This window comes from Pseudomonas sp. HD6422 (assembly GCF_025377065.1).
Classification (GTDB): domain Bacteria; phylum Pseudomonadota; class Gammaproteobacteria; order Pseudomonadales; family Pseudomonadaceae; genus Aquipseudomonas; species Aquipseudomonas putida_U.
In genome coordinates this window covers 57,672-101,968 of sequence record NZ_JAHWIW010000022.1, presented here as the reverse complement: position 1 = coordinate 101,968, position 44,297 = coordinate 57,672, and the positions used below count along the sequence as shown (strand labels likewise).

At 61.5% G+C, this 44,297-nt stretch carries 50 protein-coding genes, 4 tRNA genes and 3 pseudogenes (1 of these 57 only partly in view); 30 read left to right on the top strand and 27 right to left on the bottom strand.

Going from position 1 to position 44,297, the window contains the following annotated elements; all coding sequences use genetic code 11:
• Positions 1–169 precede the first annotated feature (169 nt).
• The 4 genes from KY379_RS17205 to KY379_RS17190 form a co-directional block, all read right to left on the bottom strand.
• Positions 170–2,005 (bottom strand): SLC13 family permease, encoded by a 1,836-nt coding sequence (locus KY379_RS17205; RefSeq protein WP_261241045.1) that lies wholly within the window; start codon positions 2,003–2,005, stop codon positions 170–172.
• A gap of 141 nt (positions 2,006–2,146) precedes the next feature.
• On the bottom strand, positions 2,147–2,554 hold the full coding sequence (locus KY379_RS17200; protein WP_133330774.1) for a glycine zipper domain-containing protein: 408 nt from the start codon (positions 2,552–2,554) through the stop codon (positions 2,147–2,149).
• A gap of 50 nt (positions 2,555–2,604) precedes the next feature.
• Positions 2,605–2,784 (bottom strand): hypothetical protein, encoded by a 180-nt coding sequence (locus KY379_RS17195; protein ID WP_133330841.1) that lies wholly within the window; start codon positions 2,782–2,784, stop codon positions 2,605–2,607.
• 184 nt (positions 2,785–2,968) lie between these two features.
• Positions 2,969–3,271 (bottom strand): RcnB family protein, encoded by a 303-nt coding sequence (locus tag KY379_RS17190; RefSeq protein ID WP_133330772.1) that lies wholly within the window; start codon positions 3,269–3,271, stop codon positions 2,969–2,971.
• A 116-nt stretch (positions 3,272–3,387) separates the two neighbouring features.
• On the opposite strand from KY379_RS17190, the gene KY379_RS17185 reads away from it, so the two are divergent.
• Entirely contained in the window at positions 3,388–3,738 is a 351-nt protein-coding gene (locus KY379_RS17185; protein ID WP_261241044.1) for a hypothetical protein, read from the top strand.
• 34 nt (positions 3,739–3,772) lie between these two features.
• On the opposite strand, the gene KY379_RS17180 is transcribed toward KY379_RS17185, so the two are convergent.
• The 4 genes from KY379_RS17180 to KY379_RS17165 form a co-directional block, all read right to left on the bottom strand.
• A complete protein-coding gene (locus KY379_RS17180; RefSeq protein ID WP_133330768.1) occupies positions 3,773–4,540 on the bottom strand; it encodes an SDR family oxidoreductase in 768 nt (255 codons plus the stop codon).
• Positions 4,541–4,572: 32 nt separating this feature from the next.
• Positions 4,573–5,640 (bottom strand): phosphotransferase family protein, encoded by a 1,068-nt coding sequence (locus KY379_RS17175; RefSeq protein WP_261241043.1) that lies wholly within the window; start codon positions 5,638–5,640, stop codon positions 4,573–4,575.
• Positions 5,641–5,838: 198 nt separating this feature from the next.
• On the bottom strand, positions 5,839–6,156 hold the full coding sequence (locus KY379_RS17170) for an SCP2 sterol-binding domain-containing protein (RefSeq protein ID WP_261241042.1): 318 nt from the start codon (positions 6,154–6,156) through the stop codon (positions 5,839–5,841).
• Between the two features lie 55 nt (positions 6,157–6,211).
• Positions 6,212–6,922 (bottom strand): histidine phosphatase family protein, encoded by a 711-nt coding sequence (locus KY379_RS17165; protein ID WP_133330762.1) that lies wholly within the window; start codon positions 6,920–6,922, stop codon positions 6,212–6,214.
• A gap of 434 nt (positions 6,923–7,356) precedes the next feature.
• On the opposite strand from KY379_RS17165, the gene KY379_RS17160 reads away from it, so the two are divergent.
• The 8 genes from KY379_RS17160 (at position 7,357) to KY379_RS17125 (ending at position 14,906) form a co-directional block, all read left to right on the top strand.
• Positions 7,357–8,649: a tyrosine-type recombinase/integrase gene (locus tag KY379_RS17160; RefSeq protein ID WP_123109277.1), complete on the top strand. Its 1,293-nt coding sequence runs from the start codon at positions 7,357–7,359 to the stop codon at positions 8,647–8,649.
• Between the two features lie 180 nt (positions 8,650–8,829).
• Positions 8,830–9,480 (top strand): hypothetical protein, encoded by a 651-nt coding sequence (locus KY379_RS17155; protein ID WP_102885674.1) that lies wholly within the window; start codon positions 8,830–8,832, stop codon positions 9,478–9,480.
• Between the two features lie 74 nt (positions 9,481–9,554).
• On the top strand, positions 9,555–10,082 hold the full coding sequence (locus KY379_RS17150; RefSeq protein ID WP_261241041.1) for a hypothetical protein: 528 nt from the start codon (positions 9,555–9,557) through the stop codon (positions 10,080–10,082).
• 780 nt (positions 10,083–10,862) lie between these two features.
• Entirely contained in the window at positions 10,863–11,264 is a 402-nt protein-coding gene (locus KY379_RS17145) for a DUF6971 family protein (RefSeq protein ID WP_102885671.1), read from the top strand.
• A gap of 54 nt (positions 11,265–11,318) precedes the next feature.
• Positions 11,319–12,320, top strand: coding sequence for a hypothetical protein (locus KY379_RS17140; RefSeq protein ID WP_054903676.1), 1,002 nt, complete (start codon positions 11,319–11,321; stop codon positions 12,318–12,320).
• 215 nt (positions 12,321–12,535) lie between these two features.
• Positions 12,536–13,009 (top strand): Rha family transcriptional regulator, encoded by a 474-nt coding sequence (locus KY379_RS17135; RefSeq protein WP_054903677.1) that lies wholly within the window; start codon positions 12,536–12,538, stop codon positions 13,007–13,009.
• Positions 13,010–13,653: 644 nt separating this feature from the next.
• Complete coding sequence (gene sohB / locus KY379_RS17130; protein ID WP_196172342.1) at positions 13,654–14,679, top strand: protease SohB; 1,026 nt, start codon at positions 13,654–13,656, stop codon at positions 14,677–14,679.
• Between the two features lie 153 nt (positions 14,680–14,832).
• Positions 14,833–14,906: transfer RNA gene (locus KY379_RS17125), tRNA-Cys, on the top strand.
• 135 nt (positions 14,907–15,041) lie between these two features.
• On the opposite strand, the pseudogene KY379_RS27435 reads toward KY379_RS17125, so the two are convergent.
• Both KY379_RS27435 and KY379_RS27430 read right to left on the bottom strand, forming a co-directional pair.
• Positions 15,042–15,485: pseudogene (locus KY379_RS27435) on the bottom strand (methyl-accepting chemotaxis protein); the annotation flags it as partial.
• Positions 15,486–15,587: 102 nt separating this feature from the next.
• Positions 15,588–16,286, bottom strand: a pseudogene (locus KY379_RS27430) (PAS domain-containing protein); the annotation flags it as partial.
• 318 nt (positions 16,287–16,604) lie between these two features.
• Here KY379_RS27430 and KY379_RS17115 point away from each other — a divergent pair.
• Complete coding sequence (locus KY379_RS17115) at positions 16,605–17,036, top strand: RcnB family protein (protein WP_261241038.1); 432 nt, start codon at positions 16,605–16,607, stop codon at positions 17,034–17,036.
• 57 nt (positions 17,037–17,093) lie between these two features.
• Here the strand turns inward: KY379_RS17115 and KY379_RS17110 are convergent, their stop codons facing one another.
• Complete coding sequence (locus tag KY379_RS17110) at positions 17,094–17,696, bottom strand: hypothetical protein (protein WP_261241036.1); 603 nt, start codon at positions 17,694–17,696, stop codon at positions 17,094–17,096.
• Between the two features lie 413 nt (positions 17,697–18,109).
• On the opposite strand from KY379_RS17110, the gene KY379_RS17105 reads away from it, so the two are divergent.
• Positions 18,110–18,298, top strand: coding sequence for a hypothetical protein (locus KY379_RS17105; RefSeq protein ID WP_133330652.1), 189 nt, complete (start codon positions 18,110–18,112; stop codon positions 18,296–18,298).
• A gap of 1 nt (position 18,299) precedes the next feature.
• Here KY379_RS17105 and KY379_RS17100 read toward each other — a convergent pair whose 3' ends face one another.
• The 3 genes from KY379_RS17100 to KY379_RS17090 all read right to left on the bottom strand — a co-directional run bounded on the left by KY379_RS17100 (position 18,300) and on the right by KY379_RS17090 (position 19,426).
• Positions 18,300–18,713, bottom strand: coding sequence for a DoxX family protein (locus tag KY379_RS17100; RefSeq protein ID WP_133330650.1), 414 nt, complete (start codon positions 18,711–18,713; stop codon positions 18,300–18,302).
• A 106-nt stretch (positions 18,714–18,819) separates the two neighbouring features.
• The gene (locus KY379_RS17095; protein WP_230385396.1) at positions 18,820–19,161 is read right to left on the bottom strand and encodes a hypothetical protein; all 342 of its coding nucleotides are present in this window, start codon (positions 19,159–19,161) and stop codon (positions 18,820–18,822) included.
• Positions 19,162–19,341: 180 nt separating this feature from the next.
• Positions 19,342–19,426: transfer RNA gene (locus tag KY379_RS17090), tRNA-Leu, on the bottom strand.
• A 308-nt stretch (positions 19,427–19,734) separates the two neighbouring features.
• On the opposite strand from KY379_RS17090, the gene KY379_RS17085 reads away from it, so the two are divergent.
• The 4 genes from KY379_RS17085 to KY379_RS17070 all read left to right on the top strand — a co-directional run bounded on the left by KY379_RS17085 (position 19,735) and on the right by KY379_RS17070 (position 23,069).
• Positions 19,735–20,019, top strand: a complete 285-nt coding sequence (locus KY379_RS17085) for a hypothetical protein (protein ID WP_196172417.1) — start codon at positions 19,735–19,737, stop codon at positions 20,017–20,019.
• Between the two features lie 77 nt (positions 20,020–20,096).
• Positions 20,097–21,242, top strand: coding sequence for a two-component system sensor histidine kinase NtrB (locus tag KY379_RS17080; RefSeq protein ID WP_261241033.1), 1,146 nt, complete (start codon positions 20,097–20,099; stop codon positions 21,240–21,242).
• 11 nt (positions 21,243–21,253) lie between these two features.
• A complete protein-coding gene (locus KY379_RS17075) occupies positions 21,254–22,699 on the top strand; it encodes an ATPase domain-containing protein (protein ID WP_261241032.1) in 1,446 nt (481 codons plus the stop codon).
• Between the two features lie 10 nt (positions 22,700–22,709).
• Positions 22,710–23,069: a response regulator gene (locus KY379_RS17070; protein ID WP_133330644.1), complete on the top strand. Its 360-nt coding sequence runs from the start codon at positions 22,710–22,712 to the stop codon at positions 23,067–23,069.
• 65 nt (positions 23,070–23,134) lie between these two features.
• Here KY379_RS17070 and csrA read toward each other — a convergent pair whose 3' ends face one another.
• From csrA to KY379_RS17030, 8 genes are all read right to left on the bottom strand, one after another.
• Positions 23,135–23,335: a carbon storage regulator CsrA gene (gene csrA / locus KY379_RS17065; protein ID WP_133330827.1), complete on the bottom strand. Its 201-nt coding sequence runs from the start codon at positions 23,333–23,335 to the stop codon at positions 23,135–23,137.
• A 254-nt stretch (positions 23,336–23,589) separates the two neighbouring features.
• Positions 23,590–24,612 (bottom strand): DNA topoisomerase IB, encoded by a 1,023-nt coding sequence (locus tag KY379_RS17060; protein WP_261241031.1) that lies wholly within the window; start codon positions 24,610–24,612, stop codon positions 23,590–23,592.
• 43 nt (positions 24,613–24,655) lie between these two features.
• Positions 24,656–25,747: a molybdenum ABC transporter ATP-binding protein gene (modC, locus tag KY379_RS17055; protein WP_261241030.1), complete on the bottom strand. Its 1,092-nt coding sequence runs from the start codon at positions 25,745–25,747 to the stop codon at positions 24,656–24,658.
• A 1-nt stretch (position 25,748) separates the two neighbouring features.
• Positions 25,749–26,429 (bottom strand): molybdate ABC transporter permease subunit, encoded by a 681-nt coding sequence (gene modB / locus KY379_RS17050; RefSeq protein ID WP_133330638.1) that lies wholly within the window; start codon positions 26,427–26,429, stop codon positions 25,749–25,751.
• Positions 26,429–27,187 (bottom strand): molybdate ABC transporter substrate-binding protein, encoded by a 759-nt coding sequence (gene modA, locus KY379_RS17045; RefSeq protein WP_261241029.1) that lies wholly within the window; start codon positions 27,185–27,187, stop codon positions 26,429–26,431. The genes modB and modA overlap by 1 nt, the downstream gene beginning before the upstream one ends.
• Positions 27,188–27,280: 93 nt before the next feature.
• The gene (locus KY379_RS17040; RefSeq protein WP_261241028.1) at positions 27,281–28,354 is read right to left on the bottom strand and encodes an NAD(P)H-dependent flavin oxidoreductase; all 1,074 of its coding nucleotides are present in this window, start codon (positions 28,352–28,354) and stop codon (positions 27,281–27,283) included.
• A gap of 30 nt (positions 28,355–28,384) precedes the next feature.
• Entirely contained in the window at positions 28,385–28,555 is a 171-nt protein-coding gene (locus KY379_RS17035; protein ID WP_165976097.1) for a hypothetical protein, read from the bottom strand.
• A gap of 22 nt (positions 28,556–28,577) precedes the next feature.
• Entirely contained in the window at positions 28,578–28,880 is a 303-nt protein-coding gene (locus KY379_RS17030; RefSeq protein WP_133330632.1) for a DUF1883 domain-containing protein, read from the bottom strand.
• 161 nt (positions 28,881–29,041) lie between these two features.
• On the opposite strand from KY379_RS17030, the gene KY379_RS17025 reads away from it, so the two are divergent.
• From KY379_RS17025 to KY379_RS16990, 8 genes are all read left to right on the top strand, one after another.
• On the top strand, positions 29,042–29,401 hold the full coding sequence (locus KY379_RS17025; protein ID WP_133330825.1) for a hypothetical protein: 360 nt from the start codon (positions 29,042–29,044) through the stop codon (positions 29,399–29,401).
• A 145-nt stretch (positions 29,402–29,546) separates the two neighbouring features.
• Entirely contained in the window at positions 29,547–30,197 is a 651-nt protein-coding gene (locus tag KY379_RS17020; RefSeq protein ID WP_133330630.1) for a c-type cytochrome, read from the top strand.
• Entirely contained in the window at positions 30,194–31,102 is a 909-nt protein-coding gene (locus tag KY379_RS17015) for a c-type cytochrome (protein ID WP_133330628.1), read from the top strand. Before KY379_RS17020 ends, KY379_RS17015 begins: the two co-directional genes overlap by 4 nt.
• Positions 31,103–31,285: 183 nt before the next feature.
• Positions 31,286–32,125 (top strand): UTP--glucose-1-phosphate uridylyltransferase GalU, encoded by an 840-nt coding sequence (galU, locus tag KY379_RS17010; protein WP_133330626.1) that lies wholly within the window; start codon positions 31,286–31,288, stop codon positions 32,123–32,125.
• A gap of 79 nt (positions 32,126–32,204) precedes the next feature.
• Positions 32,205–33,560 (top strand): glutathione-disulfide reductase, encoded by a 1,356-nt coding sequence (gorA, locus tag KY379_RS17005; RefSeq protein WP_133330624.1) that lies wholly within the window; start codon positions 32,205–32,207, stop codon positions 33,558–33,560.
• A gap of 200 nt (positions 33,561–33,760) precedes the next feature.
• Positions 33,761–34,324 carry an alkyl hydroperoxide reductase subunit C gene (gene ahpC / locus KY379_RS17000; protein WP_133330622.1) on the top strand — a complete coding sequence of 188 codons (564 nt, stop codon included), beginning with the start codon at positions 33,761–33,763 and terminating at the stop codon, positions 34,322–34,324.
• 124 nt (positions 34,325–34,448) lie between these two features.
• Positions 34,449–36,011: an alkyl hydroperoxide reductase subunit F gene (gene ahpF, locus KY379_RS16995; protein ID WP_261241025.1), complete on the top strand. Its 1,563-nt coding sequence runs from the start codon at positions 34,449–34,451 to the stop codon at positions 36,009–36,011.
• Between the two features lie 168 nt (positions 36,012–36,179).
• Entirely contained in the window at positions 36,180–36,368 is a 189-nt protein-coding gene (locus KY379_RS16990) for a hypothetical protein (RefSeq protein WP_013973178.1), read from the top strand.
• 5 nt (positions 36,369–36,373) lie between these two features.
• Here the strand turns inward: KY379_RS16990 and KY379_RS16985 are convergent, their stop codons facing one another.
• The 3 genes from KY379_RS16985 to nhaR are packed head-to-tail and all read right to left on the bottom strand — an operon-like array spanning position 36,374 to position 39,248.
• Positions 36,374–37,021 carry a YceH family protein gene (locus KY379_RS16985; protein WP_133330618.1) on the bottom strand — a complete coding sequence of 216 codons (648 nt, stop codon included), beginning with the start codon at positions 37,019–37,021 and terminating at the stop codon, positions 36,374–36,376.
• Between the two features lie 60 nt (positions 37,022–37,081).
• Positions 37,082–38,296, bottom strand: coding sequence for a serine/threonine transporter SstT (gene sstT, locus KY379_RS16980; RefSeq protein WP_261241023.1), 1,215 nt, complete (start codon positions 38,294–38,296; stop codon positions 37,082–37,084).
• A gap of 58 nt (positions 38,297–38,354) precedes the next feature.
• The gene (gene nhaR, locus KY379_RS16975) at positions 38,355–39,248 is read right to left on the bottom strand and encodes a transcriptional activator NhaR (RefSeq protein ID WP_261241021.1); all 894 of its coding nucleotides are present in this window, start codon (positions 39,246–39,248) and stop codon (positions 38,355–38,357) included.
• Between the two features lie 135 nt (positions 39,249–39,383).
• Here nhaR and KY379_RS16970 point away from each other — a divergent pair.
• Together KY379_RS16970 and KY379_RS16965 are read left to right on the top strand one after the other, a co-directional pair.
• Positions 39,384–39,625 (top strand): annotated as a pseudogene (locus tag KY379_RS16970) (hypothetical protein).
• A gap of 27 nt (positions 39,626–39,652) precedes the next feature.
• Positions 39,653–40,405: a TerC family protein gene (locus KY379_RS16965; RefSeq protein ID WP_133330610.1), complete on the top strand. Its 753-nt coding sequence runs from the start codon at positions 39,653–39,655 to the stop codon at positions 40,403–40,405.
• A gap of 61 nt (positions 40,406–40,466) precedes the next feature.
• On the opposite strand, the gene KY379_RS16960 is transcribed toward KY379_RS16965, so the two are convergent.
• Positions 40,467–40,646 (bottom strand): hypothetical protein, encoded by a 180-nt coding sequence (locus tag KY379_RS16960; RefSeq protein ID WP_133330608.1) that lies wholly within the window; start codon positions 40,644–40,646, stop codon positions 40,467–40,469.
• Between the two features lie 155 nt (positions 40,647–40,801).
• Between KY379_RS16960 and KY379_RS16955 the strand changes: the two genes are divergently transcribed.
• Positions 40,802–41,530, top strand: a complete 729-nt coding sequence (locus KY379_RS16955) for a peptidase C39 family protein (RefSeq protein ID WP_261241019.1) — start codon at positions 40,802–40,804, stop codon at positions 41,528–41,530.
• A 93-nt stretch (positions 41,531–41,623) separates the two neighbouring features.
• Here KY379_RS16955 and KY379_RS16950 read toward each other — a convergent pair whose 3' ends face one another.
• Positions 41,624–42,907, bottom strand: a complete 1,284-nt coding sequence (locus KY379_RS16950) for an NAD(P)/FAD-dependent oxidoreductase (RefSeq protein WP_133330604.1) — start codon at positions 42,905–42,907, stop codon at positions 41,624–41,626.
• Between the two features lie 200 nt (positions 42,908–43,107).
• On the opposite strand from KY379_RS16950, the gene KY379_RS16945 reads away from it, so the two are divergent.
• From KY379_RS16945 to KY379_RS16930, 4 genes are all read left to right on the top strand, one after another.
• Positions 43,108–43,184, top strand: a tRNA-Val gene (locus KY379_RS16945).
• A 126-nt stretch (positions 43,185–43,310) separates the two neighbouring features.
• Positions 43,311–43,387, top strand: a tRNA-Val gene (locus KY379_RS16940).
• A 179-nt stretch (positions 43,388–43,566) separates the two neighbouring features.
• Complete coding sequence (locus KY379_RS16935) at positions 43,567–44,139, top strand: SPOR domain-containing protein (protein WP_261241017.1); 573 nt, start codon at positions 43,567–43,569, stop codon at positions 44,137–44,139.
• 60 nt (positions 44,140–44,199) lie between these two features.
• Positions 44,200–44,297 carry the 5' end (the start) of a GTP pyrophosphokinase gene (locus KY379_RS16930; protein WP_196172428.1) on the top strand. The gene runs 328 nt beyond the window's last position, so the window shows 98 of its 426 coding nt (coding positions 1–98); the start codon lies at positions 44,200–44,202; its stop codon lies off the right edge, out of view.

The window sequence follows — 44,297 nt, the reverse complement described above, 5'->3', positions numbered from 1 at the left end:
CCCCGGCTCGGCGCCCCTGCGGCGCCCGTCCTGTTCCCGCCCCGGCGCCGCCCGCCTCCGTGGGGGGGGGGGGGGGGGGGCCCCCCCCGCCCCCCGCCCCCCCCCCCCCCCCCCCCCCCCCCCCCCCCCCCCCCCCCCCCCCCCCCCCCCACACCTCTCAAGCGAACCCCTAAAACCCAAACAACCAAGGCACCATCAGCACAGTCACCACCATCACCAGAACCGTGAATGGCACGCCGACCTTGATGAAGTCAGCGAAGCGGTATTGCCCGGGTCCGAGCACCAGGGTATTCACCGGCGACGAGACCGGCGTCATGAACGCGGCCGAAGCTGCCAAGGCCACGGTCATGGCGAACGGATACGGTGACATGCCCAGCTGTGCGGCGGTGCCGACGGCCACCGGTGCCATCAGCACCGCCGTGGCCGTATTGGAGATGAACAGCCCGATCAGTGCAGTGACCGCGAACAGGCAGGCCAGGATCGCCACCGGCCCGGCGCCGCCCAGCACGCTCACCAGGCCACTCACCGCCAGGTCGATGCCGCCGGTTTTCTGTAGCGCCTGGGCGAAGGGCAGCATGCCGACGATCAGGACCAGGCTCTGCCAGTGGATGGCGCGATAGGCGCTGTTCATGTCGATGCAGCGGCCAGCGCCCATCAGCAGACAGCCGATCAGGGCCGCGAGTACGTTGGGTATCACACCGCTGACCATCAGACCGACCATCACCGCCAGGCTGATCAGGGCATAGGGTGCGCGTTCCCGAGCGGGGGCGACCTGGTCGATTTCCGCTGGCATGCTCAACACCAGGAAGTCGTAGGGGCGGCTTTGCAACTGACGGATGGCTTTCCAGGGACCGACCACCAGCAAGGTGTCGCCCAGGCGCAGTTTTTCCTCCAGCAACTGCGCCTCGATGGCCGACTGCTCCCGGCGCAGGCCCACCACGTTGAGGTCGAAGCGGGTGCGGAAGGTCAGCTCCAGGACGCTCTTGCCGATGCATTGCGAGCCGGGAGGCAGCGAGACTTCAGCCATGCCCAGGTCCTGCGACTGGTCGATGAAGTAGGCCGCCTTGAAGCGCAGCGGTTCGAGCTGCATGGTCTGGCACAAAGTGCGCAGGTCGTCCCCGTCGCGCGGCCCGAACAGATCGAGCAGCAGGACATCGCCAGGGTGCAGCACCGTGCTCGAGTCGGCGGTCATGACACGGGTGGTGAACTTGTGCTGACGCTCGATACCGATCACGTTGGCGCCGTGCCGGGTACGCAGTTGCAGTTCGCCCAGGGTGTGGCCGATCAGCGGCGAGTGCGGGCGGATGCGCAGGCGTCGCTCACGACCGCTGAGCTTGTAGTCGAGCACCAGGTCAAGCAAGGTGCGTCGGGTTTCCACGCGACCGTCCTTGCGCGCCTCGCCCTTGAGCCAGTTGCGTGTGAGCAGCATGTAGCCGACACCGAGCGCCAGCACCACCAGGCCGAAGGGGGTGAAACTGAAAAACTGGAAGCCAACCTCGCCACTGCGTACCAGTTCACTGTGGACCACCACGTTTGGTGGCGTGGCCACCAGGCTGAGCATGCCGCTGATCAGGCCAGCGAAGGCCAGTGGCATCATCAGGCGGCTGGGTGAGATGTGCAGGCGGGCGGCAATGCTCAGCACCACGGGAATGAAGATCGCCACTACGCCGGTGGAACTCATGATCGAGCCCAGGCCTGCTACAGATACCATCAGCAGCACCAGCAGGCGCGCTTCGCTGTTGCCGGCCCGTTCGCTCATCCATTCACCGATGCGGTAAGCGATGCCGGTGCGCACCAGGCCTTCACCAATCACGAACAGCGCCGCGATGAGCACCACGTTGGGATCGGCGAAACCTGCCAAGGCCTGTTCGACGGTGAGGATGCCCGACAAGGGCAGGGTGAGGATGACCAGCAGTGCGACCACGTCCATGCGTGGGCGATTGATGATGAAGAGGATGACGACGATGGCCAGCAGGCCGAGGACCCAGAGCAGCTCATGGTTCATGGGGAGAGGGTGTTCCTTCACTCAAGGGGCACGATAGACAGTAGCAGTCAGTGTGCCAGCCTGCGGTGAAGGGATTATTGACATGTTGCAGGAATTGCCCGCAAGGGGCAGGCCAGGGGCAGGCGCCCTGGCCGCGACGGATCAGTGACGGTGACGGCGGTGCTTGTGCTTGTAATGGTGGCTGCTGCTGCGGTTGTTGTCGCCGACATGGTTGCCCAGTGCACCACCGGCCGCGCCGCCCAGACCGGCACCGATGGTCGAGCCGGTCGAGCCTCCGACCGCGCCGCCCAGCAGCGAGCCGCCGGCCGAACCCAGGCCGCCGCCGATCGCCGCTTCGGTGCGGTTCCCTTTGCGTGCGCCCACGGCACTGCCGGCTGCGCCGCCCAGGCCTGCGCCAATGGCGGCGCCGGTCTTGCCGCCCATCGATTGGCCGACGATATTGCCCAAGGCTCCCCCCAGGCCACCGCCGATGGCGGCGGTACCGTCACCGGCGAAAGCGCCTTGGCACAGCAGCAGGCCGAGGGCGAGGGAAGGCAAAGTCAGACGCATGATATGAACCTCAGAGGAATCATCGGGTGAAATAGGGTTGAAAGGACGCTTCAGCGGTAATAACGGTCACGGTATTGACGGTCATCGTCATCGCGGTCATGGCGGCGATGGTGGTGGCGGTCACCGCGGTCGTGGTCACGCCAGCCATCGTCGTCGCGGTAGTGATGGTGATAGCACCCGGCGCTGAGCAGGATGGCGGCGAGCAGGGAAAGACTGGCAATGCGCTTGATCACGATATAGGTCCTTGATCCGCAAAGGTTTACGGGACACCCACTATGACTGGCAACGATCCATTTGGTTTCCTTGACGCACAATATTTTCAGGCGCCAGCGATGAGCGGCGCCTGTCGACAAGGGGGATTGGCTGGGGACGAGACTGCTGGCCGGGCCGCTGCGTAGAGCGGCCCGGGGTATTTCAGGAGGCGGGATGGATGGCCAGGATGACGCCGTTGGTGATCTGCACCAGCACGTAGTGGTCGCCCATGCGTACCCAGTGGCTCTCTTTTTCAGGTTCAGGCAGGCCCTTGGCCTTCCAATCGCGGATGGTCTGGTCGTCGCGCTTGTACTGGTCGGGGGCCTTGTCACCGACCTTCACTTCGCGGTTATGGGTTTCCGGGCCCTGCATGCTTTCCTCGGCCGAGGGCGCCGCCGAGGCGGTCATGGGCAACAGGGGCAGGCCGGCGAAGAGCAGGGCGCAGGTCAGGGGAAGCAGTCGCATGGCAGTTCCTTGTGCAGTGATAGGTCTTTATTGCGACAGCGCCAGGCCCATGACAATTCACTCCAATCACCAGGCAGTGCTAGAGTCGCGTTCTTTTTTCCTAGCGAGGGTGGAACATGCGAGCGATCGTGCCGATGGCCGTAGTACTGATGCTGGCCGGTTGTGCTTCAGCGACCATGGAGACCGCGCGTGGCGGCAAGCCGACAGCCCAGCTCGACTCGCAGAAAGCGCCGCAACTGGTTGCCCAGTGCATCCAGTACAGCTGGCAGGATGAGGTGCGTTTCGGCATCGACGCCAGCGGCTACCTCGAGCCGCGCGCCCAAGGCGGGCTGACGGTGTACACCCGTGGCGCCGAGTCGTTCGTCGATGTCTACCCGCAGGCGGGCGGCACCCACGTCGACTACTACGCCAAGCAGAACGACGGCGTGGCCCTGCAGCGTCGTGCCGCCGCGGCGACCTGCCTGTAGCCCGGGGCAGCGTCGCCATGGCTGAGCGGTCTGCTCAGGACAGGTAGCCACCGTCGACGTTGAGCGCGGTACCGGTGGTATAGCTGGACGCTTCGCTGGCCAGGTACAGCACGGCGCCGGCCATTTCTTCGGGCGCCGCCACGCGCTTGAGTGGGATCTGCTGAAGCGCGACGTTGAGGATGGCGTCATTCTTCACCAGGGCCGAGGCGAACTTGGTGTCGGTGAGGCCCGGCAGCAACGCATTGCAGCGGATGCCGAACGGTGCGCACTCCTTGGCGAACACCTTGGTCATGTTGATGACCGCAGCCTTGGTCACCGAGTAGATACCCTGGAAATGGCCGGGTGATACGCCGTTGATCGACGCGACGTTGATGATGCTGCCACCACCGTGCTCGCGCATCAGCTTGCCGGCTTCCACCGACATGAAGAAGTAACCGCGGATGTTGACGTCCACGGTTTTCTGGAAGGCCCCTGGGTCGGTGTCCAGCACGTTGCAGAATTGCGGATTGGTGGCGGCATTGTTGACCAGGATATCCAGGCGTCCGAACTGTTCCCGGATGCTGGCGAACACCTGTTGGATCTGCTCCAGCTCGCCGATGTGACAGGCGACTGCGGTGGCTTTGCCGCCAGCGGCGATGATCGCGTCGGCGACCTGTTGGCAGCCTTCGAGCTTGCGGCTGGACACGATCACATGGGCGCCCTGCTGGGCCAACAGGTGCGCGATGGCTTCGCCGATGCCACGGCTGGCGCCGGAAACGAAGGCGATCTTGCCGTCGAGGTCGAACAGGTGGGTCTTGGGCATGGGGTGTTCCTTGTCGGTCGTCGGGGCGGATGTCAGAGCGCGGACTTGTCGATGACCTGCAGGGTCATCTGCTCGAGCAAGCGGTTCATATGAATGAACTGGGCGAAGCGCTTGTCCTGGGTCTGGCCGTGGTAGTAGCGGTAGTAGATCTGCTGAACGATCCCCGCCAGGCGGAACAGGCCGTAGCAATAGTAGTAGTCGAAGTTGTCCAGGCGAATGCCGGCGCGCTCAGCGTAATGATCGACGAACTGCCGGCGCGTCAACATGCCCGGCGCGTTGCTGGGCTGGCGGCGCATCTGCTGCACGGCGGGCGGGTCGGTTGCCTCGATCCAGTAGGCCAGGCTGTTGCCCAGATCCATCAGCGGGTCGCCGAGAGTGGCCATTTCCCAGTCCATCACCCCGATGATGCGCATGGGGTTGTCGGCGTCGAGGATGACGTTGTCGAAGCGGTAGTCGTTGTGCACGATACCTGGGCGCGGGTGGTCGGCCGGCATCTTTTCACGCAGCCAAACCATCACCTGCTCCCAGGCTGGTGCATCCGGCGTCCGGGCCTTGCCGTAGCGGCTGCTCCAGCCCTCGATCTGGCGCTGCACATAGCCTTCAGGCTTGCCCAGGTCGGCCAGGCCGCACGCCTGGTAATCGACCTGGTGCAGTTGCACCAGACGCTCGATGAAGCTCTTGCACAGTCGTTCGGTGCGTGGTGCATCGAGGCCGAGTTCGCTGGGGATGTCCGAACGCAGGATCACGCCCTTGACCCGCTCCATGACATAGAACTCACTGCCGATCAGCGTGGAGTCGGTGCAATGCACATAGGCTTTTGGGCAGTAGGGGAAGCCGCTGTTGAGCTGGTTGAGGATGCGATACTCCCGGCCCATGTCGTGGGCGGACTTGGCCTTTTCGCCGAAAGGCGGACGGCGCAACACGAACTCACGGCCAGGGTAGCTCACCAGATAGGTCAGGTTGGAGGCGCCACCTGGAAACTGGCTGATGCCCGGCGAGCCCTCGAGCCCGGTGATGTTGGCCTTGAGAAAGGTGTCGATGACCTGGGCATCGAGTTCTTCGCCGGGGCGTACCTGGGTGGACGGGTCGGTGAGCGTCATGCGTTTTCCTTATTATCTGTCACGAGGACTATTGGCTAATCTAATGGCCGACCGGGGTTGGAACAAGCGTGCCAACGTTCATATAGGCGCGGGTGTTGCCGGCCGATCAACTGCCTTGATGACGCTCCCATCGGCCGCGCAAAAAAAAACCGAAGCCGCCCGGGCTTCGGTTCTCGTCTGGCTCGACAGACCCACCAATCAGGCTGGGAACAGCTCGCTCAGCTTCATCGACAGCATCATGTCGCCTTCGACACGCAGCTTGCCGCTCATGAATGCCTGCATGCCGTCGGTTTCGCCGCTGACGATGCCTTTGAGGGTTTCGCTGTCCATCACCAGGGTGCAGTTGGCATCCGGGTTTTCGCCCTCCTGCAGGTCGCAGGTGCCGTCCTTGACGATCAGCGCGTATTGCTTGTCTTCGTCGGTCACATTGAAGCCGAACACCAGGTCCAGGCCGGCGGCAGCGGATGGGTTGAACTTCTCTTGCATATTTTTAACGGCATCAGCTACGGAGGTCATGGTGCATTCCTTATAGAGTGATTTTCACGTCCCCGAGAGGACTCAACAGGCCGGGTCATCGATAGGTGATGAGCTCCGGCGCCTTCAACAGCTGCACATGGGCCTGGCTGTTGAAGGTGGCCAGGGACACGTCGCGGCCACGGAACTTCAATTGGCTGAGCGACGTGTTGATGATCTGCCAGTTCAGCGCGAAGGCTTGGCTGGGGGTGATGCGGGTGACCAGGTGGAGCAGGGCGGCGATGGTGCCGCCAGAGGTGAAGATGGCGATGTTGTCGCCGCTGGCGGCTTGGTCCAGCACCCGCTGCAGGCCGGCTTCGACCCGGCCGGTGAAGGCCTCCCAGGATTCCAGACCCTCGCTGTGATGCTGGCCGTCGTGCCAGCGTTGCACCATCAGCGCGAACAGGCGCTGAAATTCGCTGCGGTGTTGCGCGCCGTTGCGCAGGATGTGCAGCGCGTTCGGCTCGTCCACCAGCAGGCCCGGCGCTAGAGCGCGCACCACGCCGTCGGCGTCGAACTCATTGAAGGCCGGGTCGGTCTCAATGACCGGGGCCGGGCAACCGTCGGCCTGCATCGCCTGAAGTGCGAGGCGGGCGGTGTCTTGCTGACGCCGCAGGCTGCCGGCCAGGCAACGATCCAGGCGAACCCCCAGCTGTGCCAGGTATTGGCCCAGGGCGTGGCTCTGGCGCGCTCCAGTGGCCGACAGGACATCGTAGTCCTCGGCACCGAATGAGGCTTGGCCATGGCGGATCAGGTACAGGTTGCCCACGAAAGTGTCCGGCGCAGTAAGGTTGTTGCGAGGTTAGGATGCGCCAACCAGGCTGTCAACGAAAAAACATACAAGCGTTTGAAAAGCTTGTTTGAACTGTGTTGCCAGCGTTTGCGCCGGCTGGCAGCGTCACAGGCGCACCGGTATGCTTGCAACAGTTTCGCGCCGTTCAGGCGCAGGTCTATCAAGGAGTCAACGTGGAGTTTCTTGCCAACTGTCCTTGATCTCGGGTAAAGCCAAGCAACACGGGGCTTCCACCCAAAATGACCATCCTCACCGTTGAATCCAGTGTCACAAATCGTCCCAACGTGTCACAAATCGCAGTGCCCTACGTCTACCGTAGAGCCTCGGGTCGGTATCACCTTCGGGTCCGCCTCAAGGGCTGCCACGACTCCTGTACGATCTCGCTCAAGACCACTAATCGACCTGCTGCCATGACTACCGCAAAGCACCTCCTTCAGACCCTCAAGGCTTTTCACCTCGATAAGCCTGACGCAACGTGGGAGGAACTACGGAACAACCTTCGGTTCATCGCTGAGGAAGCGTTAGGCAATCCTCAGGGTGATGCCTACGGGCTGGTACTGGATGAGGTCTCTGAGAACCTCGCTGAGATTGCCGAAACGATGCCCCTGGGGTTAGCTCAGGCGCAGACCGTTCTAATGGCTCAAAGAGTCCTTGCGGCTGCTCAAGGCAGGCACAGTGGGGACCTGAGAGGGCTGGTCGAGCTGCTCAATGGGGACCTGAAGGGGTCTATAGGTAGCATCAATCAGAGTGGCTGTATTGATAGTGACGAGCTTGTGCCTGTCCCTATCTGTAAGTCGCTCTCTAAGGGCACCTCAGCGACCTCTTTCAGCGGCCTCTACGAAGCCTTCAAGGCAGAGCGGGGCGGTGATCTGTCGGCCAACACCCTGAAGAACTGGGAGAGTTGCACCAAGACCATCGTCGGGCACCTCAGGGATGCCGATATGGCCAAGCACTCAAGGGCGACCTTTGTGGGGCTCCGTGACGCTCTCTTGGCTGATGGTCGCAAGCCATCATCTGTTAACAAGATCATGACTCATGCTTCCTCTGTCATTGGCTGGGCTGTGGCCACCGGTCTCATTGACCGTGACTACTCCAAGAAGCTGGCCATTGCCAAAGGTGCCGAGAGCGCCCGTGAGGCGTTCACTGAGGACCACCTTAAGGCTCTACAGGTCTGGGCTGTGGGCAACCTCGGTGAAGACTGGAAAGCATCAGCCATTGCCCTTGGGGTTGCCACTGGGGCACGCATTGGGGAGATTCATCAGCTCACCGGCAGCGATATCTACAAGGTCGAGGGCCAGGGTACTGGCGATGGTCAGTGGGTCATGGACATCAACGACAAGGAAGGGAAGACCCTGAAGAACTCTTTCAGCCGTCGCATCGTTCCCTTGCTGGGCATCCCTGAGGACCACCTTGAGAAGCTCTCGCAGACCCAAGGGCGGTTGTTCACTCAGTCCAAGAGTGGATTTGATCAGCTCATCAATCAGATGATCCGCGATGTATTGGGCACCAAGACCGGGGAAGGGCTGTCGTTTCACTCGCTTAGGCACTCGATGGCGTCTGACCTCAAGGCCGCTGGCGTGTCCGTGGGTATCGCTCAGGCTATCTTAGGGCATAGCTCCGGATCGCTTGCGTTCGATGTCTACGGGGGCAATGCGGCTGCTTCGAGGGGCCTTATGGTAGGGGCGCTGAGGATGGTTCGATAACGGGGCGCGTCTCAGGGAACATCACTTACGACCTTTACGCGAGGTCTCAGAGGGTTCTTGTGGGCGCTCCATGAGGCTTTGGTGCAAGCTTTTGGGGTATAAACAGTAGGAGCAGTGGGGGGGGATGTCATTGCCTTGCCCACCCTCAACCCATTTCAAAATAATGAGTGACACAATCACATGATGCGCCTCCTGCAAATCGCTGTTCTGGGAAGTCTCTACACGAATGCGATGGCTGAGACATTAGAAAGTCAGATGAACAACCTTCAAAGTCGAGTCCAGACGGTTGAGCAGCGCAATGCGGCGGCACTTCGAGACATACGTGACAACGTGATAGTAAGGTACAGAGATTCGATAAAGATCGACAGTATCACAACTGATGTGGCAGAGGTCTACGAGAGGACGGCAAAAATATCCATCCGAGTGTATTGGCACGTTGAGGGCGCAGATATGGATGAGATCGAAAGCGTGTTGAGTAAGTACTTTGCCACATCAACGGGAATAGACAAAGAAGCTTTATTTGCCAGAGTTGACCAATGCAATCACAATGAATTCTGCGCAATAAATAAAAGCCTAAGCAAATACATGAAAGGAACCGCCGTGGGCATAGATGCATCCTTTCTTGGCGATTGGCAACCTTCAATCCTTATGGATGGCTGGGGAACATTCCCTAAAGGAGGTTCTATGACTTACAGCTTTACTGTGGCCAAGAAAAAAATCAAAGGGGACCCTAAACCCATTGTCAAAGCTCAAATATATGACGTGATTCCTTGTGACCCTTCAACTGGCTGCACAGCTAAGAAATACGACCGTCGGAAGGTCTCTAAATAAACGCCCATCTGTTCGTGTCGCAAAACCCCTCACTATGGCTGCACGCTCGCAGCGGCCATTTGAGGACCACTTCCATGACCAATTACGACCCAGCCCGGCACGAGGCAATCACCACCGCTGCACTCTCCGTTCCCAAGCGTGGCCGGGGCCGCCCCACCAAGATCATCACCAACTTGTTCTACGGCTTCATCGGGCCGACAACCGACTACGGTCAATATCCCCACTTCGCAATGGACATCCTTGAGGACATCGCAAGGCTCGACTGGCATGACCGCCCAATCGGCGCTGGTGGCTCGTCCAAACCTCTGTCCGTGAAACGTCTTGTTGCCATCCTTGCAGAACTTGAAGTCGTCTCAGCGGCCAACGTTATGGCTCAATACCGGCTGGGTCTCCGACAAGCGCAGCGGTATGTGAAGGCCATCGAACTGGCAATGCCGTACCTGCTCAAGAGTCGCCCCGATGAGCTGATCCATGAGATGCGCTATGGCTTCCTGAAGACCAGTCGAGTCAACGAGTGGGAAGACCCAGGCGAACCGCCAAGTCCTGAAGTCCTCGCCAAGCTGCATCACGACCTGAGAACGCTGGGCGCTGAGGCTGCCTGAATAAATGCCGCATACTTAAAAGAAACTCAACGAGACCCAGTGATCAACGGAATCGACCAGCTCATCGAGTAGACCCAGAGGGAGAGGGGTAATTGTTATTACACCCCTCATCTTTCATTCACCGAAAAGGGCATCTTATAGAACATCGCAAAGGAGACCTGCCAACATGACCAGTATCACCTGTCCAGCTAACTCACGACTCACCGAGCAGGACATAAGCACATTGTCCATGGTCTTCCCTCGACCTGCTCGAATCCAGCTCATCGAGTTACGTCGAATCCTCAATGACCACCGTTCAAACTTCAGAACCTATAAGGATGGACAGGTCACTTTTAACATGGATGGTCTGGCCCAACGGGTCCTCGCTAAGTGTCCCGCCAAGACGCTTGACCGCTTGAATCAGCTACTTGAACAAGGGCTGTGTCTTCAAGCAATCGCCTCGACCCACTTGAGGATTCCATTGGGTGGCTCAGAGGGGATCTCACTCACATTTTAAAGGCGTTCGTCAAGACTGTCGTTAAAAACCCTCACTATGGGTAAGACAGGAAGACCAACAACAAAATAATTTCCCTCCGTCCTCGCTAACAGCCGTCGCCACGGTTGATCTATCCGATGTCCTTCAGGCCCGCCATGTCCTGATCCGTCATCAACACCACTCAAATCAAGAACTCATTCGTCAGCCTTGGAAGGTGCCACGCGGCTCTCTCCTTGCCGTCTTGTCGTGCGCGTCTATGGCGCCAAGGCTGAGCGAATGGGTCACCTCACAGGAGAACCCAAACCATGAAAATCACTATCACGAAAGTCCTGAAGAACGAAGTCACCGTGTCGGGCCAGACCCTGAGCCGTGAGTACGTCGAGAACATCATGTTGCCCATGCTGGTCGCCCAGTGCGGGACCGTTAAGGGCCAGCAATTCGAGATCGTTAAGGCGTTCGATGAGGCCGGTCTGTCGCTCCAAGCGATTCCCGTAGTTGCCCGAGAGTACCGCCAGCATCAGTACGAGGACGCTCAAGAGAAGGCCCGTAAACAGGCTGAGGCCAATGCCCATGCTGAGCGGTGCCGTGAGCATACGCCCCGAGAGATCGCCCAAGCGAAGGCTGATCGGGAAGCCCGAAACGCTGCCATTCGTGAGCATGGTCAGAAAATTCTGGCTGCTCGTCGTAGCAATAGCGGTGGCTGGTAACAGCACTTCCCTCGACACACACACTTCATTCATCTATTCAGGAGAATCATTCCCATGAAACAACCATTCCAGTACGCCAAGCCATCGACCTACACCACCGCCATCACCGATGAGCACACTGGGTCGATTCGATTCAACACCGCCGATGTTCGACCTGAGACCCAAGCGGCCACCGATGTGTCCGTCTATGTAGAGGCCCTCGTGGAAGCCGCTGAGGACTACTTGAACGGCGATGAGTGGCGAGAGGCTGCCATGGAGGCAACCCCTTGCGAGTTCCGTCCGGCTGGCTCTGAGGCCACTGGGCAACAAATCATCACCATGGCCGACCGCTCTGTCACCTTCGACCCTCGTAAGAACTGGGATAACCAGACCGTCGAGAAGGGCGAGGTCCTGGCCGGTTCTGTGATCTTCACCGAGGCGACCGACAAGGCATTGGTCATCAGCCACCGAGCTACGATCTTTGACCACAACCTGATGGCAGGCTTCACCGTCCAGTCTATGGAGCAAACCGCTGACAAGATGCTTCGTGACATTGAGCACAGCGCAGCCGGTAAGGTCGCTGCCATCTTGGCGACTGCCCCAAGCACTGAGAGCGTCTCTGAGGCCAAACCAACGGGTAAGCCTGCTGAGATCGCTGAGGACCTCATCGACATCCTCACGACCCACGTTAACCAGACTGTAGGGACCTCGCTGAGCGACTTCGTGATCCTGCTGCCCGTGTCACTGGTGGCTGTTCTTGAGCGTGCTGCTCAACGTGCTGGTCAGGACTCTATCGAGGACCTCATTGGCGCAGGCGTACAGCCGTATACAGGCACTGACCACGGCGTCTTCATGTTGCCCAAGCTTTTCACCTCGCTGAGCTACCGTGAGCGCCAAGACGGTAGCATCTGGAAGATTGAAGCGACTCGCAACCCAAACGCCCAAGGCTGGGACCTTGAGATCGTGGCTGTGGTGGACATCATCGCCAATGGCATGGTCAAGGTAGCTCTGACCGAGGATCGTCTTCAGACCGTTCAAGTGCCGTTCCCGCTGGTCACTCGCATTGCCCTGAGCTGATCTAAGGGAAACCCTGATAGCCCCGTAAGGCCGGACCTAAAGAGGGACCGGCAGGGGCACAGCTTCACCTATCCGCATCATCGCCCGTCGCTGGGCATCTATCTAACCGAAAGTCTTTCTGTTTGTTCCTTCATGCCACCGGCAGAACCCTTGGTCGGGTCTTTCGGCTGCCGGTGGGAGCGAACTTGAGGGAGCAAACAAGAGGAAAACAGACTATGACCATGACCACCAATACAGCGACCATCTTCGAGAACATCTCCAAGGCCGGAGCGGTATCCTCAACGACTCTCAACGGCTTACCCGGTATGTCGTCCTTGGAGATCGCTGAGATCACCGGTAAGCGCCATGACCATGTACTCAGAGACATCCGAAAGATGCTCAACGAGCTGGAAAGGGAGACCCCAAATCTGGGGGCACCTCAATGGGTCGAGGCCAGCTACCAGTCCAGTCAAAGCAAGTTATTACCGCTGACCATTCTCGACAAAGAGCTGACCTTTACGCTGCTCTCCCGGTATTCCTTCAAGCTGTCCAACATGATCGTCAAGCGCTGGCTTGAACTGGAAGGCTCAGGGTTTGAACGTGTGTCGATACAGGCTGCTGTGGTTCACCTGCTCGAACGAGAGAAGGACAACTATCGAATCGCAATGAGGGACATCAAGGCCGCTGCAAGGCGTCTCAAGGCCCGCTGAGGTCGTTGATTGATACTTCCTCAAACGAAGCGTGACGGGCTATGCTCAATAGCTAAGTTGCCCACAAAAAGGTCCCGCGATGAGTGTCACACTGTGCTACACCTACAAGGGCAAACGGGTAGTCACTAAGGTGCCTGTCGAGTCTCTGACACCACATGCGGCGCTATGCTATGCCTTGCTTCAATCAGGCGCTTCTAATGACCAATCTCAAGGGAGTTGGCCGCATACCTATGAGCGCCTCCTTGAGGTAGCCCTGCAACAAGAACTCACAGACGTTCGCTTTCACAAGTCACTCTAACCCTTCAAGGAGAACCCCATGGACCACCTACAGGCCCTCTACTGGGTCTGTCTGGCCGTTCAACTGGGGTTCTGGTTGTGGTCGCATAGACCCTCTTGAGAATCTGACAGAAAAATCTGAAAAGTCACCATTACAAGACTTCCGCGCAGGCTCCCCCGTAGGCCCTCGCATAGGTGCCCGTGGGCGCGATAGGGACCCCTCACGGGCAGGTGATAAGGACCCAGAAGAAAGCCCGAAAGGTGCGCCGCTGAGCCTGCCTCAAGTGCTTCGGAATGTCACAAGACCGTACCAAAGTGTCACAAGCCATGGTAGCGTAGCCCTTTAATTCCGGGCATTGAGGACTACTGTGGAGTTTCTTGCCGAATACGCAAGCTTTCTGGCCAAAACCGCCACCCTGGTGATCGCCATCCTGCTGGTGCTCTCCGCCATCGCCGGCATGCGTGGCAAAGGCCGGCGCAAGCCGGGCGGCCAGTTGCAGGTCACCCGCCTCAACGAGTTCTACAAGGAGCTGCGCGAGCGCCTGGAGTCGGGCCTGCTCGACAAGCCCCAGCTCAAAGCCCTGCGCAAACAGCAGGCCAAAGCGGAAAAACAGCAGAAGAAAGGCAAGGGCAAGGGCGAGGAGAAGGCCCGGGTGTTCGTGCTCGACTTCGACGGCGACATCAAGGCCTCGGCCACCGAGAGCCTGCGCAACGAAATCACTGCGCTGCTGACTTTGGCCACTCCGCGCGACGAAGTGGTGCTGCGCCTGGAGAGCGGCGGCGGTCTGGTGCACAGCTACGGCCTGGCCGCTTCGCAACTGGCGCGTATCCGCCAGGCCGGTATCCCGCTGACCGTGTGCATCGACAAGGTCGCGGCCAGCGGCGGCTACATGATGGCCTGCATCGGTGAGAAAATCGTCAGCGCACCGTTCGCCGTGCTTGGCTCCATTGGCGTGGTGGCCCAGTTGCCCAACGTCAACCGCCTGCTGAAGAAGCACGACATCGACTTCGAAGTGCTGACCGCGGGCGAGTACAAGCGCACCCTCACCGTGTTCGGCGAAAACACCGAGAAGGGACGCGAGAAATTCCAGGAAGACCTCGACGTCACCCACCAGCTGTTCAAGGACTTCGTCACCCGCTATCGCCCGCAATTGCACATCGATGAAGTGGCGACCGGCGAGGTCTGGCTCGGCGTCGCGGCACTGAACCGCAAATTGGTGGACGAGCTGCGCACCAGCGACGAGTACCTCAGCGATCGTGCCCGTGAGGCCAACCTGTTCCATGTGCACTACGCCGAACGCAAGAGCCTGCAGGAGCGGATCGGTGTGGCGGCGAGCGGTACCGTGGAGAACACGCTGGTCAGCCTCTGGAGCAAATTCGGTCGCTTGCGCTAACACCTTGAACCCCTTGAAGATTTTTTTAAATCAGGGGGTTGCAAGGTTGTTCGAATGCAGACATAATGGCGCCCATCGAAACGCAGCGAACTTTGAAAAAGGTTCAGTGTTTCAAGGAGATAGCAAAGCGCAAGCCGCTATGTCCGACTTTGAGGCCGAGTAGCAAAGTGGTTATGCTCCGGATTGCAAATCCGTCTACGCCGGTTCGATTCCGACCTCGGCCTCCATATTCGAAAGCCCCGCAGATTAACGTCTGCGGGGTTTTTCTTTGCGCCCTGGAAAACCTGATCAGTTCCGCATTGATCGCGTTACCGCCCGGCAACCAGCGTACCGCCATCAACGCTGGGCCGAGCCAGTCCCGGTTAGCCGACTTGTTGAAGATCCTTGGTGACTTTCCCCACGGCAGCGACCACCTGCCGGGCTCCCGCCTGAATGCCGCTGATCGATTCCCCCGCCTGGGAGGCAAGGCGCAGGCCTTGTTCTGCGCGGTCTCGGCTGCTATCTATGTCAGTGACCGCCTGGGAGGCGAGCATCTGATTGCGAGCCACTACAGCGACGATTTCATCGGTAGCCGTACTGGTGCGCGCCGCGAGCTGTCGAACTTCATCTGCCACCACGGCGAAGCCCCTGCCTTGTTCGCCTGCGCGTGCGGCTTCAATGGCGGCATTGAGCGCCAGCAGATTGGTCTGTGAGGCGATGCCGCCGATGGTTTGAACGATCGAACTGATCAGCACCGATTGTTTGTCCAGAGCGCCGATGGTGGTGGCAGCGGATTGCATCTGCTCGCTGACCGACTCCATGGTCTCTACCGCCTGACGCACTACCGATACGCCTTGCGTAGCGTTCACATCGGTGACCTGGGAAACTTCGAGCGCTATCTGCGCCGCCCGGCGAACCTCCTCCTCGCGTTTGACTTCGTCAGTCACCACGGAGGCGAACTTGACCACGCGCACCAAGCGGCCTTCGCTATCGTTGACCGGGTTGTAGCTTGCCTCGAGCCATACTTCTGCGCCGCGACTGTCCAGGCGGCGGAAGCGGCCGCTCACGTAATGCCCGGCGTTCAGCGTCTTCCAGAACTCGTCGTAAGCGGGACTGCGGTTGAAGTCCGAATCACAGAACATCCGGTGATGCTTACCCATGACCTGCTCTCGCCGATAGCCCATGGCGTCCAGGAACTGTTCGTTGGCGTCAATGACCGTGCCGTTGAGGTCGAACTGGATGATGGCTGTGGAGCGCAATAGTGCATCCAGTAGCGCCTGGTTCTCCCGCATCAAATTGACCTGCCGGGTCACGTCCTGCCCGTAGCCGGCCACCTCCAACAGTCGGCCTTGCTCATCGCATAGCGGATGCCAGGTCAACCGCAACCAGACTTGCGGTTTGCCATTGCGCAGGTAGCGGTAATCATCGTGGACGGGCCGGCCGGCGGGGATCTCTCGGACGAAATTCTGGTAACACGGCAGCTTCGAGACATAGTCCGGCACTAGCTGGGATAGGGGCTTTCCAAGAAGCTCGGCTGGGGTTTGGCCCAGGGCGCAGGCAAAGGCTTCATTGCATTCGAGGACCCGGTAGTCGGCATCGAGCCTGACAAAAATGCCTGCTTGAGCCATCAGCTCCAGGCGTTGCTGCACACGGGCGATCTCGCGCTCGCGCTCGGCGAGTCGAACTTTGAGAGAACGATTGAACATGGGTAACCTCGGTGGGGTGCACAGCATGGTGTAATAAGAATCATGACAGGGTGGAATGTCACTTCGCCAGTACTAGACATCGGCGTGGTGGGGGCGTTCCACGACCAGGATCAGGTCGCACTGGCAACCGAGCGGGAGCGAAGCGTTCGTTGATCGGACCGCTTATCTTCGCAGTCAGCGGAACTTATCCTTCCAGCATCGTCTAGATTGCATAGGGTCCAACGTTAAAAGGAATCAGGCATGGGCAGGCGTCGGGTCGTCATCGCGGCAATCACTTCCCTTTCGTTATTGGCCGGGCCCGCGCTGGTACTGGCTGATCCGGGCAACGGGAAGGGACAGGGGCATGGCAAAGGCCAAGGGCATGCAGAGGGCCGCCAGGACAAAGGCGGACACTATGGCGGCCCTGCGATCAACCATGGCGATGTACTGGGTATCTTGAACGGTCACCGCGACTACTGGAGTCCTGGGCCGGCGCTGCCGCCGGGTATCCAGAAGAACCTGGCTCGCGGCAAGCCGCTTCCGCCGGGAATCGCCAAGAAGCTCGATGGTCGTCTACTCGGTCAGTTGCCGCACTACGATGGCTACGAATGGCGGCAGGCGGGCGTGGATCTGATACTCGTGGCGGTGGCGACGGGGATTATCTACGAGGTGCTCAACGGCGCGCTGGATTGAAGCACAAAAAAACGCGCCAGCGGCAGAGCCTGCCGCTGGCGCGTTGTTCAGTGAATCTCAGAGCTTGGAAGACGGCGCTTCGATCACGTCGGACGCCTCGGCGCTGGAGATCGCGTCTACCGCCGGGGTAGTGCCAACCGGCATCACATTCGTCAGGGTAACGGCGTACTTGCCCAGGTCGCTTTCCATGCGCTGGAAGTTCACCGCCACGTTCTCACCTCGCCAGCTCATCACCTCGGTCTGGTAGGACGCACCTGACTTCATCTTGATCCACTGCATATGCTGATCGCTCGGCTCGCCGAAGCGTTGGGTCAGCATATCCGTCACCAGGTACAGGCTGTTGGCGTTACCGCTGAATACCAGTTCGTTGACCTGGCCATCCTTGAGATTGGCGACCAGCTTGTAGCCGGGGGAAATCGGCAGGTAGGGCAGGCCGCGGACCTCGTAGCTGTCTGGGTTGGCAGTGGCGACCCGGCATAGACCTTCTGGCTTGCTGCCGTCGGTTGGGCATTCGGCGACCTGCTGGACGAAGTCGCCCTGCAGATCTACACCCAGAAAAGTGGTCGGCTCCTGTGACCAGGTACCGCGGTTCTCATCGGCCCAGGCCGCGCCAGCAACGAGCAATTGCGCAGAAATGACGAAGAGAGAAAGGGGCTTCATGGCGTCCGTCCTTGGGGAAATTGGACCAAAGTAAGGCAGGATACTCGCCTGTGAGCGGTGTTCAATGCTGCCAAAGTGCTATGTTTCGTATGGTAACAAGGTCAAGATGTCGTGTGAAGGTGGCCATTGTGCGGCAACCAATGCCGAAAAAGCGTTGCGCCAGATCAGTACGTTGCCCGCAAGCTGCCGCAGAAAAAGAAAAACCCGCCAATGAGGGCGGGTTCAAAGAACGTTCGGAGCTACTTAAGGTTAAGGCTGCTCTCAAAAAAAAGCCCACCAATGAGGTGGGCAATGACGTTTGAAGGGAGAGCTTGCAGATTACCCGGGGCAGGGTTAAGCGAGCATTAACCCAAAGTCATTGACCGCAGGCGTTCCTGTGCCTATACAGGCGGAGCCAATTTCCGGGAGCCAACATGCACGACGAAGACGACCTGCACGAACCTGAGCACGACCACCTGCTGGACCAGGAATTTCTCTACGACGATTTCGACCCCGAGGCCGATGCCCAGGGCGCCGAAGATGAGGTCGAGGAGGATGAGCAAACGCTGGATGATTTCATCGATGAGGACGAAGACCATCCAGCCTGGCTTGACGACGATTGAGTCAGCGCCCGTCGAGGGAGAACCGGCCTGGTCCACTCACTGCCAGCAACAACAGGCCGCCCATGATGCTCAGGTTTTTGAGGAACTGAGTCATGTTGGCGCTGCGCTCAGGGTCGACCATGTTCCAGAACGGGTGGCCGATCAGCGCGGTGCCTAGCACGAACAAGGCGAACAGGAACGCCAAGGGCCGGGTATAGAAGCCCAGAATGAGAACGATGGCGACGAAGAATTCCATGATCACGGCCACCGCCGCTGCCAAGGTCGGAGCAGGCGCTCCGAGTGAGCTCATGTAGCCCACCGTACCTTCGAACCCAGTGAGCTTGGCCCACCCGGAAAGCACGAACAGGATCATCAGCAGGACGCGTGCAACCAGGATGATCAGGTCACGTTGACCGTCGAACAGGGAATAGCGCATGGCGGTGTTCCAGTGAAGGGGGACAAGCTCCACTGTAGCAGCTGTATGGCCGCTCCACGGCAACGCTCAACACGGCAGCCCGGTATTCGGGCTGCCGTGTTGATGCCTAGAGTTTGTACTGGATGGTGTAGGACTCATCATCTCTAGGCTCTATGGTGATCGGTAGCCCGAACAGCTTGCCGCCACATTCGCTGATGATGCACCGGTAAACGGCTCCTTGCCTGAGCTGAGCCCACAAGCCTTCGTCATGTATCACGATGCCCACGACTCGGGTCTGTGGATCCTCTCGGACCTGAGCCACCTGATAATCGAGGTCGCAGCCGAATTCAGGAGTCGTAAAGTCGGGGTCGTAGCCAATCAGCACCCCATGTCGCTCGAGATCGTTCCGAATCCGTTCAATCACCTCATTGGCTTCTTGTTTTATCATGATCGCTACCTCACGGTTCATGCCCTCACCGAAACTTTAGCTTACCCCCATGGATTTCGTTGTTTATCGGCGGGACCCGCGAAACGAACTGCCGGCGCGCTCCATCAATCCGCCCAGCGCGGGAGAAACAGTAGAGCGGCCAGAATCAGCTAGCGTCAGATACAAGAAAGCCCAGCGTTTGCTGGGCTTTCTGCGTAGATTTGGTGCCCCGAGCCGGACTCGAACCGGCACGTCTCGCGACGGCGCATTTTAAGTGCGATGTGTCTACCAATTTCACCATCAGGGCACGACGGCAAGCTGGCGATTAGACACGAAAAGGCGGCGGAAATCAACGTATTAGGCGTTGGCAAGGCGTTGCCTACAAGGCTTGCAGCCATGCCTCTGGGCTGCTCCCGGCGAGTCGGATCATCTTGGTTGAGCGAATGAAGTGAGTCGATCTGCGCCGCTTCGCGACCCGCTGATATGCACCAATGTTATATATTTTTCGTGCACAGCGCCTATGATCAAGGGTGGAGGCCGTCTCGCTGGTGGATTGACAGGGCAATGTCAATAAGCCACTGTTACGGCTTGTATTGGATCCAAGAGTGTGAAGCCATGACCCTGGCCACGCCTCCCGTCCAACCAGGACGCATCGTTCGTCCGCGGCTGTTTTGGCGCCTGCTGTTCGCTCAGGTGGTGCTGCTGGCGGCCTTTCTCTACTTGTGCCTGATCTGCCTCGGGGGCTACCTGCTGATGCTCGCATTCGATGTCGAGTACCCTGAGACCCAACGGCTGCACGCCTTGCTCGGCGGTGGCTCGATCGCCTTGGTCGGGGCGTGGCTGCTGAAGGTGGGCATGCCGCGCCGGATCAGTCCGTCGCTGATCGAAGACGACGCGTGAACGGCCCATGCAGGCGTCACGGTTGAGCTGTCCCGCCAAACCCGTTGTCTCCCTCCCGCCGTGCCAGTGGAGTGTGTATGGTTTCAGCTGAAAGTCTCGACCAGGCGGTGATGCCGGCCGAGCGCTACGAGCAGTTGGTGCAGTCAGTGGTCGACTACGCCATCTACATGCTCGACCCCTTCGGCCGCGTGGTCTCCTGGAATGCAGGCGCCGAGCGGATCAAGGGCTATCGTGCCGACGAGGTGATCGGCAAACATTTCTCATTGTTCTTCACCCCTCAGGATATCAACGACGGACGTCCCGAAAGGCTGTTGCGCCAGGCGCTGGAAAAGGGCGTGGCGCAGGACGAAGGCTGGCGCGTGCGCAAAGACGGTACGCAGTTCTGGGCCTTGGCCGCGCTCGACGTCATACGCGACGCGCAGGGCCAGATCGTCGGTCTGGCCAAAGTCACCCGGGACATCACCGACCGCCGCGAGGCTGCCCAACAACTGGATGCAGTGCGTGCTCAGCTGTTCCAGGCACAGAAACCCGAAGCCCTGGGTCAACTGACGGGGGGCTTGGCCCATGATTTCAACAACCTGCTCACGATCATTCTCAGTTCTGCACGCCTGGCGCTGACCACGCAGGATCCCGCGCGCGCTGTGCGCATGCTCGAGCACATCATCGATGCCGGGCAGCGCGGTACCCAATTGACCCAGCAACTGCTCAGTTTCGCTCGTCACCGGCAACTGAACGTGACACGTTTAGCCCCCGCCGAACTGATCGCCTCCACCCGCGGTCTGATCGAGCATGCACTGCCCAGCACCATCGAGCTGCACCAGCACATACCCTGCGATTTGCCATTGATCGAGGTGGATGCCGGGCAGTTGCAGATGGTCCTGCTCAACCTGCTGTTCAACGCCCGCGATGCCGTCGAAGGCGAAGGGCACATCGACTTGTCGGTGAGCACCGTAACCCTGGTCGGCGAGGTCGATGGCTTGCGTGGTCAGTTCGTACGTTTCGATGTTCGCGACACGGGATCGGGAATCGACCCCGACGTGCTGCCGCGGATCTTCGAGCCGTTCTTCACCACCAAGCCCTTCGGCAAGGGTACGGGCCTTGGACTCAGCCAGGTATATGGCTTTGCCAAGCAGAGCAATGGCGCAATCAGCGTGACCAGCAGCGTGGGCGAAGGCACTTGCATGAGCCTCTACCTGCCGGCATATCCAGGCGAATCCCGGTAAAGGAAGGCATCATGGTTCAGGCACTGCAGCGGTTGACCACGGGCATAGACGGGCTCGATGCCCTGCTCAGGGGAGGCCTGGTCGCGGGCGCCTCCTATATCGTTCAGGGCCCGCCCGGCGCGGGCAAGACCATTCTCGCCAACCAACTGGCGTGCAACCACGTGCGCCAAGGCGGTCGGGTGCTGGTGGCGACCTTGCTCAGCGAATCCCATGAGCGACTGTTTCAGTACCTGGGCACGCTGGAATTCTTCGACCCTGCCCTGGTGGGTGATCCGATCCAGTTCGTCAGTGCCTTCGACACCCTCGAACAGGAGGGCCTGGATGCCGTGGTCAAGCTGCTGCGACAGGAAATCGCCCGGCAGCAGGCCAGCCTGTTGATCGTCGATGGGGTGCTCAATGCTCGGGTGCGTGCCGAAACCACCCTCGACACCAAGAAGTTCGTGTCCGAATTGCAGGGTCACGCCGCTTTCGCCGGTTGTACCGTGCTGCTGTTGACCAGCGCGCGCCTGGAGGAGGGCAGCCCTGAGCACACGATGGTCGACGGCGTGATCGAGCTCGGCGAGCAACTGGTCGGCAGCCGTGCGGTGCGCCACATCCAGTTGCGCAAGACGCGCGGCAGTGCGGCATTGTCGGGTCGTCATGAGTGCCTGATCGATGATCACGGCTTGCATGTCTACCCGCGCCTGGAGGCCCTGTACAGCCATCCCAGCCAATATGGCAGCGACAACCTGGGACGGGTCAGCAGCGGCGTGCCGACCCTCGATGCAATGCTCGAGGGTGGCCTGGCCAGGGGCTCGGTCAGCTTGATGATGGGGCCTTCAGGTGTTGGCAAGACCTCCCTGGGCCTGGCCTTTCTCGGTGCCTCCACGCCCAGTGCGCCAGGGCTGCATTTCGGCTTCTACGAAACCCCGGCACGCCTGCGGATGAAGGCAGCTTCGCTAGGCCTGGACTTTGCCGCACTGGAACGCCAGGGGGCGTTGGCGCTGTGTTGGCAGCCCACCACCGAAGGCCTGCTGGATGAGGTCGGCGCACGTCTGCTGGCGCAGGTCGATGCGCACGGCAGCAAGCGTGTGCTGATCGACAGCCTTGGCGCCTTCAGCCGCCTGGCGGTCGAGCCGGCGCGACTCAATGGCTTTTTCCGTGCGTTGGCCGGCGAGTTGCGCGCGCGCGATATCAGTGTGATGCTGACCTGGGAAATGCGTGACCTGTTCGGCTCTGAGATCAGTGCGCCGGCGCCAGACCTTTCCAGTCTGGTCGACAACCTCATGCTGATGCGCTTCGTCGAACTGGACTCGCAGTTGCGGCGCTTGCTGTCGATCCTCAAGGTGCGTGACAGCAATCACGACCCGGCGTTGCACGACCTGCAGATCGGCCCGGGCGGTATCGCCCTGAGCCGTGCATTCGAAGGTGCCTGCGGCGTGCTTTCAGGAACCCCGGTACCGCAGGACGGCGGTTGAAGGTTCATCCATGAACACTATTCTGGTCGTCGATGACGAATACCTGATCGTGGACATCCTCGGCTTCGCCCTGGAGGATGCGGGGTTCATCGTGGAAAAAGCCAGCAATGGGCGCAAGGCCCTGGACGCTCTGCAGGACAAGCGGGTGCAGTTGGTGATCACCGACTACATGATGCCGGTGCTCAATGGCGAGGAGCTGGTGCGGGCGATTCGTGAGGACCTGCTGCTGACCGATCTGCCGGTGATCCTCATGAGCGGCGCCCAAGCCAATCAGGGCCTGGTCTGCCCGCAACGGTTCGCGGCGGTGTTCGATAAACCGTTCGACATCGACGCGTTGATCGCCAAGGTGCGGGAGTTGCTCGACGCTTGAGGCGCAGGGCTGCGCCTGAGCGGGTAGGGGCGGTCAAGCGCATCCGTGCGGCTTGAGGACAAACATCACTGGTGCTCTTCGTTGCCCTTTTCCGGGGCAGGGTTGCCGGCCTGGATGCGTTTGAAGATTTCCTCACGGTGAACCTGGACATCTTTCGGCGCATCGATGCCAATTCTCACCTGCATCCCTTTCACTCCCAGAATGGTGACTTTGATGTCGTCGTTGATGACGATGCTTTCGCCAACCTTACGGGTGAGTATCAGCATGTAGTTCTCCTTGGTGGTGTAAAAGTCCGTCAGGCCAAATGCCGCGGCGGTGGGAGCCTGTCCCTCTTCCTTCTCATTAAAGACGCTTTCGGCGGATAGTAATTCCCCGAACTCACAAAATCTGTTGAGGGTCTTCACGTACAGGCGCCGACGTAAAGCTTCGATCAAGTGTCGGCGAAGGTGCTCGGTGGCAAGAATAGGGGGCTTCGCGTCGGATGGGAAATTTCTCTGTGTGATGGCCTGCATAGCCCGGCTCAATCGGACGCGAGCGACTCCTGCGCTTGCAGGAACAGCAGCAAAGCCACTTCCTCGGCTTGCAGGCCCTTGCGGCGTCGGTGCCTGGGCAGTGCTTCCAGGCGGCCCAGGTGGTAGTGCTCGATCACCGCAGGGTGGATGTAGCAGCGCCGGCACACCGCTGGGGTGTTGCCCAGGCGCTGGGCAACCTGGCGAACGATGGCCGTGACCTGACGCTTGGCTTCGCTCTCCGGCTCCCAGGCCAGCGGTCGCAGCAGGCTCAGGGCCAGGCTGCTGCCGGCCCAGGTGCGGTAATCCTTGGCGGTGAAGTCTGACCCTGTCAGTTGCTGGAGAAACTGATTCACATCGCTGGAGCCGACACTATGGCGTTGGCCGTCCTCGTCCAGGTATTGGAACAATGCCTGCCCGGGCAGCTCCATGCAGCGCTTGAGCAGATTGGCCAGGCGCCGGTCACGCAGGGTGACATCGTGCTCGACGCCGCGCTTGCCGCGAAACTGGAAACGCACCGTGCTGCCCTGGACCTTGACGTGGCGGGTACGCAGGGTGGTGAGGCCATAGGATTTGTTATCGCGCAGATACTGGGTATTGCCGATACGGATCAGGGTGTTGTCCAACAGGCTCACCACCAGTGCCATGACCTTCTCCCGGTCCAGCCCCGGCCGGGCCAGGTGCAGGTCCAGTTGCGCGCGCAGCTTGGGCAACGCCTGGGCGAAGGCCAGCATACGTCCGTACTTGTGCTGGTCGCGCAAGGTACGCCATTCGGTGTGGTAGCGGTATTGCTTGCGCCCGCGGGCGTCACGGCCGGTGGCTTGCAGGTGGCCTTGCGGGTCGGCGCAGATCCACACATCGGTGTAGGCCGGCGGGATCACCAGCGCGGCGATGCGCGCCAGGGTCTCCGGGTCGCGGACACGCTCGCCGGCGGCGTCCAGGTAAATGAAGCGATCGCGCCAACGCTTGCGGCTGAGGCCAGGCTGGCTGTCGTCGACATAGTGCAGGGTGCGCGGCAGGGGGCAGTCGAGCATGGAGGTGTTCCATCGAGCCGGTATTGCCCTATGGACAGCGCGCTCAGCCCAACAGTGCCACTGACTTGATCTGCGCCCATAACGTCTGCCCTGGGTGCAGGCCCAACTGGTCGGCCGAGTAGCGGGTAATGCGTGCCAGCAGGGTATTGCCTCCGGCATCCAGGCTCACCAGCACATGCGCTGGGTTGTCGGCAGGGCGGCTTTCGCGCACCTGCACCGGCAGGCGATTGAGGATGCTCGAGGCGCTGTCGGCGGCAAGCGCCAGGCTGACATCGCGCGCCTGGACCTTGATGCGCAGGGTGCTGCCCAGGCTGTGTGCCGGGTGGGCGATCCGCAGCACTGGGCCGTCGCTGCCCGGCAGGCGCAGATCGAGCAGGCCGTAGTGCGGGTTGTGGCCGACGACCCGACCGTCGAACACCACCCCGGCGTCATCGCCTTGGGCCAGCGACAGGTCCAGGCGCGCCAAAGTCGTGCCGATCGGCCCACTGGCCGTGGCCCGGCCCTCTTCCAGCAGGACCAGGTGGTCGGCCAGCCGGGCGACTTCATCCTGGGCATGGCTGACGTACACCACCGGGATGTCCAATTCTTCGTGCAGGCGTTCAAGGTACGGCAGGATCTCGCGCTTGCGGGGGCCGTCGAGGGCCGCCAGCGGTTCGTCCATCAACAGCAGCCGCGGACTGCTCAGCAGGGCACGGGCGATACCGACGCGCTGCGCTTCGCCGCCCGACAGGCTGGCCGGTCTGCGCTCGAGCAGGTGGCCGATGCCCAGCAGTTCGCTGGCTTGGGCCAGGCCGACCTTGCGCTGACTGGCGGGCACCCGGCGCCAACCGAATTCCAGGTTGCCCCGCACCGTCAGGTGCGGGAACAGGCTGGCTTCCTGGAATACGTAGCCCAGCGGACGCAGGTGTGGCGCGACGAAATGGCCGCGGGCGCTGTCCTCCCAGACCTCGCCATTGACTTCGATGTAAGCCTGGGTGGCCCGTTCCAGGCCGGCCAGGCAGCGCAGGCAAGAGGTCTTGCCAGAGCCCGAATGACCGAACAGCGCACTGATGCCCCGCCCGGGCAGTTGCAGGTCGACATCCAGCTTGAAGTCGGCCCGCACCAACTGCAGACGTGCCACGATCGATGCGCTCATATCAGCTCCAGCCAGCCTTGCCCCGGCGCCCGGCATACAGCACCAGCAGCACCAGGAAGGAAAATACCAGCATGGCCCCGGCCAACCAGTGGGCCTGGGCGTATTCCATGGCCTCGACATGGTCGAAGATCTGTACCGAGACCACACGGGTCTTGTCGGGGATGTTGCCGCCGATCATCAGCACCACGCCGAATTCGCCCACGGTATGGGCGAAGCCGAGGATGCTGGCGGTGACGAAACCTGGACGGGCCAGTGGCAGCACCACGTGGACGAAGGTGTCCCAGGGGCTTGCGCGGAGGGTGGCGGCCACTTCCAGCGGGCGTTGGCCGATGGCGGCGAAGGCGTTCTGCAACGGCTGCACCACGAAGGGCATCGAATACACCGTCGAGCCGATCACCAGGCCGCTGAAGCTGAACACCACTGTGCCCAGGCCCAGCGCCTGGGTCGCCTGGCCCAGCCAGCCATTGGGGCCCAAAGCGATCAGCAGGTAGAAACCAATGACCGTGGGCGGTAGCACCAGCGGCAGCGCCACCAAGGCCCCGACTGGCCCACGCAGCCACGAGCGCGTGCGCGCCAGCCACCAGGCGATGGGCGTGCCCAGCAACAGCAGGATCAGGGTCGTCAGGCTGGCCAGCTTGAGGGTCAGCCAGATCGCGCCCAAGTCACTGGCGTCGAGCGGCATCAGATTTCATAGCCGAACGACTTGATCACCGCCGCGGCCTTCGGCCCCTTCAGGTACTCGACCAGGGCCTTGGCGGCGGCGCTGTCCTTGCCCTTGTCGAGGATCACCGCGTCCTGGCGGATCGGCTCGTGCATCTGGGCCGGGACGATCCACGCCGAACCATGCTGCACCTTGCCGTCCTTGTAGATCTGCGACAGGGCGACGAAACCGAGTTCGGCATTGCCGGTGGAGACGAACTGGTAGGCCTGGGTGATGTTCTGGCCCTCGACGATCTTGGCCTTGGTCGCCTCGGTCAGGCCGAGCTTGTCCAGGACCTGGGTCGCAGCGAGGCCGTAAGGGGCGGCTTTCGGGTTGGCGATGGAGAGATGCTGGTAGGCATTCTTCTTCAGCACTTCGCCCTTGTCGTCGACGTAATCGTCCTTGGCCGACCACAGGGCCAGGGTGCCGATGGCGTAGGTGAAGCGCGAGCCGGGCACGATCGCGTGCTCGGCTTCGAGCTTGGCCGGCGTGCTGTCGTCGGCGGCGAGAAACACCTCGAAAGGTGCGCCGTTCTTGATCTGTGCGTAGAACTGCCCGGTGGCGCCGTAGGCAGCGACCAGCTTGTGCCCGGTGTCTTTCTCGAAGTCCTTGGCGATGGCCTGGATCGGCGCTGTAAAGTTGGCGGCGACCGCCACCTGGACCTCATCGGCCCAAGCACTGTTGAGCGAAAGCAAGCTGGCCAGTGCGGTGGCGGCCAGGGTGGACGGGCGAATACGCATGAAAACGGCTCCTTGGGGTTATCGTTATAGCGTCAACTATATAGCGATAGGCCATTCGCCGGGAAGGGGCTGAAGCGCGTCATGCAACTGAAGTCAGCGCCCGTAGCGGCGCAACGCCTGGTCGGCGATATCGCGGGTCAGCTCTGCGGCTGGCAAGTGCTGGCCGAGGCGCAACCCCTGGCCCGCCCACAAGTTGCTGAAGTCAGTGTTGCCTTGTGGGTCGGTGATCGCTCGCAGTGGCATCAGCGCACCGCCGGCCAGCGGGAACTGCGGCGCCAGCGCGCTCATCGGTCCGAGTTCACGCATGATACGTGTGTTGATGCCCCGCGCCGGGCGGCCGGTGAACAGGTTGGTCAAAGCGGTGTCGCTGGCCGATGCGCTATCCAGCGCGTGGCGATGCGCTGGCGACACCTTGGCCTCGGGACAGAACAGGTAGGCGGTGCCGATCTGCACGGCAGAGGCGCCCAATGCCAGTGCCGCTAGCAGGCCGCGATGATCGCCTATGCCGCCTGCGGCGATCACGGGTACCTGCACGGCATCGACGACCTGCGGTACCAGGGCGAAGGTGCCGATCTGACTGGTGATGTCGTCGCTGAGGAACATCCCGCGGTGGCCGCCGGCCTCGTATCCCATGGCAATGATGGCGTCGCAGCCATGGGCCTCGAGCCAGACGGCTTCCTCTACGGTGGTTGCGCTCGACAGCACCTTGGCGCCGCTGGCCTTGACCCGCTGCAACAGCTCTGGCGTCGGCAGGCCGAAATGGAAGCTCACCACCTCCGGGCGCAGTTGCTCGACCAGCTGACAGCTTTGCTCATCGAAAGGTGCGCGATTGGATGCCGGCGTAGGCGCCGTGAAGTCCGCGCCCACCTCCTGGTAATACGGCGCCAGGGCCTGCTTCCAGCGTTCGGCGCGCCCTGCGTCGAAGTCGGGTGGCTGGTGACAGAAGAAGTTCAGGTTCAGCGGGCCGCTGCAGGCACTGCGAAAGGCTGCGATTTCGGCGCGCACCTGTTCGCCGGTGAGCATGGCGCAGGGCAGGGCGCCAAGCCCTCCTGCGTTACCCACGGCGATCGCCAGGGGCGAGCCGCTGGCGCCGGCCATGGGCGCTTGCAGGATGGGCAACTCGATGCCCAGAAGATCGAGAATACGACGGTCGGGCCAGTTGCTCATGCGCTGCTCCTTGTACGCGGTGGGTTCGATTTACAAGGCCTTGCTGACCTGGATGTCGCTGATCTTGTCGGCGTCGTCGCCATGGATCTTGCGCAGGGCATCCAGGGCCTGTTCCGGCGAGGCGTCCGGCATCTGGGCGAAGTCCCAGCGGCGCTGGCCGTCGAGTTTGTATTTGATGACGTACTTGGTGGTCTGAGTCATGGGGAGCGGTATTCCGGTGGTTTTAGCTGAGCTTCGACGACGAGCGACGAATGATCTTGATCTTGTGGCTGAAGGTCGGCTTGCGGGTCACCGAGATCGGTCGGGCGGTCACCGTGTCGAGGGTGATGTTCCAGAAGCCGGTGCTGGGTACGGTGATCTTGGCTGGGAAGCGCTCGAAGTGGCCGCCGTGGTAGGTGTGCCGACCGCCATTCTTGAAGCTGCGGAAGTTGGCGTCGTTCATCAGGCGGATGTTGCAGCGCTGGGAGCATTCGATGACGACGATGTCGTCCTCGTTCAGATGCTCGCGCTGGTGTACGAATTTCATGTGATGCTCCGCAAAGTCTGGTTCTGCAAACGCAAAAGATACCACGATGCTGGGATACACTGGCGCGCTGGATGACAGGGTGAAGATAATTGCGCCAAAGCAGGGAGCAAAAGCGCCTGGCTGCTGTCGAAGTGAATTCGTTGAAGGCAGAGGTGTGGCTGATGAAGTGGGTGGTAGCGGCGTTGTCCTTGGTATTGGGTGGGTGTGTCAGTGTGTCCGAACTCGAGCAATCCCGCGAAACGCTGGATGTGATGTCGGGCAAGACCCCGCGCGAATACGCCGATTGCGTGAAGCTCAAGTTGGCCGACAGCCGTGAGGCGATCGAGGAACAGCAACGTGGCGATGGCTTGCGCCTGATCGTGCCGCAGAAGCTGACCGCCAGTACCGGCCCGGCGGCCTTGTTCGATATCGACAAGCGCGGCAGCGGCAGCAGCATCAAGCTGCACGAGCGACTGAACAATTTCCCATTGCGCCTGGGGGATGTCCGCACGGCGGCGACCCAGTGCATCTCGGGCAGTTGACCTGGCGCAAGGTCGCTGCGAATAACGCCTGAAAAGCCATCTTCGGATGGCTTTTTGCGTTGTTGGGTCTTTCCAGGCAGGGCTAATATCCATTCGCTTATGTTTTTTAAGCCTAAGCTTATAACAAAAGAAATGGAGATTCGTGATGACCCTGTTGAGTCGAGCCGTGATCGGCGGGCTGTTGGTGCTGGCCTGGCCGATGGCGCACGCTGCCGATGGCCAGAAAGTGTTCCTCCAAGGCGGCGGCAACCCCGCCGCCATGGCCTGCCTGGGTTGCCATGGCGTGGACGGCAAAGGCGTGGCCGCGGCGGGCTTTCCGCGACTGGCCGGTTTGCCCGCTGCCTATCTGAGCAAGCAGCTGCGCGACTGGCGCAGCGCCAGCCGTCGGCATCCGGTCATGGAGCCCATCGCCAAGGCGTTGGGCGAGGACGAAATCGATGCCGTCAGTGCCTATCTCGCCAACCTACCCAGCGACCCGCCCGGTACCCTGCGCCGCCAGCAGATCGCCGAGAACCCGACTGAACGACTGGCGTTGTATGGCGACTGGAGCCGACAGATACCGGGTTGCGTGCAATGTCACGGACCGGGAGGCGCAGGTGTCGGCGAACATTTCCCGCCATTGGCTGGGCAGCCCGCCGCCTACCTGGTGGCACAACTCGACGCCTGGCGCGACGGCAGTCGCCATAACGACCCTAACCAATTGATGGCCGGTGTAGCCAAGGCCATGACCGATGCCGAGGTTCAGGCAATCGCTACGTTCTTCGCCAACGCTGGCAACCTGGAGGTCGCGCCATGAAAGCAACGCAGCTCGCCTTCGTGCTCTTGATGATCGGCAGCGGCATGGCTGGCGCCGTGGCCATGCCCGATCAATCGCAACTGCAGGTCAGCAAGGCCACGCCGACCTTCACTCCGCCCGCTGAAAGCGCACTGCCCGACAACGCCTTCGGCCAGCAGGTGCGCGAAGGCCATGCGCTGTTCGTCGACACCCGTCGGCTGATGCCCGAGGCCGTGGGCAACGGCATGAACTGCAGTAACTGCCACCTCGATCAAGGCCGCCTGGCGTTCTCCGCCCCGCTGTGGGGTGCGTATCCGATGTACCCGGCTTATCGAAAGAAGAACGACAAGGTCAACACCTTCGCCGAGCGTATCCAGGGTTGCTTCGAGTTCAGCATGAACGGCACGCCCCCGGCTGCCGACAGCCCGCAGATGAAAGCATTGAGCGTATACGCCTATTGGTTGTCGACCCAGGCCCCTACCGGCGTGGAAATCGCCGGGCGCGGCTATCCCGAGGTGGCGCAGCCGCAAGGTGGCTATGACTTCGCCCGCGGCCGCCAGGTCTACCGTGAGCACTGCGCGCTGTGTCATGGCGACGACGGTCAGGGCCAACAGGTGGCAGGGGAGTACGTCATGCCGCCCTTGTGGGGCAAGGACTCCTACAATTGGGGCGCCGGCATGCACCGTATCAATACGGCGGCGTCGTTCATCAAGCACAATATGCCGCTGGGCAAGCCGGGCTCGCTGAGCGATCAGCAGGCCTGGGACGTGGCGGCGTGGATCAATCGCCATGAGCGCCCCCAAGACCCACGCCTGGTCGACGGTTCAGTGGAGAAGACGCGGTTGAAGTTTCATGCCAACGATGGCGTCAATCTGTATGGCCAGCACGTCGACGGGGTACTGGTGGGGCAGGGCACGGCACCCTGAAGGGGGCCGGTGAGGCAACCTGCGACAGTTGCGCGCGTTAATATTCGCAATGCCTTTGAACTATCTACACTGGGTTGTCTCTATCATCGCATCGGTCGGCCACAGGCGGGGCATTGTAAGGTGACTGCCGCCTGATTAGACTGCGCCGAAACCCATAGGCCCAGCCTTCGTTTAAGGACGTATATGATCAAGAAATGCTTGTTCCCGGCAGCCGGCTACGGCACCCGCTTCCTGCCTGCTACCAAAGCCATGCCCAAGGAAATGCTGCCGGTGGTCAACAAGCCGCTGATCCAGTATGGCGTTGAGGAAGCACTGGATGCCGGCCTGAACGAAATCTCCATCGTCACCGGCCGTGGCAAGCGCGCCTTGGAAGACCACTTCGACATCAGCTATGAGCTGGAAAACCAGATCAAAGGCACCGACAAGGAAAAATACCTGGTCGGTATCCGCCGTCTGCTCGACGAGTGCTCGTTCTCCTACACCCGCCAGACCGAAATGAAAGGCCTGGGTCACGCCATCCTGACCGGTCGCCCGCTGATCGGCGACGAGCCGTTCGCCGTGGTCCTGGCTGACGACCTGTGCGTCAACCCTGAAGGTGACGGCGTACTGACCCAGATGGTCAAGCTGTACAACCAGTTCCGCTGCTCGATCGTCGCCATCCAGGAAGTCGATCCGCAGGAAACCAACAAGTACGGCGTGATCGCCGGCGACATGATCCGTGACGATATCTACCGCGTCACCAACATGGTCGAGAAGCCCAAGCCTGAAGATGCGCCGTCGAACCTGGCGATCATCGGTCGTTACATCCTCACGCCGGATATCTTCGACATCATCGCCAACACCGAGCCGGGCAAAGGTGGCGAGATTCAGATCACCGACGCCCTGATGCAGCAGGCGCAGAATGGCTGCGTGATTGCCTACAAGTTCAAGGGCAAGCGCTTCGACTGTGGTGGTGCCGAAGGCTACATCGACGCGACCAACTTCTGCTTCGAGAACTACTACAAGGCAGGCAAGGCATACTGATCCACGCCGTTGCTGACACTGGGGCCGCTTTTGCGGCCCCAGTGCGTTATGCTGGGTCGCTGCCTAGGAGACTGAATACATGGCCTACGATTTTGATCTGTTCGTGATTGGTGCCGGCTCCGGTGGTGTGCGTGCCGCACGCTTTGCCGCAGGCTTCGGCGCCAAGGTGGCGGTAGCCGAAAGTCGCTACCTGGGAGGCACCTGCGTCAATGTCGGCTGCGTGCCGAAGAAACTGCTGGTGTACGGCGCCCACGTGGCCGACGAGCTGGAGCAGGCTGCAGGCTTTGGTTGGACCCTGGAAGAGGGCCACTTCGACTGGAGCACGCTGATCGCCAACAAGAACCGCGAAATCGAGCGGCTCAACGGCATCTACCGCAACCTGCTGGTCAACAGCGGGGTCAGCCTGCTGCAGGGGCATGCGCGCATCACCGGCGCCAACGAGGTGGAAGTGGACGGCCAGCGCTACAGCGCCGAGCGCATCCTCATCGCCACCGGCGGCTGGCCGCAGGTGCCGGACATTCCTGGCAAGGAGTTGGCGATCACCTCCAACGAGGCCTTCTACCTCAAGGCCCTGCCACGCCGGGTGCTGGTGGTCGGAGGTGGTTATATCGCGGTCGAGTTCGCCGGGATTTTCCAGGGCCTGGGTGCCGACACCACGCTGCTCTACCGTGGTGACCTGTTCCTGCGAGGCTTCGACGGTTCGGTCCGCACCCACCTCAAGGAAGAGCTGGAAAAACGCGGCCTGGACCTGCAGTTCAATGCCGACATCCAGCGCATCGACAAGCTCGAAGACGGTAGCCTCAAAGCCACCCTCAAGGACGGCCGCGAGCTGGTCGCCGATTGCGTGTTCTACGCCACCGGTCGCCGACCGATGCTGGACAACCTGGGCCTGGAGAACACCGGTGTCGAGCTCGACGAGCGCGGCTATATCCGCGTTGACGAGCAATACCAGACCACTGCGCCGTCGATCCTCGCCATCGGCGATGTCATCGGTCGCGTGCAGCTCACCCCCGTTGCCTTGGCCGAAGGCATGGCCGTGGCGCGCCGGCTGTTCAAGCCTGAACAGTACCGCCCGGTGGATTACCAGAACATCCCCACCGCGGTGTTCAGCCAGCCGCCGATCGGTACTGTCGGCCTGACCGAGGAACAGGCGCTGGAAGCCGGGCACAAGGTGCAGGTCTTCGAGAGCCGTTTCCGCGCCATGAAACTGACCCTCACCGACATTCAGGAAAAGACCCTGATGAAGCTGGTGGTGGATGCCGAGACCGACAAAGTGCTCGGCTGCCACATGGTTGGCCCCGATGCCGGCGAGATCATCCAAGGCCTCGGCATTGCCCTGAAAGCCGGCGCCACCAAGCAGCAGTTCGACGAGACCATTGGTGTGCACCCCACCGCAGCCGAAGAGTTCGTCACCCTGCGTACCCCGACTCGCTGAGCGAACGAGCCCTGTCGCCGCTGGCGTCAGGGCTCTGACAGCCGCGCAATCCTTTGCTCAGCCCAATCCCTTCTATTAATGAGCTGCGGTTATAGCGAAAACCAATCATCAGCATGAGCTTTGCCAATGAGCCTTTATCGGGACCAGCGGTTAGGATTCTCTCCGTCAACTGATTTCAACCCCATGAAGGAGCGTCTCTCATGCCTATCATCAACAGCCAGGTCAAACCGTTCAACGCCACCGCCTACCACAAAGGCGAATTCGTTCAGGTAAGCGAAGCCGACCTGAAGGGCAAGTGGTCCGTCGTGTTCTTCTACCCGGCCGACTTCACCTTCGTCTGCCCGACCGAACTGGGTGACCTTGCTGACAACTACGCCGAATTCCAGAAGCTGGGCGTAGAAATCTACGGCGTGTCCACCGACACCCACTTCACCCACAAAGCCTGGCACGACACTTCGGACACCATCGGCAAGATCCAGTACCCACTGATCGGTGACCCGACTCACATCATCTCGCGCAACTTCGACGTGCTGATCGAAGAAGCCGGCCTGGCCGATCGCGGTACCTTCGTGATCAACCCGGAAGGTCAGATCAAGATCGTCGAACTGAACGACGGTGGTGTAGGCCGTGACGCGACCGAGCTGCTGCGCAAGGTCAAGGCTGCCCAGTACGTCGCCGCCCACCCAGGCGAAGTCTGCCCGGCCAAGTGGAAAGAAGGCGAAGCCACCCTGGCGCCATCGCTGGACCTGGTCGGCAAGATCTAAGTCGATGTGCATGTCGCGGGCGGTGGACAGCCGCCAAAGCTGAAGTATCTACCGCCCCGTAAAGCGCCCGGGCGATCTCGCCTGGGCGTTTTTGTATCCGAGTTTCGAAAAAGGAATCGCCCGTATGTTGGACGCCACGCTTAAATCGCAACTGAAAACCTACCTGGAGCGGGTCACCCAGCCGATCGAGATCGTTGCTTCCCTCGACGACGGCGCGAAGTCCCGCGAATTGCATGACCTGCTGGTGGAAATCGCCGGCCTGTCGAACCTGATTACTCTGAGCGCGGACGGGACCGACGCCCGTCGTCCTTCGTTCTCGCTCAACCGCCCAGGGGCCGACATCAGCCTGCGCTTCGCCGGCATCCCCATGGGGCACGAATTCACCTCCCTGGTGCTGGCGCTGCTGCAAGTCGGTGGTCACCCCTCCAAGGCCAGCGCCGAAGTGATCGAGCAGATCCAGGCACTGGAAGGCGATTTCACCTTTGAAACCTACTTCTCGCTGTCGTGCCAGAACTGCCCGGACGTGGTCCAGGCGCTGAACCTGATGGCCGTGCTCAACCCCAACGTTCGCCACGTCGCGATCGACGGTGCGCTGTTCCAGGACGAAGTCGAGTCGCGCAAGATCATGGCGGTGCCAAGCGTCTACCTGAACGGCGAAGTGTTCGGCCAGGGCCGCATGGGCCTGGAAGAAATCCTTGGCAAGATCGACACCAACGCCGGTGCCCGCCAGGCCGAGAAGATCAACGCCAAGGACGCCTTCGACGTGCTGGTGGTCGGCGGTGGCCCCGCTGGCGCCGCAGCGGCCATCTATGCTGCGCGTAAAGGCATTCGCACCGGTGTCGCGGCTGAGCGTTTCGGCGGCCAGGTGCTCGATACCCTGGCCATCGAGAACTTCATCTCGGTGCAGGAAACCGAAGGCCCGAAGCTGGCCATGGCCTTGGAAGAGCACGTCAAGCAGTATGACGTCGACATCATGAACCTGCAGCGCGGTGAAGCGCTGATTCCGGCCACCGATGGCGGACTTCACGAAGTACGCCTGGCCGGCGGCGCCTCGCTCAAAGCCAAGACAGTGATCCTCGCCACCGGTGCCCGCTGGCGTGAAATGAACGTCCCTGGCGAGCAGGAGTACCGCGCCCGCGGCGTGGCCTACTGCCCGCATTGCGACGGTCCGCTGTTCAAGGGCAAGCGCGTGGCGGTGATTGGCGGTGGCAACTCGGGCGTCGAAGCGGCCATCGACCTGGCCGGTATCGTCGCCCAGGTGACGCTGATCGAGTTCGACAGCCAGTTGCGTGCCGATGCGGTGTTGCAGCGCAAACTGCACAGCCTGGCGAACGTCAAGGTGATCACCAGTGCCTTGACCACCGAAGTGGTGGGTAACGGCGAAAAGGTCACCGGCCTGCGTTACAAGGACCGCACCACTGACGAGGTGCATGACCTGGCGCTCGAAGGTATCTTCGTGCAGATCGGCCTGCTGCCGAACACCGACTGGCTGAAAGGGACCGTGGAATTGTCGCCACGCGGCGAAATCATCGTCGACGCCAAGGGCCAGACCAGCGTACCGGGCGTGTTTGCCGCCGGTGACGTGACCACGGTGCCGTACAAGCAGATCGTCATCGCCGTGGGCGAGGGCGCCAAGGCATCGCTGGCGGCGTTCGATCACCTGATCCGTACCTCGGCTCCAGCGTAACTGCATCGCGACCCTTTCGCGGGACCAGCCCGCTCCCACAGGATCCGCACTGTTTTCGACACTGTGCGGTCCCTGTAGGAGCGGGCTTGTCCCGCGAAAGGGCCCTGACAAACCAAGCTGAACCTGAAGGTGTCTATGCTTACTGCAGACCCTTCAGGAACCCGCACCATGACCCTGATCAGCCGCGAACCCTGGTGGCTAGTGCCACCCAAACCCGGGCAGCAGGAGCAGGACTTGCACTGGGGCTATCTGGAAATCTACGCCGACGGTCGTACCGTGTTCGTCGACCAACGCCCCAGCGACCGCGAACTGGCTGAACGCAAAAGCTGCCGTAACTTCCCCGACCCGGAGCCGTGATCGGCTCAGCCTTCGAGCGCTGACAGGCGCGCTTCCAGGGCTGCGATACGCGCTTCCAGAGCTTCGATCCGTTCTTCCGAGACATTGCCGGCGCCGCTACGGCCACCGCCTTCCTGCTGGCGTGCGGCCAGGATCGCCTCGATTTCCGCCGGATCGCCCAGCGCATGGGTATAGCGGTCTTCGCGTTGTCCGGCCTGGCGCGGCAGGTGCAGGGCCAGGCCGCGCGAGACCAGGCGTTCGAGCTGGTGCTGGACCTGCTCGGTATCGTCGAAGGCATGCAGGCGGTTGCTGCGGCTGAGCAACTCGCTCAGGGTCTGCGGCCCACGCAGGAACATCAGGCCCATCAGCACCAGTTGCGCCGGCACCAGTTCCAGTGCCTTGTCCACCCGGTGCTCCCAGCGATCGGCGCGGCTGCCCATCTGCAGGCGGGCCATGTCCTGTCCTTCGAGGGCCCGCAGGGCCTGGCCGACCTGGCCCTGGGTGAGGTTCATCACCGGCTCGCGGCTGGTTTTCTGGTTGCACGCCAGGACCAGCGCATTGAGCGTCAGCGGATAGCTCTCCGGGCTGGTGGCCTGCTTCTCGATCAATGCGCCGAGAATGCGCACCTCGATACTGTTGAAGCGGCCTTCGCCTGCGGTTTCTTGATCGGACATGGCCCTGTCTCTTGGCTGGGAAAAGGCCTCTAGCGTAGGTAATGCGCCGCCCTTAAGCAATCACTGCCCGACTCGTCGCTCCTCGGCCAGGCACGCAGCCGCGGTGAACAGCACGTCGGTGGACGAGTTGAGTGCCGTTTCCGCCGCATCCTGCAACACGCCGATGATGAAGCCCACGGCCACCACCTGCATGGCCACTTCGCTCGGAATGCCGAACAGACTGCAGGCCAGTGGAATCAGCAGCAGCGAGCCGCCAGCCACCCCCGAAGCGCCGCAGGCGCAAATCGCCGCGACCATGCTCAGCAGCACCGCTGTGGGCAGGTCGACGGCAATGCCCAGGGTGTGCACCGCCGCCAGGGTCAGCACGTTGATGGTGATGGCCGCGCCAGCCATGTTGATGGTCGCGCCCAGCGGGATGGACACGGAGTAGGTATCTTCGTGCAGGCCCAGACGCTCGGACAGCGCCAGGTTCACCGGGATATTCGCCGCCGAACTGCGGGTGAAGAACGCCGTGATGCCGCTTTCACGCAGGCACAGCAGCGTAAGCGGGTAGGGGTTGCGACGGATCTTCCAGAACACGATCAACGGGTTCATCACCAGCGCCACGAACAGCATGCAACCGAGCAGCACCGCCAGCAGGTGCAAGTAACCCAGCAGAGCGTCGAAGCCGGACTCGGCCAGGGTCGCGCTGACCAGGCCGAAGATGCCCAGTGGGGCGAAGCGAATCACCACACGCACGATCAAGGTCACGCCTCTGGACAGGTCATCGACCACGCCCCGGGTGGTCTCGCTGCTATGGCGCAGGGCCACGCCAAGGCCGATCGCCCACACCAGCACTCCGATGAAGTTGGCTTCGAGCAGGGCGTGGATCGGGTTGTCCACTGCGCTCAACAGCAGGTTCTGCAGCACCTCGGCGATCCCCCCAGGCGCGCTGAGGGCGACATCACTGGCGCTGAGCGCCAGGGTCGAGGGGAACAGCATGCTCGCGCCGACCGCAACCACCGCGGCGGCGAAGGTGCCGAACAGGTACAGCCAGAGGATCGGGCGGATATGGGTGGGCTGGCCCTGGCGGTGGTTGGCGATCGACGCCATCACCAGGATGAACACCACCACCGGCGCCACGGCCTTCAGCGCACTGACGAAAACCTTGCCGAGCAAGGCCACTTCAAGGGCCACCGCGGGGGCGAGCAGGGCCAGGGCGATACCGGCCAGTAGGCCGATCATGATCTGCGTCACCAGGCTGATGCGGTTGAGCAGATGAAAGACAGGGGTCATGTGCAGCGCTATCTCGTTTACGGAAAAGGGTGCGACCTTACTATAGCTGGCCGGTCATTCACCAATGGAACAACTCCTTTCTTGCCCCCTCGGTAATCGCCACGATGCCCGGATGCTTGACCTTGCGTTCCACCGAAATGGCATAGAACGACTCATGCACCGCCTCGGTCTGCCCGATCAGTTGCACCCCATACTGACGGCAGACCTCGTCGGCGATCACGCTCGGCGCCACGAAGATACCGCTGCCCGATTGGCCGAAAGCCTGCATCAAGGCGCTGTCGTCGAATTCGCCGATGATGCGTGGCTGTACCTGCTGCTCGCTCAGCCAGCGCAGCAAGCGGCTGCGCACCACGGTTTCCTGGCCGGGAATCAGCAACGGTGCATCCTGTAGGCAGGCCGGGAAGGCACCTTGGTGGCGCTGAGCCAGGTCTGCCGTGGCGAAGAAGCTCAGGCCGCACTCGCCGAGCTTCTGGCTGTAGCCCTTGATGTCCAGGTGGCTGGGCATCGGACTGTCGGAAATCACCAGGTCCAGGCGCTGGATCGCAAGGTCGGCCAGCAGCCGTTCGAGTTTGTCTTCCCGGCAGTTGATGCGCAGCACGTTGTCCAGCTCCATGGTCGGCGCCAGCAGGCGGTAGACGATGGACTTGGGCACCACGTCGGCCACGCCGACACGGAACAGGATCTGTTCCTGCGGCCCGGCCCGCAGCAAGGTCTCCAGTTCGGCGCCGAGCTGGAACATCTGCTCGGCGTAGGCCAGCGCCTGACGTCCGGTCTCGGTCAGTTCGAGCTGGCGTCCGACCCGCTGGAACAGCTCCAGGCCGTAAGTCTGCGCGAACAGGCTGATCTGGCCGCTGATGGTCTGGGGGGTGAGGTTGAGTTGCTCGCTGGCGCGCACGATGCTGCCGGTCTTGGCCACGGCCCAGAAATAGTGAAGCTGGCGGTAGTTGAGCATCGGCCTGGTCTCAATTCGTAAAAACCGAAGTATAACCGCTGAAAAAACGAATTTTACTGAAGTATGCGCCTCTCTAGAATTGCTCTCCATCAGGCGCCATCGGGCGCCGCCGGTTTATCGATCTGCGAGGACCCCATGCTCCATCTAAAATCCATCGGCACCCCCCCCTGGTGCTGGCCCTGGCCCTGTTCAGCCTGGCTGGCTGCGACCAGGCCGAGAAATCCGCTCAGCAGATGCTCGACCAGGCCGCCGAAACGGCCAAGCAGGCCATCGACAAGACCAATGACGCGGCCCAGCAGGCCTTGAGCGATGCCATCGGCAACGATGGCACCAAGGCCAAGGCTGCAGAGCCCGAAGCACGTACCCAGGACATCTGACCCAGACCCCCGATGCAGGATTGATCAATGGAATATTTGCTGGAACTCGCCGCAAGCCCGACCGCCTGGATTGCCCTGGCCACGCTGGTGGCCATGGAAGTGGTGCTGGGCATCGACAACCTGATCTTCATCTCGATCCTCACCAACAAGCTGCCGGTGGAGTACCGCTCCAAGGCCCGCCGCGTGGGTATCAGCATGGCCCTGGTGATGCGCCTGGCGTTGCTCAGCACGGTGGCCTGGATCGTTCAGCTCACCGACCCGGTGTTCGATGTGTTCGGCCATGCCTTCTCGTGGAAGGACGTGATCCTGATTGCCGGTGGCCTGTTCCTGCTGTGGAAGGCGACCAAGGAAATCCATGAGAACGTCGACCCGCACGGGGCCAAGGAGGAGGCCAAGCTATCGTCCACGGTCACCCTGGGCTTCGCTGCGGCGATCTTCCAGATCCTCTTGCTCGACATCGTGTTCTCGGTCGACAGCATCATCACCGCCGTGGGCATGACCGAGCACCTGCCGATCATGATCATCGCCGTGATCAGCGCCGTGGTGGTGATGATGGTGGCCGCCGATCCGCTGGCCGACTTCATCAACAAGAACCCCACCGTGGTGATGCTGGCCCTGGGCTTCTTGATCATGATCGGCATGACGCTGATCGCCGAGGGCTTCGGTGCCCATGTGCCCAAAGGCTACGTGTACGCGGCAATGGCCTTCTCGACGCTGATCGAAATCCTCAACATCATGGCGCGCCGGGCACGGCTCAAGCGCGAAGCAACCGAAGCGTGAGTGCATGAACGAAGAAGGGGGCGCCAGGCGCCCCCTTCTGGTTTTTGCAGGATTCGAGATTTCAGTGCGCGCCGGCGTGGCGCCGTGCACGGCGGACCGGCTGCGCCTTGGCAGCAGGTTGTGGCGGAAGGTGATGGTGGTGCGAATGGCGGCGCACGATGCGCAATACGCCCCAGAGCATGGCGGCCGCGACGCTCAGCCACATGCCAACCAGCATCAGGATTGCCATTGTCAGGCTCATGTCTGCCTCCTTATCCCGGCCAGCGCAAGGCGGCTACGTGGACACACCCCAAGTTTAGCTCGCCCCCTGTGACGTTCCATTGACCGAAGGTCTATTGCTTGGGCCATTTGGTTCCTAGCCGCCCGCACACTATACCCATACGCGCCTGCACCCTTATGATCGTGCCCAGGGCCGGGTCGGAGATCTGGCATTGGAACAAGCGAGTACCCATGCAAGCGAATCATTTCTACCCACGACGTCTGCTCGCGGCCTGTCTGCTGGCCGCCACCCTGGCCGGCTGCGCCAGCGCGCCGCCGGTAGCGGTCAAGGGCGTACCGCAGAAGGTCGAGATCAGCAGCGTGCCGTTCTACAAGGGCAACGCCAACCACAGTGGCGCCATGGCCCTGGCCGCGGTGCTGTCGCAGCAGGGGGCACCGATCACGCCAGGCTTGCTCGACAAACCGCTGAACCTGCCCCAGGGCGCCGACGCGCTGGACACCGGCATCCCGCGGGTAGCCCGTGAATACGGCATGGTCGTGTATCCGCTGGACAAGACACTGGACGCCTTGCTGGTGCAGGTCGCCGCCGGCAATCCGGTACTGGTGCGTTATCAGGAAGGTTCGGCCTGGTGGAGCGAGCCACGCTATGCGGTGTTGATCGGTTTCGACCGCTACAAGGGACGGGTGCTGTTGCGCTCGGGCATGCATCGGCGGCAGATGATGACGATGGACGCGTTCGAATCGGCCTGGGCCGAGGAGGGGCGTTGGGCGGTGCTGGTGCAGCCACCACGCCAGTTGCCGGCCCAGGTGGACCGTCAGCGCTGGCTGCAGGCGGCCGACGAACTGGCCCGCTCCGGTCAGGAAATTGCCGCCAAGCAGGCTGTCAGCAGTCTGGACAAGCCGTAGTTCGCGCCAAACAACATCGCCGGCAAGCCAGCCCCCTCAGGAGTCGGCTGCCGGCGATGGGTACTCACAGGTTTACCTGACCTGCGGCGAACCTCAGAAGCCCAGGCGATCGCGCAGGCTGTAGTACCAGGCACCGATCGCGCTGAACGGCACGCGGAACATCTGGCCACCCGGGAACGGGTAGTGCGGCAGGCCGGCGAAGGCGTCGAAGCGCTCGGCTTGGCCGCGCAGGGCCTCGGCCAGCACCTTGCCCGCCAGGTGGGTGTAGGTCACGCCATGGCCCGAGCAGCCCTGGGAGTAGTAGATGTTGTCGCCGATACGCCCGACTTGCGGCAGGCGCGACAGGGTCAGCAGGAAGTTGCCGGTCCAGGCGAAGTCGATCTTCACGTCCTTGAGTTGCGGGAAGGCCTTGAGCATCTTCGGACGGATGATCGCTTCGATGTTGGCCGGGTCGCGCGCGCCGTACACCACGCCACCGCCGAAGATCAGGCGCTTGTCGCCGGTCAGGCGGTAGTAGTCGAGCAGGTAATTGCAGTCCTCGACGCAGTAGTCCTGCGGCAGCAGGCTGCGCGCCAGGTCTTCGCCCAGTGGCTCGGTGGTGATCACCTGGGTACCGCATGGCATCGACTTGGCGGCCAGTTCCGGAACCAGGTTGCCCAGGTAGGCGTTACCGGCGACGATGATGAACTTCGCCTTCACCTTGCCCTGCGGCGTGTGCACGACCGGGTTGGCGCCACGCTCGATGCGTACGGCCGGGGTCTGCTCATAGATGACGCCGCCCAGCGACTCGACCGCCGCGGCTTCGCCCAGGGCCAGGTTCAGCGGGTGGATGTGGCCGCCGCTCATGTCCAGCATGCCGCCGACATAGCTGTCGCAGGCGACCACTTCGCGGATGCGCTTCTGGTCCATCAGTTCCAGCTGGGTATGGCCGAAGCGTTCCCACAGGCGTTTCTGCGATTCCAGATGGCCCATCTGCTTGCTGGTCAGGGCAGCGAACACACCGCCGTCCTTCAGGTCGCACTGGATGTTGTACTTGGCCACGCGCTCACGGATGATGCGGCCGCCTTCGAAGGCCATCTGGCCCAGCAGCTGGGCTTCTTTGGGGCCGACGGTGCGTTCGATCACGTCGATGTCGCGGCTGTAGCTGTTGACGATCTGGCCGCCGTTGCGGCCGGAGGCGCCGAAACCGACCTTGGCGGCCTCGACGACGGTCACCTTGAAGCCGTTTTCCAGCAGGAACAGGGCGCTGGACAGGCCGGTGTAGCCGGCGCCGATGATGCACACATCGGTCTCCACCTCACCCTGCAGCGCCGGACGTGGCGGCACCGGGTTTGCCGAGGCGGCGTAGTAGGACTGTGGGTAGGGGGTATTGGACATGCTCGAGAAACCTCGTGTTTTATATTTTTAACGAATGTACCGATGCTATCAATAATAATAAACACCCGCTAGTCGTCCGGTGAAAATCCTTTACTGGGGCAGAAGCGGCTCCTTTCTATAAACAGTTTAAGATTCAGTAGCTTAGCGTGAAAAAAACAGTTGACACTGGTTTTGGAACGCGTAGAATACGCCCACATCGAAGGCACATAGCTCAGTTGGTTAGAGCACCACCTTGACATGGTGGGGGTCGTTGGTTCGAGTCCAATTGTGCCTACCAAATTCGACGAAAGGGGCGATCCGCAAGGGTCGCCCTTTTTGCTTTGGGCGGCTGAAAGTTTTTGATTTTTTTGAAAAAAAAGCTTTACAGCCTGCCGATCGGTCACTAATATGCGCACCACACGACAGGCACATAGCTCAGTTGGTTAGAGCACCACCTTGACATGGTGGGGGTCGTTGGTTCGAGTCCAATTGTGCCTACCAAACAAAGTCCCGGTTTTCGGGCAACGAAAAGGGCGATCCGAGAGGGTCGCCCTTTTTTCGTTTTTGCTGTTGCAATTCTGGTGTCGGGGCAGGCATGTAGCAGCCTGTAACGGATGGTCGCGGTCCGGCACCGGGGTCGGCATGCTAGAATCCGCGCCTTCGAATCTGGAGGTAGACACGTGCGTAAACTGGCAGTGGTAATGGCAGTGCTGGCCCTGGCGGGCTGTGACAACGAAGTCGAAGGCGTGCACAAGCAGGTCGCCGAGCACCTGCACAACCCCAAGACCGCCAAGTTCGGCAACGTGCGTATCGACACCAAGGGCACTATCTGTGGCCAGGTGCGTGGCAAGGACGACGCCGGCCAGTACGAGGCCTACCGCAGCTACGTCGCGATCAAGGGCGACTCCGGCCAGTACGAGATCATCGTCGACGACACCGGCGACAACCTGCGCATCCGTGAATACTGCGGTGGTGCCGACCTGCAGCGTCGTGCCGATGCCCTGGCCGGTGAACCCGCGCCCCAAGGCTGGGATGTCGAAGTGATCCAGGGTGCGAACATGGGCGCCCTGAGCGACATGACCGCCCGCCTGATCGAAAAAGGCATTCCTTCATCGGTGCAATACCGCGACGGCAAGCCGGTGGTGCTGCTGGGCCCATTCCCCACCCGTGATGAAGCCCAGGCGCGCAAGGCCGAGGTCATGGCCAAGCTCGGTACCGATTCGATCGTGATCCAGCACGGCGCGCAGCGCTAGTCATCCTTCGCCAGACCCGGCTATGCTTGTTTCAGGAGAGGTAGAACGGGGAGGGCCTTTATGTCGACGCTGGAACGGGCCATTGCCGTAGCCGCCAGGGCGCATGAAGGGCAGTACGACAAAGGTGGCGCGGCGTATATCCTGCACCCGCTGCGGGT

Coding starts and splice junctions, on each gene's coding strand:
- modB (WP_133330638.1), bottom strand. CDS start 26,429: ATGCCGCTCGACGCCAGTGACTTGGGCGCGATCTGGCTGACCCTCAAG.
- KY379_RS17095 (WP_230385396.1), bottom strand. CDS start 19,161: ATGAACCGTGAGGTAGCGATCATGATAAAACAAGAAGCCAATGAGGTG.
- KY379_RS17170 (WP_261241042.1), bottom strand. CDS start 6,156: ATGACCTCCGTAGCTGATGCCGTTAAAAATATGCAAGAGAAGTTCAAC.
- KY379_RS17145 (WP_102885671.1), top strand. CDS start 10,863: ATGAAAATCACTATCACGAAAGTCCTGAAGAACGAAGTCACCGTGTCG.
- KY379_RS17200 (WP_133330774.1), bottom strand. CDS start 2,554: ATGCGTCTGACTTTGCCTTCCCTCGCCCTCGGCCTGCTGCTGTGCCAA.
- modA (WP_261241029.1), bottom strand. CDS start 27,187: ATGCGTATTCGCCCGTCCACCCTGGCCGCCACCGCACTGGCCAGCTTG.
- KY379_RS17040 (WP_261241028.1), bottom strand. CDS start 28,354: ATGAGCAACTGGCCCGACCGTCGTATTCTCGATCTTCTGGGCATCGAG.
- KY379_RS17205 (WP_261241045.1), bottom strand. CDS start 2,005: ATGAACCATGAGCTGCTCTGGGTCCTCGGCCTGCTGGCCATCGTCGTC.
- KY379_RS17160 (WP_123109277.1), top strand. CDS start 7,357: ATGACTACCGCAAAGCACCTCCTTCAGACCCTCAAGGCTTTTCACCTC.
- KY379_RS17080 (WP_261241033.1), top strand. CDS start 20,097: ATGGTTTCAGCTGAAAGTCTCGACCAGGCGGTGATGCCGGCCGAGCGC.
- KY379_RS16990 (WP_013973178.1), top strand. CDS start 36,180: ATGACCCTGATCAGCCGCGAACCCTGGTGGCTAGTGCCACCCAAACCC.
- KY379_RS17035 (WP_165976097.1), bottom strand. CDS start 28,555: ATGACTCAGACCACCAAGTACGTCATCAAATACAAACTCGACGGCCAG.
- KY379_RS17070 (WP_133330644.1), top strand. CDS start 22,710: ATGAACACTATTCTGGTCGTCGATGACGAATACCTGATCGTGGACATC.
- KY379_RS17015 (WP_133330628.1), top strand. CDS start 30,194: ATGAAAGCAACGCAGCTCGCCTTCGTGCTCTTGATGATCGGCAGCGGC.
- KY379_RS17185 (WP_261241044.1), top strand. CDS start 3,388: ATGCGAGCGATCGTGCCGATGGCCGTAGTACTGATGCTGGCCGGTTGT.
- KY379_RS17150 (WP_261241041.1), top strand. CDS start 9,555: ATGACCAATTACGACCCAGCCCGGCACGAGGCAATCACCACCGCTGCA.
- KY379_RS16965 (WP_133330610.1), top strand. CDS start 39,653: ATGGAATATTTGCTGGAACTCGCCGCAAGCCCGACCGCCTGGATTGCC.
- KY379_RS17175 (WP_261241043.1), bottom strand. CDS start 5,640: ATGACGCTCACCGACCCGTCCACCCAGGTACGCCCCGGCGAAGAACTC.
- KY379_RS17020 (WP_133330630.1), top strand. CDS start 29,547: ATGACCCTGTTGAGTCGAGCCGTGATCGGCGGGCTGTTGGTGCTGGCC.
- KY379_RS16950 (WP_133330604.1), bottom strand. CDS start 42,907: ATGTCCAATACCCCCTACCCACAGTCCTACTACGCCGCCTCGGCAAAC.
- KY379_RS17190 (WP_133330772.1), bottom strand. CDS start 3,271: ATGCGACTGCTTCCCCTGACCTGCGCCCTGCTCTTCGCCGGCCTGCCC.
- KY379_RS17030 (WP_133330632.1), bottom strand. CDS start 28,880: ATGAAATTCGTACACCAGCGCGAGCATCTGAACGAGGACGACATCGTC.
- KY379_RS16985 (WP_133330618.1), bottom strand. CDS start 37,021: ATGTCCGATCAAGAAACCGCAGGCGAAGGCCGCTTCAACAGTATCGAG.
- KY379_RS17115 (WP_261241038.1), top strand. CDS start 16,605: ATGGGCAGGCGTCGGGTCGTCATCGCGGCAATCACTTCCCTTTCGTTA.
- KY379_RS16955 (WP_261241019.1), top strand. CDS start 40,802: ATGATCGTGCCCAGGGCCGGGTCGGAGATCTGGCATTGGAACAAGCGA.
- KY379_RS17100 (WP_133330650.1), bottom strand. CDS start 18,713: ATGCGCTATTCCCTGTTCGACGGTCAACGTGACCTGATCATCCTGGTT.
- KY379_RS17075 (WP_261241032.1), top strand. CDS start 21,254: ATGGTTCAGGCACTGCAGCGGTTGACCACGGGCATAGACGGGCTCGAT.
- KY379_RS16960 (WP_133330608.1), bottom strand. CDS start 40,646: ATGAGCCTGACAATGGCAATCCTGATGCTGGTTGGCATGTGGCTGAGC.
- KY379_RS17085 (WP_196172417.1), top strand. CDS start 19,735: ATGACCCTGGCCACGCCTCCCGTCCAACCAGGACGCATCGTTCGTCCG.
- KY379_RS17110 (WP_261241036.1), bottom strand. CDS start 17,696: ATGAAGCCCCTTTCTCTCTTCGTCATTTCTGCGCAATTGCTCGTTGCT.
- KY379_RS17155 (WP_102885674.1), top strand. CDS start 8,830: ATGATGCGCCTCCTGCAAATCGCTGTTCTGGGAAGTCTCTACACGAAT.
- gorA (WP_133330624.1), top strand. CDS start 32,205: ATGGCCTACGATTTTGATCTGTTCGTGATTGGTGCCGGCTCCGGTGGT.
- KY379_RS17180 (WP_133330768.1), bottom strand. CDS start 4,540: ATGCCCAAGACCCACCTGTTCGACCTCGACGGCAAGATCGCCTTCGTT.
- KY379_RS17025 (WP_133330825.1), top strand. CDS start 29,042: ATGAAGTGGGTGGTAGCGGCGTTGTCCTTGGTATTGGGTGGGTGTGTC.
- ahpC (WP_133330622.1), top strand. CDS start 33,761: ATGCCTATCATCAACAGCCAGGTCAAACCGTTCAACGCCACCGCCTAC.
- ahpF (WP_261241025.1), top strand. CDS start 34,449: ATGTTGGACGCCACGCTTAAATCGCAACTGAAAACCTACCTGGAGCGG.
- KY379_RS17140 (WP_054903676.1), top strand. CDS start 11,319: ATGAAACAACCATTCCAGTACGCCAAGCCATCGACCTACACCACCGCC.
- sstT (WP_261241023.1), bottom strand. CDS start 38,296: ATGACCCCTGTCTTTCATCTGCTCAACCGCATCAGCCTGGTGACGCAG.
- galU (WP_133330626.1), top strand. CDS start 31,286: ATGATCAAGAAATGCTTGTTCCCGGCAGCCGGCTACGGCACCCGCTTC.
- nhaR (WP_261241021.1), bottom strand. CDS start 39,248: ATGCTCAACTACCGCCAGCTTCACTATTTCTGGGCCGTGGCCAAGACC.
- KY379_RS17135 (WP_054903677.1), top strand. CDS start 12,536: ATGACCATGACCACCAATACAGCGACCATCTTCGAGAACATCTCCAAG.
- modC (WP_261241030.1), bottom strand. CDS start 25,747: ATGAGCGCATCGATCGTGGCACGTCTGCAGTTGGTGCGGGCCGACTTC.
- csrA (WP_133330827.1), bottom strand. CDS start 23,335: ATGCTGATACTCACCCGTAAGGTTGGCGAAAGCATCGTCATCAACGAC.
- KY379_RS17105 (WP_133330652.1), top strand. CDS start 18,110: ATGCACGACGAAGACGACCTGCACGAACCTGAGCACGACCACCTGCTG.
- KY379_RS17060 (WP_261241031.1), bottom strand. CDS start 24,612: ATGCTCGACTGCCCCCTGCCGCGCACCCTGCACTATGTCGACGACAGC.